This window comes from Streptomyces sp. NPDC048248, from assembly GCF_043201875.1.
GTDB lineage: Bacteria > Actinomycetota > Actinomycetes > Streptomycetales > Streptomycetaceae > Streptomyces.
In genome coordinates this window covers 398,474-454,948 of record NZ_JBICZL010000003.1, presented here as the reverse complement: position 1 = coordinate 454,948, position 56,475 = coordinate 398,474, and the positions used below count along the sequence as shown (strand labels likewise).

Sequence of the window (56,475 nt, the reverse complement as noted above, 5' to 3'; positions counted from 1 at the left end):
TCGGCCCGCGCCGGCCGATGCGGCCCGGCATGATGACGCCATGCGTGCTGCCCGGCTGATCAAGATGGTGTTGCTGCTCCAGTCCCGGCCGTCGATGACGGCCGCAGAACTGGCGCGGGAGCTCGAGGTCTCCGAGCGCACGGTCGCCCGGGACGTGCTGTCCCTCTCCGAGGCCGGAGTCCCCGTCTACGCGGACCGCGGGCGGGCCGGCGGCTACCGTCTCGTCGGCGGCTACCGCACCCGCCTGACGGGTCTGGGCCGCAGTGAGGCGGAGGCGCTCTTCCTGTCCGGAGTGCCGTCCGCGCTGCGGGAGATGGGCCTCGCGGACGCCGCGTCCGCCGCCCGTCTCAAGGTCTCCGCCGCCCTGCTGCCCGAGCTGCGCGATGCCGCGTCGGGCGCCGCGCAGCGCTTCCATCTCGACGCGCCCGGCTGGTATCAGGAGCCGGAGACGCCGCCGTTGCTCCCGGCCGTCGCCGACGCGGTGTGGGACGACCGCCGGCTGTCCGCCCGCTATCTCCGCAAGGACACCGCGGTGCAGCGGGAGCTGGAGCCGTACGGCCTCGTGCTCAAGGCGGGCGTCTGGTACCTGGCGGCCCGCCCCCGGGACGCCGCGCCCACCGGGCGTGTGGCCGGGACGGAGGAGAGGGCGTCAGGGCAGGGAGCGGGCTTCCGCGTCTACCGGGTCGACCGCTTCGCCGCCGTGGACACCACCGGCGAGCGCTTCACCCGCGACGAGACCTTCGACCTGCCGGCGTTCTGGGCGGAGCGGGCGGCGCAGTTCACCCGTTCCCTCCTGCGTGCGGAGGTCGTGGTCCGGCTCTCGGAGGAGGGCGTCCGGCAACTGCCGTACGTCACCGACCGGGTGGCGGCCGGGGAAGCGGTGGACGGGGCAGGTCCGCCCGACGCGGAGGGCCGGCTGACCGTCTCGCTCGCCGTGGAGTCCGAGGAGGTCGCGTACGCGCAGTTGCTCGCACTCGGTCCGGAGTGCGAGGTGCTCGCGCCCGCCGGGCTGCGCGAGCGGTTCGCGGTGGCGGCCCGGCGGTCCGCCGCGCTGTACTCCTGACTCCCCCGGGCCCGGGAGTGCGCCGCGTGGCCTCAACGGCGCGACGGCGCACGCCCGTTGCGGTGTCCGGTGTCCGTCAGCGGTAGTCCTCGGGGCCCGCGGCCTTCCCGCCGACGACCACCTCTTCGAAGTACCCGAAGCCGTCCGGCCGCGAGCCGTCGGTGTCCGTGAAGTCGTAGACCTTCGCCAGCTGCCCGCTGGAGAGCGACCGGCCGCTGAAGCGCTCCTTGTCGGGGTCGGCGGCCAGCGCCGCGACCGCGCGGCCGATGAGGGCCGGGGACTCGGCGATGGCGAAGTGCGGTTCCTGCGCCACCGCGTCGCGCCAGTTCTCCTCCGTCACCCCGAAGTGGTCAAGCATCTCCTCGGACCGCAGAAAGCCGGGGGTGAGCGAGACGGCCGTGCCGCCGTACTGCTTCAGCTCGGCCGCGAGACCGAAGGCGATGCGGTGCGGGGCGTTCTTGGTGAGGTCGAAGCAGAGGTTGCCGCGGTAGGCACGGTTGAAGGCGGCGGTGCCGTCCGTGACCTCGACCACCAGCCCGCCCGGCCGCCGGATCAGCAATGGCAGCGCGAAGTGGCCGGTGATGACGTGGCTGTCGACCCCGAGGCGGAACATCCGCAGGCCGTTGTCCAGATTCAGGTCCCACAGTTCGGTCTCGAACTCGATCAGCCGGTCGCCGCCCCAGAGGCTGTTGACCAGCACGTCCAGGTGCCCCTGTTCCCGGTCGATGCGCTCGGTCAGCGCCTTCACCGCGGCCGGCTCCAGGTGGTCCACCGCCACCGCGATCCCGGTGCCCCCGGCCGCGGTCACCAGCTCCGCGGTCTGCTCGATGGTCTCCGAGGCTCGGCCGACCTCACTGACCCGCTCCCGCGTCGTCCGACCCGTCACATACACCAGCGCCCCGGCCCGGCCTAGCTCCACGGCCATCGCCCGGCCCGCGCCCCGGGTGGCGCCGGCGACCAGCGCCACCCGCCCCGTCAGATCCGCCGCCACAGGCCGGTCCGCACGTCCCGTTTCCCCGTGTCCCGTCACGTCCGCCACTCCTCGCTGTCCGCTGACCCGCATCCGTACGTCCCGACCCTGGCACTCAATCCCGACACCTTCTGTCGCCTTTTCCGGGCTCTTGCCGACGGGCCGGGCCCGCGTGCCGTACCGGCCGTCCGGACCCGGCCTAGGGGATCGCCCGCAGGCTGCGGCCGTTGCGCAGCCGGCCCGTGACGCCGGCCGGTGCGCCGTGTGCGACAGGTGCGGCGAGCGTGCCGGTGCCCGAGGCGGCCCTGACCTTGCCCGCGACGTCGATGCCGCCGACCGTCCGGCTGCCGGCGGCGAGGAGGTACCACTTCCCCGACTTCGCCCGCCAGCGGATGTCCCCGACCACATCCGGCCCGAAGCGGCTGCACGCGGCGGTGTTCCTGGCCCGGCCGGCGACCAGCCCGGGATCGGCCGGGCGCGCGGCGGGCGGCTGGAGCTGAACCGTGACCAGGCCCGGACCGCGCCAGGTGTCGGCGCGGCTGCAGACCCAGGTCGCCTCGCCGCCGCCCTCGGGGAGGCGCTGCCGGGCGAACTCCCAGTTGTTCACCGACCGCACCCCCTCGCCCCGCAGCGAGCGCAGCGAGCAGGCGGTGCGAGCCCAGCTGCGCAGGCCCTCGGGCCCTGTCGCCTCGCGTGGCGGCTGCGGCGGCGCGCCGTCGGCGGGGGCCGGCAGGTAGGACAGGTGGGCCGGCGCGAGGTCCCCCAGGTCGGTCACCAGGAAGGTGTGGTCCTCCGCGATGCGCTGCGAGGAGCGGAACTGCACCACCGGCCACCGTCCGCAGGCGGTGGCCGCCTCGGGCGGGGTGGGCACCCGGTCGGTGACGCCGTCGGGGGCGAGGTGCAGCGGACGGGCCGGGGCGTCGGGCGCGAGCAGGTCGCGGGTCGTGGCGTCGGAGACCCAGGGGGCGATGAGGTAGCGCATCCAGCCGTTGCCGCGCCCGATCACCAGCGCGGCGCCGGTGGTCACATCCGCGTCGTCGACCCGGGCGAAATGCAGGGTCGGGGTGGCCGCCTCCGGCTCGGCGTAGCGCACCAGCCGCTCGCCGTCGTGGAGGACCACCACCATCACGCCGTCGATGAGGCCCGCGAACAGCAGCCGTGGCGGCCGGGCCGGCGGCCGGGTGGACGTACCGGCGGTGGCGGTGATCCGGGCGTCGGCGGGCGGCTCCGCCCAGACCCGCAACGCCCGTGCCAGCAGCTTGCCGTTGCCCGCCTGCCGGCCACGGGCCGGCCAGGTGGTGAAGTCGAGCCGCGAGGTGTCGGCCCACTGGTCGTTGGGGGCGCGCAGCAGCCGCTCCGGCTCCAGCGCCTGCTGCGCGAAGGACGCGGCGCTCGCCTGCCGGCCGGCGTCCGAGGAGCTCGCGCCCGCGCCCGGCACCACCACCCCCACCACCACCGCACCGACCACCAGGACGGCCGCCGCTACGAGCGAAGCGCGTACCCGCTGGCGGCGGCGCAGCAGGTCCGTCGGCCGGGTCTGGACCGTGCAGGGGTCGAACTCCCCGGAGTTCAGCAGAACCGCGACATCGGCCGCGGCGCCCTGGTCGAGCTGCCAGGCGGCCCGTTGCGCCGCCTCCGGGTCGACGACCCCGGCATCCGCCAGCACGGCGCGCGCCTCGTCCTCCTCCAACCCTTCCAGGTGCCACAGCCCGAGGGCGGCACGCACCGGTGCCGATACGCCGGACAGCGCCTGGTCCAGGGCGAGTTCGTCCGCACCGCCGGCCTGAGGGAACAGCCGCAGTCCCCAGACGACCGGTACGGAGGGCAGCAGGCGGGCGGCCCCGCGGCCCGTCCCAGGCTCGTACGCAAGGGCGAGTCGCAGGGTCCGCAGACGTACCTCGGTGTATCCGGTGCCGGGCGCCGGGCCGCGTTGCGCGGGCAGGGTGCTCACGGGCCTGCGCAGCCGCGTCCGTGGCAGTGCTCGTGGCAGCGCCCGGGGCAGTGCCCGCTGCACCAGGCCATGGGCTGTCAGGACACGGGGGTGACGACCCATCGACGGGGGAAGCACGAGGTAGGCGAGGCGGACGAGCCGTGGGTAGTGCTCGACGATGGCCGCTTCGGCCCGTTCGACATCGGCCCGGGTACGTTCGTCCATGGGCATGGCCTGAAACAGCCCTTCACCAGGTGGGGATCTGCCGTCGTTGCACGCCTTCCAACGAGTGAATCCGAGGGCGGTCACACGACACGTCACCGGTCCGCGTCACACCCGTGTCGCAGATGGGGTACTCGGCATGCGGGGCACCACGGCAGGACCGATGCTGGAGCGGTGATGGACGAGACGGAGTTCTGGGAGCTGATCGACGGCTCCCGCCGGGCAGCCGACGGCGACCCCGAGGAGCAGGCCGACGCCTTGGTCGAGCGGCTGTCGGGGCGCGACCCGGACTCCGTCGTGGACTTCGCCCGCCACTTCGAGTCGCGCTACAACCGGGCGTACGCCTGGGAGCTGTGGGCCGCGGCTGCGGTCCTCCTGGACGGCGCGAGCGATGACGCCTTCGACTACTTCCGCTGCTGGCTGATCGGGCAGGGCCGGGAAGTCTTCGAGGGCGCGCTGCACGACCCCGACCATCTCGCCGAGCTGCTGGACGACTTCGACGAGGCGGTGGACGGCGACGCCGAGGAGCTCGGCTATGCGGCCGATGAGGCCTACGAGCAGCTGACCGGCGCCGAGATGCCCGGCCTGGGCCTGGCGCCACCGCCCCGCGAACCGCTCGGCAGCTACCTGGACCTGGACGACGACGAGGCTCTCGCCGAACGCTTCCCCCGGTTGTGGGAGCGGTTCCGGCGGTAGGGCGGACCGGCTGCGCGCCCGCCCCTGTCATCCGCGCACGGCGGCCGGTTGACCCCGGGTGCCACCGGCCGGGAGGGGGTGCGGGCAGGATGGCCCCATGCGGATCGCGATCACCGGCTCGGCCGGCCTCATCGGCACAGCACTCGTACAGTCCCTGCGCGCGGGGGGCACCGGGGACGGGGGGTCCGGCGGGCACGAGGTCGTGCGCCTCGTCCGGCGGGCGCCCGCGGCAGCGGACGAGGTGCGCTGGGATCCCGCGCGGGAGGAGATCGACACGACCGGGCTGGCCGGCTGCGACGCGGTGGTCCATCTCGCCGGGGCCGGGGTCGGCGACCGCCGCTGGACCGCCGCCTACAAGCGCGAACTCCGCGACAGCCGCATCCTGGGCACCCGGACCCTCGCCACCGCGCTCGCCTCGATGGACAACCCGCCGCGGGTCTTCGTCTGCGGCACCGCGATCGGCTACTACGGCGACACCGGCGACCGGCGTACGGACGAGAGCGCGCCGGCCGGTACGGGGTTCCTGCCCGAGCTCTGCGTCGACTGGGAGAACGCCGCCGCACCGGCGCAGGAGGCGGGCATCCGTACCGTCTTCGCCCGCACCGGTCTCGTCGTCGCGCGCTCGGGCGGTGCCTGGGGCCGGCTCTTCCCCCTCTTCCGCGCCGGGCTCGGCGGGCGGCTGGGCGACGGCCGTCAGTACTGGAGCTTCCTCTCCCTCCAGGACGAGATCGCGGCGCTGCGCCATCTGATCGACACCGAGGACCTCGCCGGTCCGGTCAACCTCACCGCACCGGAGCCGGTCACCAACCGCGAGGTCACCGAGGTCATGGGCCGCGTGCTGCACCGCCCGACGCCCTTCCCGGTGCCCGCCGCGGCGCTGCGCATCGCGCTGGGCGAGTTCGCCGGGGACGTGCTCGGCAGCCAGCGAATCATCCCCCGGCGCCTGCTGGAGTCCGGGTTCTCCTTCGCGCACCCGGGGATCACGGAGGCCGTGCGCGCCGCGTGAGCCGCCCGCTCCGGTCCGGCCACGGGTTCGACGTCGTTTCCGGGACCGGCCGGCGGCGAACTCCTGGCACCCGGTGCCATACGGCGGGCCGCCCGCACCGGTGCCTGCCCCCTACGCGCCCCACGCGCTACCTGTCGGCCGACCCGCGCGCCTCCCTACCGTCCTCGCACACATATATCGGCATTCCGCCCGGCGGCACCGGGCATGAGACTCCTGCCGCCGAGGCTGGGACCGACCTGGGGAGGGCCACGTGCTGCGCACCACCTCGACCGTGGACGTCGTCATCGTGGGAGCCGGTTCCGCCGGCCTTGCCGCCGCCCGCCATCTGACCGGGGCGGGCGTCTCCGTCACCGTGCTGGAGGCCGCGCCAGACATCGGCGGCAGGTCCGCCACCGAGGAGCTCGACGGCTTCCGGCTGGACCGCAGCGGGCGGCCGCTGGCCATCGGCGCCGACGAACTGCACCGCACGCCCGGACTCGGCGATCTTTCGCTGCGTCCGTTCGCGGCGGGGCTGACGGTGCACAACGGCCAACGCACCCAGCGCATCAGCGCGACCCGGAGCACAAGGGGCGCACTTTCCGCGGCGCGCGCCCTCTCGCGCGCCGAACGCCGGGCCGAACGCCGCGCGGAGCGGCGGCCGGACCGGCACACCGACCGGCACGGGGACCGCGGCACCGCCCCGGCGCCAGCCGACCGCCCGGTGGGCGATGTGCTGGCGCACCGCCCGGCCTTCCCGCCGCGCCCACAGGACGCCTTCCTCCGGCCGCTGCTCGGCGCGTTGACGTGCGATCCGCAGCTGCGCGACTCCAGCCGGGGCGCCGCACAGGTGCTCCGGGCCTTCGCCGGGGGCCGGCTGAGCCTGCCGGCAGGCGGCGCATCGGCCGTCCCCGAACTCCTCGCCGCCGCACTGCCGCCCGGCACGATACGGACGTCCGTCCGGGCCACCGCCGTCTCCACCACCGGCGTCAGCACCGCCGAGCACGGCCGGATCCCCTGCCGCGCGGTGGTGGTGGCGACCGCCGCACACGACGCGGCGCAGCTGCTGCCGGGGCTGCGGGTACCCGCCTTCCACCCGGCGACGGTCCTGCACCACACGGCGGGGGCCGCGGGAGCGCGCGGCGGCCCGTACCGCGACACCGCGCTGATCCTCCCGACGGCCGGACCGGTCGCGCACACCTACGCCGCCGGCGCGATCGACCCGTCACGCACGCCCCCCGGCCGGACGTTGATCACCACGACCGTGCTGGGTGCCGCTGCCGCGCTGCCGGCCTCCGTCCTCGACAAGACCGTGCGGCCCCAACTGGAGCGGATCTACGGGGCGATGACCGACGACTGGCAGCTGCTGACCGTCCATCACGACCCGTGGGCCGCCCCGGCGATGCCCGCGCCGCACGACCCGGAGCGGCCGGTGCGGGTGCTGGCGGGCCTCTACGTCTGCGGCGACCACCGGGACTCCAGCACGCTGCAGGGTGCCCTGCACTCGGGCCGCAGGGCCGCCCACGCGCTGCTCCAGGACTTCGGCCTGCCGACCCCCGCCGATCCGAACTCCCTCCGCCCGGTGGCCTGATGCCTCGTACGGGCCGAGTTCCCCCGCACCCGGCAGCCGGGTGCGGGGGGAACTCTCATCCCAGGGCCGCCACCCGGTCGCGGTAGCCGCGCACCGCCGCCGCGTCGCGGAACGGCTCCAACCGCCGCTCGAATTCCCTGACGTACTCATGGGCGCGTACGGAACGCATCTCGGTGGCCTGGAGCGCCGCCTCCGCCCCGAGGGTGCACGCCTGCTCCAGCTCGCCGAGACCCAGCCGGGCGGTCGCCAGGACGACCCGGCAGAACAGCCGGCTGCGGGCGAACCCCGCGGCCCGCAGCTGCAGGGACCGCTCGGCGTGCTGGCATGCCGTGCGGTACTGCTGGAGGTCGCGGTGGCAGTGCGCCAGCTCGTCGGCGAGCTGCGCCTCGTCGAAGAACCGTGCCCAGTACGGGGTCTCGTCGCCCGGCCGGGCGGCCTCCAGGGCCCGCTCGGCCCGCGACAGCGCGGCGGTGCACGCCCGGACCTCGCTCATCAGGCCGTGGCCGCGGGCCTCCGCTGCGTGCAGCAGCGCCTGCACCACCGGCGGCGCGCTGCTGCCGATGCCCTGCTGCGCGACCCGCGCCAGCTGGACGGCCTCCCTGCCGTGTCCCAGATAGACGGCCTGCCGGCTCATCGTCACCAGGACGTAGGAGCCGTACGCCCGGTCCCCGGCCGCCTGGGACAGCCGCAGCGCCTGGACGAAGTACCGCTGCGCCAGGCCGTGCGCGGCGATGTCGTAGGAGGTCCAGCCGGCCAGCCGGGTCAGGTCGGCGGCGGCCGCGAACAGCCGGCGGCCGGTCGCCTCGCCGTAGCTGCCGCGCAGCATCGGCTCGGCCTCGTGCTCCAGATAGCGCACCAGCGCCTGGCGGGCATGACCGCCGCCGTAGGCGTGGTCCAGCGACCGGAACAGTTCGCCGACCGAGCGCAGCGCCGCGATGTCCCCGGAGGAGACCCGGGCGCCCTGGACACGGTCGACGCGGTCGGTCCGGCGCTGGCGCGGCACCGAGGCCCGGCCCTGGGCGGGCACCCGGCCCGGGGCCTCGGTGCCGGTGTCGCCGCGGGCGACCCGCTCGTCGGCGCGGCCGATCAGCCAGTCCCGGCTCGGCACCACGAGACCGGCCGGGGTGAAGGCGATCTTCCGCAGTTCGGCGTGGCTGCCGGAGTCCTTGCGCCACAGGCCGCTGACGATGTCCACGGCCTCGGTGGGGGTCGCGGCGAATTCGAGCCCGGCGTACACCGGCGCACAGGCGTCCAGGCCGAGGTCCTGGGCGGACAGCCGGCGTCCCAGCCGGCGGGTGAACACCTCCGCGATCAGGGCGGGGGTGGTGCCTCTGGGCTGCTGCCCGCGCAGCCAGCGCGTCACCGAGGTCTTGTCGTAGCGCAGGTCGAGGCCGTGCTCGATACCGAGCTGATCAACCCTTCTGGCCAGCCCTGCGTTGGAGAACCCCGCCTCGGCGATGAGCGCGGCGAGCTGGCGGTTGGGTGTGTGTTGCGGGGGTCGTTCCGTCATCAGCTTTACCGGTCTCCTGCCTTCCGGGCCGGGCTGCCGGACTCGGCTGTCCCTGTCCGGCACGCTCCTCGCCCTTGTGGGACGGCGTGAATGTAACGGCCCAGGAAGCCGTTCTCCCGGCCTGTGCCCTGTGTTCATCCGATCGTGTGAGCAGGGCGCATGCGGTGCGCAGGGGCGCTCGGCACCGGCCGCCTACGGGTACCGGAGCGGGTCGCCGTACAGTGGCCTGGGCGCGAAGTGGCATCAAATGTTGCAGCGAGATGCAACAGAGGTTCGAAGAGGAGCTGCCGTGACTGCGATCTCTCGGGGGGAGCCCCCCGCACCCGAGGGGCTGCGCTTTGTGCATCTGGGCTTCGGTGCGGACGCCGTGGAATACGAAACCGCATGGCAGGAGCAGCGCCGGGTACACGCCGCCCGGTTCGCCGACGAGGTGCCCGACACCTGCCTGCTTCTGGAGCACCTGCCCGTCTACACCGCCGGACGGCGCACGTCGGACGACGAGCGCCCCCTGGACGGCACCCCGGTCGTCGACGTCGACCGCGGCGGGAAAATCACCTGGCACGGCCCCGGTCAGCTGGTGGGATACCCGATCCAGAAGCTGCCGCGTCCGGTTGACGTGGTCGCCCACGTCCGCCGCCTGGAGGACGCCCTGATCCGGGTCTGCGCCGACTTCGGCGTGGTGGGCTCCCGCGTCGAGGGCCGCAGCGGTGTGTGGGTGCTCGGCGACCCGGTCGAGGAGCGGGCGGCGCTTGGCGGCCTGCAGCTGGACTTCGACCCGCGGGCCGCGGACGAGCTGTTCGACCCCCGGCTGAACGGCCCGGAGTACGCGCCGTCCAACGCCGGCCAGCGCCGCGAGGACCGCAAGCTCGCCGCGATCGGCATCCGCGTCGCCAAGGGCGTCACGATGCACGGCTTCGCGCTGAACGTGAACCCGGACAACACCTCGTTCGACAAGATCGTGCCGTGCGGCATCCGTGACGCCGGCGTCGCCTCGCTCTCCGGAGAGCTGGGCCGCGAGGTCACCATCGCCGAGGTGCTGCCCATCGTCGAGGAGCACCTGCGGGACGTCCTGGAAGGCGCCGAGCTCCTTCCCCGCGCGGTCTGAACACCGCGCGCCGGGCGGGACGGCAGGAATGCTCTCCTCCCACCCGAGGTTGACCTGCACAGTCTGCACGCGTAAAGACGTGCGAATTATCGGGCGTACCCTGGTGTACGCCGAAGAAACGAAGTCGTAGGGAGCCGGACGTGTCCGCAGTCGCACCCGACGGACGCAAGATGCTGCGCCTGGAGGTCCGGAACAGCCAGACCCCCATCGAGCGCAAGCCCGAGTGGATCAAGACCCGGGCGAAAATGGGTCCCGAGTACAACCACCTGCAGAGCCTGGTCAAGAGCGAAGGTCTGCACACGGTCTGCCAGGAGGCGGGCTGCCCCAACATCTACGAATGCTGGGAGGACCGCGAGGCGACCTTCCTCATCGGTGGCGACCAGTGCACCCGTCGCTGCGACTTCTGCCAGATCGACACCGGCAAGCCGCAGGAGCTGGACCGCGACGAGCCGCGCCGGGTCGCCGAGTCGGTCGTGACCATGGGCCTGAAGTACGCCACCATCACCGGCGTCGCCCGCGACGACCTGGAGGACGGCGGGGCCTGGCTCTACGCGGAGACCGTCCGCCAGATCCACGCCGCGATGCCCGAGACCGGCGTCGAGCTGCTGATCCCCGACTTCAACGCCGTCCCCGAGCAGCTGGCCGAGGTCTTCTCCTCGCGCCCCGAGGTGCTCGCGCACAACGTCGAGACGGTGCCGCGGATCTTCAAGCGGATCCGCCCCGGCTTCCGCTACGAGCGGTCGCTCGACGTCATCACCCAGGCCCGCGAGGCCGGCCTCGTCACCAAGTCCAACCTGATCCTGGGCATGGGCGAGGAGCGCGAGGAGATCAGCCAGGCGCTGCAGGACCTGCACGACGCGGGCTGCGAGCTGATCACGATCACGCAGTACCTGCGCCCCTCCGTGCGGCACCACCCCATCGAGCGCTGGGTCAAGCCCGCCGAGTTCGTGGAGCTGAAGGAGGAGGCCGAGGAGATCGGCTACGCCGGCGTCATGTCCGGTCCGCTGGTCCGCTCCTCCTACCGCGCCGGCCGCCTTTACCAGCAGGCCGTCGAGCGCCGCGAGGTCGAGGCGTCCAGTCAGGCGGTCTGATCCGCTCGGCGCGCCATCTTGTGAATCGTGGCACATGCTGAACTGACGCGGCCCGCTCTCCCCCAGGCCGGGGGCGCGCGGGCCGCGTCTGCTGCGTCACTTGCTTCATCGGTGTTTGACCGGCAGGTCATCCGTTGGTAACACCCTTCAGTGACGATGGATGTACGCACCGCGCTCGAACCGATGGACATACGCACACCTTCCGCCCCGATCGACCTCCCCGAGGGAGACTTCACCATGCAGGCCGCGCCGTTCCGCGCCACCGCCCGCCCCATCCCTTCCGTCTCCGGCGCACTGCGTGCCGTCGAGGCCGTTCTGATGGGCGGCGGGCAGCGCACCGCACGCCGTAACGCCTGGACGTCGGTCCTGGAGGACCGCCGTCGGGCCAAGGACCGCCACGAGGCCCAGTACGTACTGGAGGCCGCGGCGACCGGGCGTCCGCAGGCCACGTAAACTTCGCTGTATGGCGAGGAAGGCAAACTCAGACGGCGCTGCCGGCGCTGAGAACACCGGGCGGCTCAAGCAGATCGCCCTGACCTACAAGATGACCCGTCGGGTCGACTCCAAGGTCGGTCTTGTCGTCGCTGGCGTAGGCATCGTCGTATTCGGCGTTCTCCTTGCCATCGGCTTCGCGATCGGCCACCCCATCTACGCGGGCATCCTGGGCTTCGTGCTGGCCTTCCTCGCGATGGCGATCGTCTTCGGACGGCGCGCCGAGCGAGCTGCCTTCGGGCAGATGGAAGGCCAGCCCGGTGCGGCTGCGGCCGTGCTGGAGAACGTCGGCCGCGGGTGGACGATCACCCCGGCGGTGGCGATGAACCGCAACCAGGACGTCGTGCACCGCGCCGTCGGCAAGCCCGGCATCGTGCTCGTCGGCGAGGGCAACCCCAACCGGCTCCGCGGGCTGCTGTCCGCCGAGAAGAAGCGGATGGCGCGCACCGTCGCCGACACCCCGGTCCACGACATCGTGGTGGGTGACGGCGAGGGCCAGGTTCCGCTGAAGAAGCTCCGTACGACGCTCATGAAGCTGCCGCGCGTGCTTCCCGGCGCCCAGGTCACGAGCGTCAACGACCGGCTGCGTGCGCTCGGCGACCTGATGAGCAACATGCCGGTGCCCAAGGGGCCGATGCCCAAGGGCATGCGGATGCCCAGGGGTGGCGGCAAGATGCGCTGAGCGGCCGGGCCGCCGCTCCTGCCGACCGACGCGACCCCGCCCGACCACAACGCCCCGGAGCTCTCGGCTCCGGGGCGTTCTGTATGCGATCCACCTGATGCGGGGCGGCGCGGGGCCGTTCCGTGGGCGGAATGGGGGTGGAGAAGCCGGCCCGCCTCAGATCCGTACCTGAACGGAGCGGGCGAGGCGGTCGTGCAGGCCGCGGCCGTCGCGGTCCCAGATGACCGCCGGAATGACCACCAGGAGCAGGAGGGTGCGCAGCACCACGCGGGGCAGCGAGAGACGGCCGCCGCCCTCGGCGGCGACCCGCAGGCCCAGCAGCCGCTTGCCGGGGGTGAAGCCGACCGTGCCGACCGTCAGCACGCTCAGCAGCGCGAAGACGATCAGCGCCCAGTTGCTCGCCGAGTCCGGCTTGCCGCCGCTGAGCAGGCCGTACGCGACGAGCATGCACAGCGCCCAGTCGATGAAGAGCGCGGCGATACGGCGCCCGGGGCGGGCGATCGCGCCCGGGCCCTCCTCCGGCAGCCCGAGCTGCTGCCCGCGGTACCCGAAGTCGACACCCATGTCCTCCGCTGTCGCGCGGGGGCCTGAGATCCACGATCCGATTGCTTGCCTGTTGTCCACCCGTCCACGGTACTGCGACCGCATACGTTCGATTTATCAGGGGCGGTGGAGGAGAGTCGTTCGAGCCTCCGACGGCGCACACTGGGAGGCGAGGATGACCGCGCGCCGGTTAACCTCGCCGAAACAAATGGGTCATGCTTGGGAAATCCCGCCTGCCTATGGTCGGGCAAGCGCGCCACCGCACATGGACGCGCTCCGAGTAGCAACCCCGCGTCCGCCGACCGGTGACCGGGCTAGGAGGAGTTGGATGTTCCAGAACGCCGACGAGGCCAAAAAGTTCATCGCGGACGAGGACGTCAAGTTCGTCGACGTCCGCTTCTGCGACCTGCCCGGTGTGATGCAGCACTTCACGATCCCGGCAACGGCGTTCGACCCGGCCGAGGAGCTGGCGTTCGACGGCTCCTCGATCCGTGGGTTCCAGGCGATCCACGAGTCCGACATGGCGCTGCGCGCGGACCTGTCGACCGCCCGGGTGGACCCGTTCCGCCGGGACAAGACGGTCAACATCAACTTCTTCATCCACGACCCGATCACGGGCGAGCAGTACAGCCGCGACCCGCGCAACATCGCCAAGAAGGCCGAGGCCTACCTCGCCTCCACCGGCATCGCGGACACCGCGTTCTTCGGCCCCGAGGCCGAGTTCTACGTCTTCGACAGCGTCCGCTTCGAGACCAGCGCGAACCAGTCCTTCTACCACATCGACTCCGAGGCCGGTGCCTGGAACACCGGTTCGGAGGTCAACAACCGTGGTTACAAGGTCCGGTACAAGGGCGGCTACTTCCCGGCCCCGCCGGTCGACCACTTCGCCGACCTGCGCGCCGAGATCTCCCTGGAGCTGGACGCGGCCGGCCTGCAGGTCGAGCGTCAGCACCACGAGGTCGGCACGGCCGGCCAGGCGGAGATCAACTACAAGTTCAACACGCTGCTCGCCGCGGCCGACGACCTGATGCTCTTCAAGTACATCGTGAAGAACGTCGCCTGGCGCAACGGCAAGACCGCGACCTTCATGCCGAAGCCGATCTTCGGTGACAACGGCTCGGGCATGCACGTCCACCAGTCGCTGTGGTCCGGCGGCAACCCGCTCTTCTACGACGAGCAGGGCTACGCGGGCCTGTCGGACACCGCCCGCTACTACATCGGCGGCATCCTCAAGCACGCGCCGTCGCTGCTGGCCTTCACCAACCCGACGGTGAACTCCTACCACCGCCTGGTCCCCGGCTTCGAGGCCCCGGTCAACCTCGTGTACTCGCAGCGCAACCGCTCCGCGGCCATGCGTATCCCGATCACGGGCTCCAACCCGAAGGCCAAGCGCGTCGAGTTCCGCGCCCCGGACCCGTCGTCGAACCCCTACCTCGCCTTCTCCGCCCTGCTCCTCGCGGGCCTGGACGGCGTCAAGAACAAGATCGAGCCGGCCGAGCCGATCGACAAGGACCTCTACGAGCTCGCTCCCGAGGAGCACGCGGGCGTCGCCCAGGTCCCGACCTCGCTGCCGGCCGTCCTCGACGCGCTCGAGGCCGACAACGAGTACCTCCAGCAGGGCGGTGTCTTCACCTCCGACCTGATCGAGACCTGGATCGACTACAAGCGCACCAACGAGATCGCCCCGATCCAGCTGCGTCCGCACCCGCACGAGTTCGAGCTGTACTTCGACCTCTAAAGAGCGCCGGGCGGAGCGGGCCTCCGTCCGCCGTCTTCGGTCCGCCGGCCGTGTCCTTCCTTCACCGGGAGGCGCGGCCGGCGGTCTTTTGTCTTCGGGTGGCGCGCTCGCCGGGGCGCCGTCGGCGGGCCGGGTGTCGGTGGGGCCGTGCAGACTGGGGGTATGCCTGAATTGCCGGAGGTCGAGTCCCTCAGCCGGTTCCTGGCCGATCGCCTTGCCGGCCGGTCCGTCGCGCGGGTCCATCCGGTCTCGGTGCACGCGCTGAAGACGTACGACCCGCCGCTCACCGCCTTCGAGGGCCGGGCGTTCGACGAGGTGACCCGGCACGGCAAGTTCCTCGATCTGAGGGCCGGGGACCTGCATCTGGTCCTGCACCTCGCCAGGGCGGGCTGGGTGCGGTGGAAGGACAAGCTGCCGGAGGCGCCGCCGCGGCCCGGCAAGGGACCGCTGGCGCTGCGGGTCCGGCTCGAAGAGCCCGAAGGTACGGGCTTCGACGTGACCGAGGCGGGCACCCAGAAGCACCTGGCGGTGTATGTCGTACGGGACCCTCAGGAGGTGCCCGGTGTGGCGCGGCTCGGACCCGATCCGCTGTCCGGGGCCCTCGGCCTCGACGCTTTCGCCGCTCTGCTGGCAGGGGAACGCCGGCAGATCAAGGGCGTCCTCCGGGATCAGAGCGTGCTGGCCGGCATCGGGAACGCCTACTCGGACGAGATCCTGCACACCGCGCGGATGTCACCGTTCAAGCCGGCGGCCAACCTCTCCGAGGACGAGGTGGCCCGGCTGTACGCGGCGATCGGGACGACGCTCACCGACGCGGTCGAGCGCTCCAGAGGGCTGGCCCTCGGGGACCTCAAGGCGGAGAAGAAGAGCGGGCTGCGGGTCCACGGGCGGAAGGGCGAGCCCTGCCCGGTCTGCGGGGACACGATCCGTGAGGTGTCCTTCAGCGATTCGGCGCTGCAGTACTGCCCCACCTGCCAGACCGACGGCAAGATCCTCGCCGACCGGCGGCTCTCGCGGCTGCTGAAGTAGGGGATTCGCGCTCCCGCCGCCGGACCGGGAACCGCGAAGCGGCACCGGTCCGGCGGCGGGCCGGGGTCAGCTCTCGGGCTGTTCGGAGGCGAGGAGTTCGCGGAGTTCGGCGACCGCCTCGCGGAGACGGCCGGCGAAGGTCCGCATCTGGTCGGCCACCGCCAGCGGGGTGCTGAGGTAGACGTTGAAGCGGTCGGGCAGGAGCACGTAGGCGACGCCGATGCACCGGCTGCTGGTCGAGCCGAAGCCGAAGTACTGGATGTGTGCGGACGGCGCGGAGCTGGTGCTCAGGTAGTCGTCCCGCATGGTCAGCCAGCCCGGTGACCGGTAGAGCGAGGGCTGGTCGGTCACTCCCAGCTCGGTCCCGCGGCGCCGCTGGATCAGTTCCAGCTCCCACAGGTGCTGCTCGGGCGCCTGACCGACCTGGCACTCCTTGGCCCGCGCCACATGCGCGGCGGCGGCGGCCCGGAACGCGGCGCGGCGGGTGTCCGCGTCCGCTGCGGGGTCCTCCATCGCCGCGACGAACCGCTGGATCTCCGGGGTGACGACGCGCATCGCCTCGGTCCGCCCTCGCCGGTACTGCCGGGTGGCGATCGACTCGTAGGTGGCGCCCAGCCGTCCCTTGGCGCGCTGGTGGGCGAGTTGGTAGGCGAGCTGGACGAAGGCGTCCGGCGAGACCCGCAGGGCCTTTGCGGCGGCGCTGCCGAAGTCCTCGAACGACAGGGTGGTGGTCGCGGTGTTCTCGCCGTACGCCGCGAAGGCGTCGGCGGCGGAGCGCACCTGTGCCCGCAGGGACTCGTCCAGTCCGAAGACGACCGGCCGCAGTGCGGGCTGTCCCTGGGCGCGGGCTCCGGACCGCCGGGCGTGCTCCTCCGCCGGGGTGGCGAGCAGGGCGTCGACGAAGCTGAGGATGGTGGTCCCGTCCAGCTCGCAGTGTTCGACGTTGATGCCGGCCCGGCCGTCCGCGAACACGATCAGGGACACGGCCTTGTCGAACCAGCGGTTGCCGCGGTCACCGTGGAGCAGCTGGTCGCAGACTTCCTGGGTGTCCGCGGGGGCGAAGTCCTCCAGACACAGGCAGAACAGCGCGGTCTCGACGTCCTCCAGGGCGTCGGCGTTGCGGGGGTCGCAGGCGAGCAGGTCCTGGCGGGTGGCCGCCCACTCGGCGCGGGCCATGGTGGTCAGATGGCCGACCGAGGTGTCCCGGGCGGCCGGTTCGGCGCCGGCCTTCAGGACGGCGTTCAGCCCCGCCTCCAGGTCCTCCAGGCTGTGCGGCACCCCGTCCGCGCCGAACACGTCGAGCCGGAACATGTTGCCGCGGTGGAAGACCACGATGTGCCGCGCCCGGGACGGCCCGGGCGACGCCTCGGTGTACGGCGCGCGGACGGTGTCCTGCTCCGCCCCCGGAATGCGGGTCGTGCCGAACAGGTACTTGTTCTGCTCCATGGACTGGGGCACGCCGCGCGGTGCCAGCGGCGGGATCAGTTCCCGGTCGAGCTGCCGCTTGTAGTGGACGGCCCCCGCGATGAGCCCGGCCGCCCGCTCGACCTGGGGCCGGCCGGTGTCCTGGAAGAGGAAGAAGAAGTTGGCGTTGAGGGCGATCCGGTCCCGGCGGCCCAGGTAGCGGTAGGGCCAGAACGTGTCGAGCCAGCTGTGTACGCCCTCCGCGGCGTCGTACTCCGCCAGCGCCGCGTGCAGTGTCCGGCCGGGGCCGTCGGGCCGGAGGAAGGCGGCCACCTCCGCCTCGGTCGCCGCCCGCTCGTCAGCGGTCAGCAGCGGCGCGCACCAGGCGAGAAACCTCTCGCAGCTCTCCTCAAGCGTGGGTAGCGGTACGCGCGGCAGGCTGTCCTCCCCCGCGAACGTCGCGGTGTCTGCGGTGTCCTGACTGGTATTCACTTCTGCTCTCGATTCGGATCGGGGGAACGGGTGGGTTCCGCGGGTGCGGCGGGATCCTCGGCCGGGGCGCCGGCCGTGCCCGCCGGGCGGGAGAGGTAGAGCTGTGCGTGGAGCCAGCCGTCGGCTTCCAGGCCCTGCGGGTCGACCCCGGCGGCCGCCATCGTCTCCAGCACCTGGGCCTGCTCCTCCGGGGAGGCGAACCGCCGCTGCCTGAAGACCCCTTCGACGCGGGTGGTGCGGTAGCCCAGCCGGGACAACGCGTCCTCGACCGGGTCGAACGGGAACATCCGCAGCACGAAGTGCGCCATCCAGGGCAGCCGGCCTTCCTGCGCGCGGACGACATGGGTGAGGGTCCGCTCGGTGACGTAGCCGAGGCAGCCCGTGGAGATCACCAGGTCCGCCCCGGCGAGCCGGGCGCGCTGCCGGGCGGTGGGTTCGTCGCGCTCCAGGTCGGCGTGGACGGCGTCGTCGAGGAAGCCGGCCTCGGTGGCGTAGGCCAGCGCGGGGGCGGAGGTGTCCAGGCCGACGAAGCGGAGCTCGTGCGCGGGCCGGCGGGACCGGGACAGCTCCCGGTCGCGGGCCAGCAGCTGCTCGCGGGTGAGGTCGGCGGCGGGCGTGCCGTCGGCATCGGGCCCGCAGTAGCGGCCGTAGAGCTCGTCCATCGTCGCGTCGTATTTCAGCAGGGCGGCGTTGATGCCGTACGAGCAGCCGATGTCGAGGACGGTCGGCGCGGCGACCCGCCGGTACTCACGGTACTCCTGGATCAGCTTGGCGAAATAGGGCTTGGCCTGCTGCGGGATGCAGTAGCCGAGGGGTTGCAGCAGACGGAAGTAGGAGCGCGGATCGGGCTGGGTGTAGATGTGGTCGAGCGAGACTTTTCCGGTCGCGTCGAAGCGCACGGGGCGTACTCCTTGGTGGATCGCAGAGAGGGGAATCGGCCTACGACTGCGTGCCCTGGCCGTCCGCTAATCCAGCAGTCGGTCGCCCCTGACGGCTCGACCCTCCGCGGCCTCGTGCGCGGGGAGTACCCGGCCGAAGAGCTGCCGGGTGCGCGCCACGCTCCCGATGACGCCGGGCCGCTCGCTGTAGGCGAAGATCGCGGAGTGCCGCGCGATGTCGCCCCGGACGGGGCTGACCCGGTGCAGGGAGTAGCGACCCTTGAAGAGCTGGAGGTCGCCCGGCTTCAGGGGGAGGCGCCGCGTCAGGCGCTCGCCCCGGCCGTCCAGGACGTCCCGGACGTCGTCGAAGCTCTCGGTGTGCGGGGACCGGATGTGCGGGCAGTACTCGAAGACGCCGCCGTCCTGTGCCTGCTGGGTGAGCATGCTCACGGTGAATTCGTTGGTGTCGAAGTGCCACGGGTGCTCCATGCCCGGCGAGACGACATTGAGAACAAGTCCGGAGAGCGGGTCGGCGAGTTCGTGCAGCTGCGGCAGCCCGAAGCAGCGTGCGATGAAGTGCTGGAAGACCGTGTGGGAGTAGAGGCGGCTGATGAGGGCGTCGGCGGGGATGCGGTCCCGCGCGACGAACGCGTTGCCCCGTTGGAAGGTCCGCCGTCCGGGGTGGTCGGCGGGCAGGTCCGCGTCGACCGGGATGTTGTAGACGTTGACGGTTTCGACGTCGAAGTGCGCCCGGGGCGCGATGTCCGCGCACTCCTGGCGCAGGACGTCCAGGAGCGAGGTGCGGACGAAGTCCGGCAGCACGGTGCAGCCGACGGTTTCCAGCTCGCGCCGGGCGCGGGTGACGACGGCCCTGGCCTCGGCGCTTTCGAGATCCGACAGGGGGTAGCGAGCCGTGTCGACCAGCTGGTCGAACTTCATGGCTTCCAGAGTGCTCATTCGATCCTCTCCACGTGCGGGCAGACCGTGCCGAACGGACGCCCCGACGCTCGCGGCCGGTTCCGGGGGTCCGCAGGGGACGCCCGGCGAGGTCCGCGAGCCGTCGGGGCGCACCCTTGGCTCATCATCAACTCTACTGATGAGTAACACAGTTGGGTTCGCCATGGGGAGACCCGGGATTGCCTGTGACGCGTCACACGGCGCCCGGGTGCGACAGTCGCTCGACCTCGAATCGGCGCGCGTCCACCCATACCGGCCCCACCCCCCGCCGATGGACCCGACCGCCGGAGACGGCGAGGGCCCGGCGCAGCCCGTACCGGTCGCGGCGTCGCGTGCGTCACGTTCTTATGCAACTTGTTGCATAAGACTCTCGGATGGTCTAGAAAGTGGCTGACACCGCTGTGCAAGGAGGCGCCGGATGAGCCAGTACCCGCACTTGATGAGCCCGCTCGACCTCGGCTTCACCACATTGCCGAACCGCGTGCTGATGGGGTCGATGCATGTCGGCCTGGAGGAGGCACCACGCGGCTTCGAGCGGATGGCCGCGTTCTACGCGGAGCGGGTGCGCGGCGGTGTCGGGCTCATGGTCACCGGAGGCATCGCGCCCAACGAGGCCGGGCGGCCCTGGGAGGGCGGCGCCTCGCTGACCACCGAGGACGAAGCGGCGCAGCACCGGCTCGTCACCGACGCGGTGCATCGCGAGGGCGGCAAGATCGCGATGCAGATCCTGCACTTCGGGCGGTACGCCCACCACGCGGGGTTGGTGGCGCCCAGCGCGCTCCAGGCGCCCATCAGCGGCCACCTGCCGCACGCGATGACCGACGACGAGGTCGAGCAGACCATCGACGACTTCGTACGGGCGGCCGCGCTGGCCCGGCAGGCAGGCTACGACGGCGTCGAGATCATGGGCTCCGAGGGCTATTTGATCAACGAGTTCATCGTCGCGGCCACCAACCGGCGCGAGGACCGGTGGGGCGGCAGTTACGAGAACCGCATCCGCTTCCCCGTCGAGATCGTCCGCCGGGTCCGGGAGCGGGTCGGCCCGGACTTCATCCTCATCTACCGGCTGTCGATGCTCGACCTCGTACCGGGCGGCTCCTCGCTGGACGAGGTGATCACGCTCGCCAAGGAGATCGAGACGGCCGGTGCGACGATCATCAACACCGGTATCGGCTGGCACGAGGCCCGCATCCCCACCATCGCGACATCGGTGCCGCGCGGCGCGTGGGCCTGGGTGACGCGGCAGGTGATGGGGGCGGTCTCGATCCCCCTGGTGACCAGCAATCGCATCAACACCCCGGAGATGGCGGAGCAGTTGCTCGCCGACGGGCACGCCGACATGGTCTCGATGGCCCGCCCGCTGCTCGCCGACCCCGACTTCGTCAACAAGGCCCGGGAGGGCCGGGCCGCGGCCATCAACACCTGCATCGGATGCAACCAGGCGTGCCTCGACCACACCTTCAGCGGAAAGATCACCTCCTGCCTGGTCAACCCGCGGGCGTGCCACGAGACGGAGCTGGTGCTCTCGCCGACCCGGCGCCGTAAGCGCGTCGCCGTGGTCGGCGCCGGGCCCGCGGGGCTGGCGTGCGCGGTGGCGGCGGCCGAGCGGGGCCACGAGGTGACGCTGTTCGACGCCGCGGAGCGGATCGGCGGGCAGCTGAACATCGCGCGGAAGGTCCCGGGCAAGGAGGAGTTCAACGAGACCCTGCGCTACTTCCGCCACCAGCTGGAGCAGTGGGGGATCGACGTCCGGCTGGGTACGGCCGTCACCGCGGAGACGATCGCCGAAGGCGGCTTCGACGAGACGGTGATCGCCACCGGTGTGACCCCGCGCAGGCCCGAGATCCCCGGGACCGACCACCCCAGCGTGGTCACCTACCTCGATGTGCTGCGCGACGGCGCGCAGGTCGGTGAGCGGGTCGCGATCATCGGGGCCGGCGGCATCGGCTTCGACGTCGCGGAGTTCCTGACGGACGGCGGGGACGAGGCGAGCCTGGACCCGGCGGTGTTCTTCCGGCAGTGGGGCGTGGACACCGGCTACGGCACGCCGGGCGGACTGCAGGCCCCGCAGCGGCAGGCGCCGCCGCGGACCGTGCATCTGCTGCAGCGCAAGGCGACCAAGGTCGGCGCGGGGCTGGGCAAGACCACCGGCTGGATCCACCGCACCGAGCTGCGCCACCGCGGGGTCACCATGATCGCCGGCGCCGAGTACCACCTCATCGACGACGCCGGGCTGCATGTGACGGTGGACGGCAGGCGCGAGGTCCTCGACGTCGACACGGTCGTGCTCTGCACGGGGCAGGAGCCCCGCCGCGAGCTGTACGAGAAGCTGCTGGCCGCCGGGCACGGGGCGCACCTCATCGGCGGGGCGGACGTCGCCGCGGAGCTCGACGCCAAGCGCGCCATCCAGCAGGGCACCGAGCTGGCGGCCACCCTGTGAGCCGCGCCTAGGATTTCCCCATGTCACTCCCGCACGCGATCCTCACCGCCCTGCTCGAAAAGCCGTCGTCGGGCCTGGAGCTGACCCGCAGGTTCGACCGGTCGATCGGGTACTTCTGGTCCGCCACGCACCAGCAGATCTATCGCGAGCTGGGAAAGCTGGAGCAGGCCGGACTGATCCGGGCGTTGCCCTCGGACCAGCCCGCCCGCGGGCAGAAGAAGGACTTCGAGGTGCTGCCCGCGGGGCGGACGGAGTTGACCCGCTGGGCGGCCGGGGAGCACGACCCCAAGCCCATCCGGGACGCGCTGCTGTTGCGGCTGCGTGCCGCGGCGGTGGTGGGGCACGACGGGCTCGACGATGAACTGCGACGCCATCTCGCCCTGCACCAGAGGCAGTTGGCGGAATACAGCCGTATCGAGGAGCGGGACTTCGACGCCCCGACGTCGCCCGACGACCGGCTGCAGCGGCTGGTGCTGCGGGCGGGCATCGGGCTGGAGACGTTCTGGGTGCAGTGGCTCACCGAAGCGCTCGCGGAGGTGGCGGACATCGAGGAGGCGGGCCCCGCTCGCTGAGCGGGCGCGGCCGTACGGCGGCGGCCGGCCCCGGGGAGTCCCGGAGCCGGCCGCGCTGTCAGCCGGGCATCGTCAGCAGTTGTCGTAGATCAGGGCACGCACCAGACGGCAGGTGGTGTCGGAGGGGGCGTGCACACCGATGTCGGCGGCGGTGGCGCGGATCTTGCGGTTGTGGGCCTGCTCGGGGCGGTAGACGCCGGTGTCGAGCAGGGCGATGGCCAGGCGCATCGCCTTCAGGCGGCGGTTGTGGGATTCGTACCGCTCGCGCGGCCATCCGGCGGGCAGGGGCTTCTTGGGCAGCGGGTGGGCCGGGAGAGGCTTCGTCATGAGTGTGGCAGCGGCCATCGGCGGACCTCCTGGAGCGTGGATGAACCCTCACTGACTGGTTCCCATTCTACCGGCGACCACTGACAAAAGCCCCTGGCCAGCGGGGATTTGGGGCCTTCAGGGACCACCTCATACACGGCCCGTGAGCGGGCGGCCGCGGCCCTTCGGTGGCCGCCATCGGAGGGACCCCGGGGGTCGCCGTCCCGACGGCGCCCGGCACCCCGCGCACCGCGTCACCCCCCGGCTGCCGGCCTCACCCCAGCTGCTCCTCCGCCGCCGCAAGGATCTCGCTGACCCTGCGGCCGAAGCGGATGTCGCAGGCGTGCGGGCGACCCGTGCGGGCGGCGGCGAGGAGGGCGTCGACGGCGCGGTGGAACGCCGGCTGCGGGCCGTCGGTGCGGCGGGGCAGGGCAGTGGTGCCGGCGCTGCCCCGCAGGGTGATCCCCACGCCCGCCGCCGCCGCGGGGGCCGTCAGGCTGAGCGTCGCCGAACTCGCCGCACCGCCGCTGTGGCGCATCGCCAGCAGCACGGTGTCGGCCGGCCCCCGGGTGGCGGTGACGGCCTCCGTGTCACCGAGCACGGGGAGCAGCACGGACAGGGCGTGCGGCCCGACGTCCCAGAGCGCACCCTTCTCGCGACGCCAGGGCGAGTCGGCGTACGGGCTCGCGCTGTCCGCGGCGAAGACCGAGCCGAGCCAGTCGGCGTGCGCGGTGAACCAGCCGCCGGCCGCGGCCTGGGCGTCGATCCACTCCCCCTCCTCCTTCCCGAAGCGCGCGGTGAAGAAGACGACGGTGGCGACGCCTGCGCGCTCCGCGGCCCCGGCGACGGCGCGGGCCTCGGCCACCGTCGTGGCCACCGGCTTGTCGAGCAGCAGGTGACAGCCGGCCTCGGCGGCGCGAACCGCCAACGGGGCCTGGACGGAAGGCGGCAGCGCGACAGAAACCGCGTCGCAGGCAGCGAAGAGTTCGTCGGGCGTGGCATACGGGCGGCTGCCGTGGCTTTCGGCCAGTGCGGCGGCGGCCTCGGGCCTGCGCCCCCAGACGCCGGCGAGCGTGACGCCGGGGTGGGCGGCGAGGACGGGGGCGTGGACGCGCTGCGCCCAGGGACCGGTGCCGAGAAGGCCGATACGCGGGGTCGTCATGGGGCCAGTCTCTCGCGGCGCCCGGCGCGGGCCCGGCGTCCGCCATCTGGGATTCACGGGGCGGAAGGGGCCGGACAGGCACCGAAAACAGGCATACATTCCGGGGCAGAAAGGGACGAAATCCTGGGGATTGCCGGCTCGTCCGGTTGAGTAACCTGCGGTTCACATACGGGCAACGGATGAGAAACGGCTGGTTGCGAGAGTGCCGGAGTACGCCCGCACGCGTACCCGCACCTACCCGTATAAGAGGACCCCGTGACCTTCAAGGCCGAGTACATCTGGATCGACGGCACCCAGCCGACCGCCAAGCTTCGTTCCAAGACCAGGATCCTGGGTGGGGGTCCCTCCCAGGCTTTCGGCACTGGGGGAGGTGCCGAGCTGCCCCGCTGGGGCTTCGACGGATCCAGCACCAACCAGGCCGAAGGCCACTCCTCGGACCTCGTCCTGGAGCCGGTGTTCAGCTGCCCCGACCCGATCCGCGGCGGCGACCACCTCCTGGTGCTCTGCGAGGTCCTGCACACCGACCTGACGCCGCACGCCACCAACACCCGCGCCCTGCTGCGCCCGGTGGCCGAGAAGTTCGCCGGCCAGGAGCCGATCTTCGGCATCGAGCAGGAGTACACCTTCCTCAAGGGCGACCGCCCGCTCGGCTTCCCCGAGGGCGGCTTCCCCGCCCCGCAGGGCGGCTACTACTGCGGTGTGGGCGCCGGCGAGATCTTCGGCCGTGAGATCGTCGAGAAGCACCTCGACCTGTGCCTGGCGGCCGGTCTCGGCCTGTCCGGCATCAATGCCGAGGTCATGCCCGGCCAGTGGGAGTTCCAGGTCGGCGCGCTGGCGCCGCTGGAGGTCTCGGACCACATGTGGGTGGCGCGCTGGCTGCTGCACCGCGTGGCCGAGGAGTTCGGCGTCACCGCGTCGCTGGAGGCCAAGCCGGCCAAGGGCGACTGGAACGGCGCCGGCGCGCACTGCAACTTCTCCACCCGCGCGATGCGTGAGGGCTACGACGCCATCATCACCGCCTGCGAGGCGCTGGGCCAGGGCGACAAGCCGCTGGAGCACGTGCGCCAGTACGGCACCGGCATCGAGGACCGCCTGACCGGCGCCCACGAGACCGCCCCCTGGGACGCGTACTCCTACGGCGCCTCGGACCGCGGCGCCTCGGTGCGTATCCCGTGGCAGGTCGAGGTGGAGAAGAAGGGCTACATCGAGGACCGGCGGCCGAACGCCAACGTCGACCCGTACGTGGTCACCCGTCTGATGGTGGACACCTGCTGCACCGAGCTGGCGCGGCGCGAGCAGGTCTGACGCCTCGGGCAGGACAGACGCGCATCGCATGTGAAGCGCATGTGACTCGCATACGAAGGGGCCGGGCCGACGAGGTCCGGCCCCTTCGTGCGCCCCGGCCGGTGCAACAGCACTCCCGGCGACGCCACAGTGCTCCCGGTCGGTGTCGCGCGCGCAGTGCCGATGCCGGATGTCAGTGGCAGCTGGCAGGCTGTACCCATGCTTGCGATCACCGTGAAGACCGAGACCGGGCCGGTCCTCGCCCGCCCCGCCGAGGGCGAACTCGCCGGTCTGCTGGGGCGGATCGGCGGTGACGACGATCACTTCGTGGTGGTCGAACGCGATCCCGAGGAGGATCACTTCTTCCTGCAGACCTGGCGCGAGGGCCCGGGGCCGTTCACGGTGGAGTTCCGTGACGGCGCTCCCGACCGGCACTTCACCGCCGAGTCGACGGACACCGGCCAGATCGTCGAGGTGTTCCTGGCCTGGGCGCGCGGCGCCGAGTCCTGGCGCACGGCGCTCGACTGGCAGCCCGCGGACCTGGTCTCGACGCCCGGTCTGGATCCCGAGGTCCGCGCGGAGGCAGAGGAGCGCGCCCGTAAGGACATCAGGTCCGGTTTCCGGGGCTTCCGCGACGTCGCCCAGGGCGTGGTGGACACCTGCGACCCCGAGGAGTCCCCGGTCACGCCGGACGAGGCACGGCGGATCGTCGCCGGCCTCTGGGAGGAGCGGCTCGCCGAGCAGGCCGGCTGGCCCGAGGTGACCGAACCGGACCTGGTCGCACGGGCGTTCGCCGTGCTCGACGGCCAGGGGCTGACGGCCCGGATGAACTTCAGCTGCTGCGCCTCCTGCGGGCTCGCGGAGATCGGTGCGGAGCGCGCCGAGACCGACCACGGATTCGCCTTCTTCCACTACCAGGACACCGAGGCCGCCGCGGCGGGCCACGGCCTCGCGGTGCGCTACGGCGCCTACCCCGATTCCGGCCGGGACCGTGCGGAGATCGGGCGGACGGTGGCTGCCGCGCTGGCCGGTGCGGGCCTGCCGGTGCAGTGGGACGGCGACCCCGGCCAGGTCGTCCGGGTCACGCCACTGGAGTGGCTCAAGCGGCTGCCGACGGGAGCCTGAGATGCCGCACCCCGAGCCCCGTTCCGCCGCGACGCCCGCCCCGAGGCGCGCCCCCTGGGTCACTCCGCTGTACGTCGGCGCCGTCCAGCTCGGCGCGTGCGCCACCGCGCGACTCCCCCGCCCGCAGCGCGTGGAACTGCTTCGCGCGCACTCCACCAATGTCGCCAATCTGCGGGCCGGCCGGTGGCGGACGCTGGTCACCAGCGCGGCATTCGTCGAGGAACCCCTGCCCGCGCCGTACGCCGCCGCCCTGCTCGCCGCCCTCGGTACGGCCGAGGCGCGGTGGGGGCCGGCGCGTGCGGCGGGCCTGTTCGCCGCCGGGCACCTGGGCGCCAGCCTGCTGGTGTACGCCGGCCTGCGCGGCCGGGTGCGCGCCGATCCGCCGGACGCGACCGCGCGGGCCGTCGACGTCGGTGCGAGCTACGGCTTCTGCGCCACGGTCGGCGCGCTGGCCGCCACCGCCTCGCACCGCGGCGTACGGGTCGCGGCGACGGCCGGTGTGCTGGCGCTGGGGATACGCCCCGTCCTGCGCCCCCGCCGGACGTTCACCGACGCCGGACATCTGGCGGCGGTGGTGCTCGGCGTGGCGGCGGGTGCGGCGCTGGGGGCGGATGAGCCGCGACGGCGGCCGGCCGGAGCCGGGGCGGCGGGCCCGCGGGCTGCTGTCCGGGCGGCGCGGGCTCGCAGGGCGGTGCCGTCGGCGCCGGTAGGCGGCTGACCATCCGGACGGCGAGGCGTGCGGACGTGCGGTCGGCCGCGGAGCCGACCCGCGCCCTGCCGGCGAATGGGCGGGCCACACCGTGTGATTCAAGCCAAGCAAGTGCCGCCGCCGGGGACAGATCCCCGGCGGTCTGATTGAATGGGGCCATGGCCAGCCTCACAGACACCGCGACGGGTCGCAGCGACCTCGAGCCGTTCTGGCCGTCCCGGCAGGCGCACGCTTTCGATCGTCTGTGTTGCCGCGCGCACTGAGCGCGGGCCCGCACACCTCTCTTCGACGCCGTTGACCGGCGTCCCCAGCCCTGCCCGCGCGCATGACGTCCCCGACGCCCCTCTGCGCGAAAGAGCTGACCCTGATGACGAACGTCCGTACGCTGCCTGCCGCTTCCGCGACGGCCACCCTCCCGCCCCTCCCCCACGCCCCCCGGCACCGATTGCGCGCCGTGAGCCCGGACGAAGTACCGCCGGTCGCGGAGCTGTTGAACTCCGGCGCGACCTGGCTGCCGGCACCTGCGCACAGCCTGCCCGAACTGCCCGGCCGGCCGCCGATGGTCGGCTACCTCGTGCTCGTCCCCGCCGAGGCGGCCGCACCGCAGCCGGCCGCGGAACCGGCGGCCGAGCCGACCGGTGACGCGATCATCAGCATCGACCCGGAGCAGCGGACCGCGCAGGTCCAGGGTCGGCCGCTGGAACTGACCTACCTGGAGTTCGAGCTGCTCAGCCACCTCGTCGCGCGTCCCCACCGGGTGCACACCCGGGACCAGCTGGTGACCACCGTGTGGGGGTACGGCCACGTCGGCGACGGCCGCACCGTCGATGTCCATGTGGCCCGGCTGCGCCGCAAGTTGGGCGCCGAACACCGGTCGTCGATCGTGACGGTGCGGCGGGTGGGCTACAAGTACGTGCCCAGCGTCTGAGGGCGGGGTATTCGATCCCCCTCCTTCAGACACCTTCCGTGAGGCCCGACCGCGGGCCAGGGCCCGGCGGGAAGTGCTTCTCCGTCCGGCTCCGGCCCGCACCGCCCGCCTGGCGGGCCGCGGACCGGTGGGGCAGTCCGCGTCGCGACGCCCATGCCGCTCCGCCGGCCACCGCCACTCCCACCCCCGAGGCGAGGAGCAGCGCCTTGGCCGGCGAGTCCGTCAGCGCCGCGCCCCCGAAGCCGCCGAGGGCGGTGCCGTACAGCGCCCACAGGGCCGCGCCCACCGAGTCCAGCACGACGAACCGGCGCACCGGGAAGCGGATCCCGCCGGTGCAGAGCGCCGCGACCACGCGCCCGCCCGGGAGGAAGCGGCCGGCGATGACGAGGGTGGCGGCGTGCCGTTCGACCATCGCCCCGGCCTGCGCGTGCCGGGTCCGGCCGCGGGCGCCGCGCAGCAGCCGGGCGGTCGCGCGTGGGCCCGCGCGGCGGCCGACGGCATGGCCGAGGCAGTCGCCGGCCAAGGCGCCTGCCGCCGCGACGACGGCGAGCAGTGCCAGCAGTGGCGGGTCCGGGCCGATGAGGACGGCGACCAGGACGACCGTGGTCTCACCGGGCATGAACGGCAGCAGCGCGTCGAGTCCGGAGACCAGCAGGACGATCACCCACAGCCAGGGCGAGCCGAGCATGCCCTGGAGCGGTTCCGCGAGCCGGTCCAGCTGCTCAAACATGGTGCGGGGCCTGTGCCGTCGGCCGTAGATGAGGTGCGGTGCCGCACAGGTGCCCCCGCTGTGCCGGTGCCCGCTCCGGCGCCTGCCGGGGGGACCGGGGCGGGCCGCCCATGACGGCCGCCCCGGCGAGCGCGGCCAGTGTCCTGCGGTCGTGCCCGGATTCCGGTGCGGACAGCGGTGGGTGGGCGGTGACGCCGATCGTCAGCCCGCGTGCGGTGAGTACGCGGCGCAGTGAGGAGGCGAAGGTGTCCTCACCGCAGAAGGCGGCGACCGTGCTGGGCAGACCGTGCTGGGCGTAGGTGAGCGTCACCGGGCGGACGGGAGCGCCCGCGTCGATCGCCGCCTGGAAGGTGGCCCGGCGGAAGGCGCCCCCTTCGCCGGTGCACCAGGTGGTGGCCTGCGGGAAGACCGCCACCGACCGGCCCGACGCCAGCAGTTCGCTCAACTCGCCTATGGTCCGCGGTAGTTCGCGGGGGTTTCCGCGGTCGATGAAGTGCGTGCCGGCGCGGCGGGCCAGCCCGCCGACGACCGGCCAGCCGCCGACCTCGCGCTTTGCCAGGAGGGTCACCGGCTCGACGGCGAGCAGCGCGGGGATGTCGAGCCAGGAGATGTGGTTGACGACGATGAGGGTGCCGGGGCCGCCGGGAAGGGGTGTAACGGCGGCGGGCCCGGTCCCGAGCCACGTCCCCCGGGTGCGGGCGTCCGCCGCGGCCCGCAACGCGCCGACAGCCGGGCCTTCGAGGCTTATGCCGAGCGCGGCGAGCAGCGCGCGGGCGTGCGTACGCAGTCGTACGGGGTCGGCCATCCGCTCGCCGTCGGTCAGTGCCCGGCGTACGGCGTGCGCGAAGGCGGCGCAGCGCCGGGCGGTGACGGTGGTGGGGGCGCGTCGCACGGCGTGGGTGGCACAGGCCGGGGTGCAGGCGGACCAGACGTCCCAAGCGCCGTTCACCGGTCCCCCAGGAAGTAGCGGCGGTAGCGCTCGCCGAGTCGCTCCATGTCCAGCAGGACGAAGAAGTCGGCGACGTCGAACTCGGGGTCGTGGGCGGGCGCGCCACAGATCCACGCGCCGATCCGCAGGTAGCCGCGCAACAGCGGGGGCAGCAGCGCGGCGCGGGGGCGGTCCGGCACCGGGACGGAGGGCCGCCAGGGGTGGTGCGGGGTGATCCGCAGCTCGGGGGGCGCGGCATGGCGGGTCCTGCCCAGTTCCCAGGCGTGCGCGGCCGCTGTGCCGCCGTCGCCGAGCGGGACGGAGGCGCAGCCGGCGAGGTAGCGGTGGCCGGAGAGCAGGGTGTAGCGGGCGAGGGCGGCCCACATCTGGTTGATGACGGCGCCGCCCCGGTGGTCGGGGTGCACGCAGGAGCGGCCGGCCTCGATGAGGGAGGGGCGCAACGGGTCCAGTGCGGTGAGGTCGAACTCGCCGTCGGAGTAGAGCCGTGGGCTGCGGCCGGGCGGCAGGAGGCGGTAGGTGCCGACCACCTCGCCGGGCACGGGCGGGGTCGCGGTGGAGGTGATGGTGGCGGTGGCGGTGGCGGTGGCGGTGACGATCAGATGGTCGGCGAGATCGTCGAGGGCGTCGATGTCGTGCCCGGCGAGCGGGGAGTGCAGCTGGGCGCCCATCTCCTCGCCGAAGACGCGGTGGCGCAGGCGTTGCGCGGCCCGGATCTGCTCCTGACTGTCGGCGAGGACGACGGCGTAGCCGGGCGCGTGGGCCGGGCCGGGGGCGGACGGGTCGGTCCCGGGCGGGGCGGCGGGTGACGCGGCACCCGGGTCGGTACGCGGCCCGGTCCGGGCGGCGCCTTCGGTGGTGGGGACGGCGGACGCGGTCGATGCCATGCTCATACGAGCTCTCCATGGGAGGGGGAGGCCGGTGGGGTCGACGGGCGGTGAGCCAAGGGCCGCGTGGGACAGCGCGCGGCGGTGTTCATGCGGACCGGAGCGGGGAAGCGAGGCGTTCCGCCGGTACGGACGGCCACCCGCCCTGCGTACCGGGCGGCCTCCGGCGGACCGTTTGCCGGACCGCTGTGACGTGCTGCGGGGAGCCCCTCCTGGCGGAGGCGCAGCCCCATGACCTGGCGTTCTCTGCCCGTCAGACTGTTCCCGTGCCGGACGGCCGGGCGCGTGAAGCCCAGGGAGCGTACGGATGAGGGTCCGCAGAACACTGGTCGCCGCGGCCGACGCCGGGGCCGCCAAGGTCCGGGTCGTACGGGGGCCGGGGCCAGGCGAAATACCCCGATCCGGCCGCGCGGCGCACTACGGCGGGCGGGGTGCGGGCCGCCCCGGCCTACTTGGAGCGGGGCTGACGGCCCGTTAGCGTGCTCCCGCACGGTTCTGTTGTTTCTGCCGAGCAGTGGGGGCACACGTGAGCCAACCGTCACGACGCGCGCTGTTGGGAGCCGCCGGAGCGATCGGCGCGGGGGCTGCGCTGGGCGGGGCGGCTCCGGCCTCCGCGGCCGGGCACTCGGGCCGCCGGTCCGGACGGGCGGCCACCTACGACACCGCACCGGCGCGGGCGGCGCTGCACCGGCTGCTGCCCCGCCATGCGGAACAGTTCACCCTGAAGCCGCTCGCGGCGGACGGCGGCACCGAGCGCTTCCGGGTCGAGGGCACCACGGGGCGGATCACGGTCGCGGGCACCAGCCCGGCGGTGCTGCTGACCGGGGTGAACTGGTACCTGCGCTACACCTGCCGGGCCCAGCTGACCTGGGCCGGCGATCAGCTCGACCTGCCCGCCCGGCTGCCCGCCCCGGCCGCGCCCCTGGAACGCTCCACCGCGCTCCCGCACCGCTTCGCGCTCAACGACACGCATGACGGCTACACCGCGCCCTACGCCGACTGGTCCCGCTGGGAGCGGATGATCGACATGCTGGCGCTGCGCGGCGTCAACGAGGTGCTGGTGACACCCGGCTCGGAAGCCGTCTACCACCGGGTGCTGACCGACTTCGGCTACACGGACGCCGAGGCCCGCGCCTGGATCCCCGCGCCGTCGCACCAGCCGTGGTGGCTGCTGCAGAACATGAGCGCCTACGGCGGCCCGACCTCATCGGAACTCATCGCCCGTCGCACCGAGTTGGGCCGAAAGATCACCGACCGACTGCGGGCACTGGGCATGCACCCGGTGCTGCCCGGCTACTTCGGCACCGTCCCGGACGGCTTCGCCGACCGCAACCCCGGGGCCCGCACCGTGCCGCAGGGCACCTGGTCCGGGCTCAAGCGCCCCGACTGGCTGGACCCGCGCACCGAGGTCTTCACCGAGGTCGCCGCGGCGTTCTACCGCCACCAGCACCAACTCCTCGGTTCCGCACAGCACTTCAAGATGGACCTGCTGCACGAGGGCGGCAATCCCGGGGACGTACCGGTGCCGGATGCCGCCCGCGCCGTCGAGCGGGCCCTGCGCACCGCCCGCCCCGGCGCGACCTGGGTGATCCTGGGCTGGCAGGAGAACCCGCGGCGCGATCTGCTGGACACCGTCGACCACGACCGGATGCTGATCGTGGACGGGCTCAGCGATCTCGACACGGTCACCGACCGGGAGCGGGACTGGGGCGGGGTGCCGTACGCCTTCGGCACCATCCCCAACTTCGGCGGACGCACCACCATCGGCGCCAAGACCCATATGTGGGCCGACCGGTTCACCGCGTGGCGCGACAAGCCGGGCAGCAGGCTCGCCGGTACCGCATACATGCCGGAGGCCGCCGAGCGCGACCCTGCCGCGTTCGAGCTGTTCGGCGAACTGGCCTGGCGAGAGCGGCCGGTGGACCGTGCCGCCTGGTTCGACGACTACGCCGACACCCGCTACGGAGAGCACGACGCACAGGCCCGAGCCGCCTTCGCCGCGCTGCGCACCAGCGCGTACGAGATCAGCAGCAAGGACGGCCGACCGCACGACTCGGTCTTCGCCGCCCGCCCGAGCCTGACCGCCCGCTCCGGCACCCGCTGGGCCACCCACACCCCGGCTTTCGACCCGGCGGTCTTCGATACCGCGTTCGCCGCGCTGCTCACGGTCCGCCCCGCGCTGCGGCGCAGCGACGCCTACCGCTACGACCTGACCGACGCCGCCCGGCAGGCCCTGGCCAACCGGTCCTGGCAGCTGATCCCCCAGCTCCAGGACGCCTTTCGGCGGTCCGACCTGACCGCCTTCCGCGCGCTGTCGGACCTGTGGCTGCGGCTGATGCGGCTGAGCGAGGAGGTCACCGGGGCGCACCGCGGATTCCTGCTCGGGCCGTGGCTGGCCGACGCCAAGGCGATGGCGTCCGGCCCCGAGGAGGAGGCGCGGCTGGAGCACAGCGCCCGCGCGCTGATCACCACCTGGGCGGACCGCGCCACCGCCGACGGCGGCTCACTCGCCAACTACGCCAACCGCGACTGGCACGGCCTGATCGGCGACGTCCATCTGCCGCAGTGGCAGGCGTACTTGGACGAACTGGCGGACGCCCTGGCCGCGGGCCGGGCACCGAAGACGTTCGACTGGTACGCGACCGAGGAGCCCTGGACGCGGGAGCGCAAGAACTACCCGCTGCGCCCCACGGCCGACGCCCACCGCACCGCGACACGAGTCCATGACGCCCTCGCGAAGGCGCCCTACCAGGGAACCGTCACGGTCACCGCCGCGCCGGAGGCGATGCCGCCGGGCGGCGACGCCACCGTGACAGCGGTCCTGCGCAACGAGAGCGGCCTACGGGCGACCGGCCGGGTCGACTTCACGCTGACCGGCCCTGCGGCCACCCCCACGGGCCCGGTGTCCCTGCCGTCGATCCCGGCGGGCGGCAGCGGCGAGGCCCGCTGGCGGGTCGCGGCGCCGGCCGAGCCGCTGAGGGACCCGCTGCGGCCACTGCCCTACGAACTCGGCGTCGCCTACGGCCCCCGGGGCGAGCCGCGGGTCCGCACCACCCGCGACGGCACTCTGTTCGTGGCCGGGCCGCTGCCCGCCGGGCTGCGGACGGCCACCACCAACACGGCGGTGTTCGGCCGGCTGGACGACCGCTTCGCCATCGACGGCGCCGGGTCCGACCTGTGGAAGGCAACCGCCGAGTTCGGCACCGTCTACCGGGCGGGCGCCCTCGCCCCGGGCGGGTCGGCGACGGCCGAGGTGACCCGGCAGGACGTCACCGGACCGTGGGCCCGCGCCGGCCTCGTCGTCCGCAACCGCCTCGCCGTCGGCGCCACCGGCTCCCCCGACGGCCGCGGCTTCCTCAACCTGTCGGTGACGCCCGCCAACGGCGTGGTGCTCTCCTACGACTCCACCGGTGACGGCACCTTGGACACCTACCGCCGGATCACCGGCGTCACCGCCCCCGTGCTGCTCCGCCTGACGCGCGGCGAGGACGCGGGCGGATCGGGTACCTACACCGGGGCGTGCTCCACCGATGACGGCGCCACCTGGCGGGAGATCGCCACCGTCACCGTCCCCGGGGCGGCCGCCGAGCAGGACACCGGACTGCACCAGTCCGCCGCCAACTCCGGTACGGGAGCGCGCGGGACGGCCGAGTTCCGCGGCTGGAAGGTCACCTGACCACCGCGTACGCTGACCGGGACGGATCACGAGCGAGGGGATCACGGTATGAGTGCCGCAGCTGAGAAGGAGTGGCTCTACGCCCTCGACATCTCCGACGCCACCTGGCAGCGCGCCCCCGGCGACTCCGAGGAGGCGGTGGAGATCGCCTTCCTGGAGCGCGGTGCGGTGGCCATGCGCAACTCCAAGGACCCGGACGTGGTCCTGCGGTACACCGAGGCCGAGTGGCGCGCCTTCGTCCTCGGCGCACGGGACGGCGAGTTCGACCTCCGACGCTGAGACACCGGCTCGGCGACCGCGGCGGTGCGCCCGCTCCGGTCCGTGATGTCACCCGTGGGGCGGATGGGCACCACGGGTGACCATCGCAGGATTCACTCGTTTCACCGAACGTGGAGCAGCAGCAGGCGACATCCCCGCGACCGGACCGCACCGCCCCCGACGGCTTCGGCGGTATCGAAGCCGGAGACGTCATCGACGTCGAACAGGCCGAGGCGGCGCTGGTCGAGCACTACCCCCGGCTGGTACGGCTGGCGTATCTCGTCCTGCCGCCCGGGGTGAGCCGCGGCCGGCGGGTGCTGGCCGCGCACGCGGTGGTGCAGCGGAGCCTGCCGCGCCAGCGCACCTCCACCCGGGGTCTCGAACTCCCCGCACAGCGCCGCGACACCCCCGAGGACTGCGACCCCGGCTACGCCTTCGTACGGCTGCGGGTGCTGCGGACGGCGCTCGCCTCCGGGCGTCCGCGATGGCGGCTGCCCGCGATGCCGCCGCTGCTTCCCCAGGTGTGGGGGCTGCGACTGTTCCCGCGCGCCGGTGGCGCCGATGAACTCGCCCTGGACCAGGCACTTTCGGAGCTCTCCCGGCCCGGCAGGGCCGCCTTCGTGCTACGCGAACTGGAGCGGCTCGGCGCGCCGGAGACCCGCCGTCTGCTGGAGGCCGCCGGCGTGGCCGAGGCACGCGAGGCCCTGGAGGAAGCGGAGGCCGTCGTGGCGCCGGCCGGCAGCCGGGATCGGTCACTGCTGGAGTCGGTGGAGTTCGACCCGTGCGCCCTGCAGGCCCGCCCGACGGATCTGATCCGGCGGCGCCAGCATGTCCGGGCGGTACTGGCGGCGGGCGTGGCGGTACTGGTGTGCGGGGCGTTGCTCGGGCTGCCGGGCGACGGCTGGGGTCCGGACGGCGCAGCCGCCCCGCCCTACGCGCAGAACGCCTCCGCCGAAGCGGCGCTGGATCCGGCCAAGTTGACGGTGGTCGCACCGCAGGCGTGGCGGACGTCGCCCCGTACGGACTTCTCCGCCTGGCCCGCACGGGGCGACCGGCTCGGCGACAAGGCGCTGCTGCGGCGGGCGCTCGCGGTGTGGGCGAGGCCGGGGGCCGGGGTGCCGGTCTCGGCGACGCCCGGCACGGCGACCGGCCCGCCCGCGGGACCGGCGCAGCTGCTGTTCGCCGGGGTCGTCGACCATGCCGTGGTGGTGCTCTTCCACGACGGGCTGCGCGTGGTGCGCTACGCCGAGGCTGCGGACGCCGACGGGCACAGCGACGGCTCGGGCGCGGGGCTGGACTTCGCGCGGACGGACGGTGCGCAGACGTCGTCGGCGGGTGCGCTGGTGGTGAACCGCACGGAGGGCAACATCCGCTATCTGGCGGCCCCGTGGGTGCGGTCGGTGCGGCTGGTCGACCTGCTGAAGCCGACCGGCGCGAGCGAGGCGGTGGCCGTGGGCGCGAGCGGGCTGACCGCCCCCGTCCCGCTGCCCCGCCCGGACAGGAAGTGCACGGCCTGGCCGGCGCTGCGGATGGGTGGCCACACCCTGACCGACCTCGGTGAGCTGACGCCGGCCCGGCTGACGTACGGCCCGCCGCGCTCGCCGGGTGGGGTGAGCACGCCGCAGGCCCGCACGGCGTGGGCGCGGACGGCCTGCCAGTTGGTGGCGGTGCGCGGGCAGGGCGTGCGGACCGTCAACTCCTGGGAGTTCGCACGCCAGCCGCTGCCCGGAGCCGCGGGCGCGGCGAGCGGTGGGGCTGCCGCGACGTGGGTGTGCACCCGCGCCGAGACCTGGCGCGGTGCGGGCAGCAGGACCATGGCGCAGTTCCAGGCGCCGTCGCCGAACGGTCAGCCGTACGCGCCGGGCGTGGTGGTGGCGCGCGCCGAGGGCGGTACGGCGTGCGGGCCGCGGGCTCCGCGGGTGCTGGCCGGGGTGCTGTGGAAGGCGGCGGGCGGACAGTGGTGGCTGCTGGCGGCGGGCAGCGAGCAGGTCACGTCGATCACCGCGACCGGCGGGGTCCAGGGGCGGGCCGACGGCCGGCTGCTGGCCGTGCGGGCGCGGGCAGGTGACCGGGCGGAGCTGGACGGTCTGCTGCGGGACGGCAAGAAGCTCGCCGCACTGCGCTGAGCGGCACCGCCGGGCGGCTGCGTGCCGGGGTGTGGACTCCCCCGGCACGCCCTCCGCACACGCTCCCGCGCCCGGCCCGCGCCCCGTGGCGGTCCCATCCCTGTGATTTCCGTTGTGCGAGGGGTATTGCCGAGCGCTTACCCGCCAGTACATTGACGCCATGTCTAATACGGCCTCGTTGCGGCCCCAGCCGGTCGCGTCCGAGCACACCCCTTTGAAGGCCCGCAACGTCGCCTTCGACTGGGCGGACACTCCCCTGCACTGGATCCCGGGTGACCCGGCGAGCACCCACACGATCAATGTCCTGCACCTGCTGCTGCCCGCCGGCGAGCGCTGGTTCGTCCATGTCTACAAGCAGGCGCTGCCCCATATCCGCGACCCCCGGCTGCGGGAGGACGTGATCGGGTTCATCGGCCAGGAGGCGATGCACTCGCAGGCCCACGACGACGTGCTGCCGCACCTCAAGGAGCAGGGCCTGGACCCCACGCCCTACACGGCACAGGTGGACTGGCTCTTCGAGAAGCTGCTCGGCGACCGCACCCTGCCGCCGGGCCGGGCCCGCACCTGGTGGCTGAAGGAGCGGGTCGCGACCATCGCCGCGATCGAGCACTACACCGCGTTCCTCGGCGACTGGGTGCTCAACGCCGGGGCGCTGGACGCCAAGGGCGCCGATCCGACCATGCTCGACCTGCTGCGTTGGCACGGTGCGGAGGAGGTCGAGCACCGCTCCGTCGCCTTCGACCTCTTCCTGCACCTCGACGGCGGATACCGGCGCCGGGTGCGCACCTGGGCGACGGCGTTCGCCGCGCTGGTGTTCCTCTGGCAGCGCGGGGTCCGCTTCTTCATGGCCCATGACCCCTCCCTGCTCGAAGGCAAGGCCGAGATCAAGGAATTCCTGCGCGGCGGGCGGCAGGGCGTGCTGCCCACCACCGGGCAGATGCTGCGCTCCATCCCGCAGTATCTGAGCCGCTCGTACCACCCCTCCCAGCACGGCAGCACCGCGCAGGCCGTCGCGTACCTCGACCGTTCGCCCGCCGCGACCGCGGCCGAGGCATCTGCCCACGGAGGCGCCTGAGATGCCGGCACTGCGCCGTATCGGGAGCGTGATCGTGGTCGCGGGTGCCGCGTTGGCCGCCCGCCGCGCACTGCGACGCCGTGTCCAGCGGTCACCGCTGTGGCCGCTGCCCGCCCTGGAGGAGCCGATATCGGGCCAGGGCCGGCGCCGGGCGGCGACGCTGCTGCTGCGGGTCGCGGAGCGGACGGTGGCCGCCGAGGGCGTGGTGACGCTGCGGCTGGAGGGGCTGGAGGGGACACCGCTGCCGGCGTGGGAGCCCGGCGCGCATCTGGACCTGGTGCTGCCGTCGGGCACCGTGCGCCAGTACTCGCTGTGCGGGGAGCCCGCCGACGCGGTGCGGCCGGACGGCGGTTCGTACACCATCGCGGCCCGGCTGATCGAGGACGGCCGCGGCGGCTCCCGGGAGGTGCACGAGACGCTGCACGAGGGCACCACAGTCGAGGTACGCGGCCCCCGCAACCGCTTCCGCCTCGACGAGGCAGACGCCTACGTCTTCCTCGCCGGCGGCATCGGCATCACCCCGATCCTGCCGATGGTGCGGCAGGCCGAGGCGGCGGGGGTGCCGTGGCGCCTGGTGTACGCGGGGCGGTCGCGGGCCTCGATGCCGTTCCTGGCGGAGCTGGAGAAGCTCGCGGGTGCGGACGGCGGGCGGCTGACGGTCGTCGCCGAGGACGAGGACGGCCGGCCGGACCTCGCGGCGGTGCTCGCCGACGCGCCCGCGCACGCGGCCGTCCACTGCTGCGGCCCGGAGCCGATGATGGCGGCGGTGGCCGAGCTGCTGCCGGCGGGCCCGCAGGGGCTGACCCTGCACACCGAGCGGTTCGCGCCGGCCGCGCCCGTGCCGTCGGGGGAGGACACCGCGTTCGAGGTGGAGCTGCGGCGCACCGGCCGCACGGTCACCGTGGACGAAGGCACCACGGCGTTGCGGGCGATCCGCGACCAGGCGCTGCCGGATCTGCCGTACTCCTGCGAGCAGGGGTTCTGCGGCACCTGCCAACAGCGGGTACTGGCCGGTGAGGTGGACCACCGCGACGAGTTGCTGACGGAGGCCGAGCGCGACGACTCGATGCTGATCTGTGTGTCGCGGGCCCGCGCCGGTCGGCTGGTGCTGGACCTGTGAGGCCGTGCCGCGGCCCGGCGGTGTGAGTCCGACGTCGGGCTCGCTGCGCCCGGTCGTTAGGGTGGTGCGCATGACGACCGGGGCGCGCCGCAGGATGGGTGTCGAGGAGCGGCGTGAGCAGCTCATCGCCGTCGCACTCGACCTGTTCAGCAGGCGATCCCCCGATGACGTCTCGATCGACGAGATCGCCGAGGCCGCGGGGATCTCCCGGCCGCTCGTCTACCACTACTTCCCCGGCAAACAGCAGCTGTACGAAGAGGCGTTGCGGCGTGCCGCGCAGGAACTCTCGGGGCGCTTCGAGGAGCCGCACGAGGGCCCGCTCGGTGCCCGGCTGCTGCGGGTCATGGAGCGTTTCTTCGACTTCGTCGACGACCACGGTCCGGGCTTCTCGGCACTGATGCGGGGCGGCCCGGCGGTCGGGTCGGGGCGGACCAGCGCGATGATCGACGGCGTGCGGCAGGCCGCCTACGAGCAGATCCTGGCGCACCTGGGGATCGCCGACCCGCCGCCCCGGCTGACGCTGGTGGTGCGCTCGTGGATCTCCCTCGCCGAGACCACCGCACTCCTGTGGCTTGACGGGCGGGAGATTCCCCGTGCGGAGCTGGAGCGGCAGCTGGTGCACGACTTCGCGGCGCTGATGGCGGTGAGCGCGGCGTATGACGAGCACATGGCGCGGCTGGTCCGCGAGATGCTCGCGGACGAGCCGGCGGACGGGATGTTCGGGGAGCTGGTGACCCGGCTGCTGGCGTTGCCGCAGCCGGCCTGAGCCGCCGGGTGCCGCGGGGTCGTCGGGAGGCGATGCCACGAGGAACCGACGGCTCGGGTTCGGAGGATTCGAGGAGGGGGCGGGCGGCAGCGAGCACGCCGTCGCGTCCCCTCCTCGAAGGTTCCTCTGCTCGTGATCAGCGGTGGCGGAAGACCGCGACGGTGCGGGCCGGGACGGTGAAGGTGCCCGTCGCCGGTGCGTACGAGGCGGTGGCGGTCACCCGGTCCGCGCCGTGGGCCTGTACCGGGTGCAGGGCGTAGCGCTCCCCCGCGATGGCGCCGACGGTCTGGTCCTGGCGCTGCGGGGTGGCGTTGAAGACGACGACGAGGTCGCCGACCCGCATGGTGAGTACGCCGGGGGTCTCGTCCTTGCCCGAGAGCGGGAACGTCAGGGCGGACTGCACGCGGGCGGTGGTCGGCAGGTCGAAGGCCGGTTCCGTGGCGTGGATGCGCAGCAGGTCGCGGTAGGCGGCGGAGGTGGCGTTGATCGCGGCGCAGTCGGGGCGGAGCGCGGGGTCGGTCAACAGGGGCCGGGCGTAGAGCCACTTGTCCTTGTTGTCGGCGGCCGGGGGCAGGCCGCGGCCGAAGCCGTTGCCGTCGGCGCAGTTCCAGTGCAGCGCGTTGTACCAGTCGCCGCTGTCGTAGGAGTTGCGGTCAAGGGACTTCGAGCGCAGCAGGTCGGATCCGGCCTGGGAGAGCGCCGGGCCCTGGGAGAGGCCGGCCGTGGCGAGGGCGAGTACCTGCATGCGCGCACGGTCGTCGGCGGAGGTGCCCTCGGGCAGTTTGAACGCCAGGGTGTCGTAGAGGGTCTCGTTGTCGTGGGCGTCGGCGTAGGCGAGGGCGTCGCCGGGGTCGGCGGCGTATCCGGCGGGCGCGCCGTTGTAGTCGACCTCGGAGCCCTTGACGCGACGGCCGGTGGTGTCGGTGAAGGTGTAGTCGGCGAGGCTGCCGGTCAGGCCGACCTTGACGAGGTCCTGGTAGTGCAGCAGCCGGGCGCGCTGTTCGGCCGGAGTCCCCTGGCCGGGGGCGGAGTTGGGGTCGGTGTAGAGGCCGGAGGCGAAGCCCTGGACGCGCGGGTCGGCGTCGAAGGGGCTGCCGCCGCGCACCGCGTCGCGGGCGCGGTCGCTGAAGGTGGCGATGCCGGTGCCGGCCATGTTCTTCTGGGTGGCCTGGACGAAGCGGGCGTCGTCGGCGGCCTCACCGAAGTTCCAGCCCTCGCCGTAGAGGACCACCGACTTGCCGTCCACTCCGTCCTTCTGCGGCGTGAGCGCGTCCAGGGCCTTGCGGACGGCGAGGATGTTGGCCTTGGGGTGGTGGCCCATGAGGTCGAAGCGGAAGCCGTCGACCTTGTACTCCTTGGCCCAGGTGACGACGGAGTCGACGACGAGCTTGCCCATCATGGTGTGTTCGGGCGCGGTGCCCGAGCAGCAGGTGGAGGTGGCGACGCCGCCGTCGTCCAGGAGGCGCTGGTAGTAGCCGGGCACGATCCGGTCGAGGACGGACTTCGGGTCCTGGCCCGCGGCGACGGTGTGGTTGTAGACGACGTCCATGACGGCGCCCAGGCCGGTCCGGTTCAGTCCCTGCACCATGCGGCGGAACTCCACGGTGCGGGCGGTGCCGTCGGGGTCCGAGGCGTAGGAGCCCTCGGGGACGGTGTAGTGCAGCGGATCGTAGCCCCAGTTGTAGGCGTCCTTGGCGGCGGCCGCCGCGACGCAGGACTGCTGGCGGTCGGAGTCCGGTGCGTAGGAGCTGAGATCGCAGTCGGGGTGCGCCTGGTCCGACCTGCGCTCGGGGACGGTGCCCACGTCGAAGGCGGGCAGGAGGTGGACATACGAGGTGCCGGTGCGGGCCAGCTTCCTCAGGTGCCGCATTCCGGCCGAGTCGCGGTCGGTGAAGGCGAGGTACTGCCCGCGGTGGCGGGAGGTGGGGTCCTCGACGGAGAAGTCGCGGATGTGGAGTTCCTGGATGCGGGCGTTGCGCAGCGGATCCGGGCGGTCGGCGGTGGCGCGTACGGCGGCGGGTTTGCGCAGACCGTCCCAGCCGTCGGGTGCGAGCGCCGGGACGGCGAGGTCGGTGACGAGGCTGCGGGCCGAGTCCGCGGTGAGCGCGGTGGAGTAGGGGTCCGTGACCTTGTTGGTGACCGTCTTGCGCACGCTGGGCGCCCAGACGGTGACGAGGTAGCGGTAGGGCTTTCCGGCCCAGTCGCGCTCGCCCCGGGCCCGCCACACCCCGCTGGCGTCGTCCCGGTGCATCGGGACGGTGCGCCCGTCGAGTTCGAGCGCCACTGTGCGGGCGGTGGGTGCCCAGACGGAGAGGGTGGGACGGCCGCGGTGGAAGACCGGGCCCAGTGCGGCACGCTCGGCGGCCGGCCCGTAGAGGTCGTCGAGGACTCCGGGGATCTGGACGCCGGTGACGGCGCGGAGCATGCGGTCCGCCGTCCGCTGCGTGGCGACGAGACGGTCGCGCAGGGCGGTACGGGCCAGGTGCTGGTCGCGCGGGTCGACGGCGAACGCCGGGAAGGTCTTCAGGTGCGGGTGGGCGGCACGTTCGGCCGGGGTGAGCGTGGCGGGAGTGAGGCGGAGGCGGCCGTCGCGGCCACCTCCCGCGGTGTCGGCGGGGCCGAACTCCAGCTGGGCGGCGCCGGGTCCTGCGCCCTTCCAGACCACGGTGTCGCGGTCGATCCACTGGGCCAGGGCCGTGCCGGGCTCGGGCGCCGGCCCGGCGGTCGCGGGTGCCGCGCCGGGCAGGACCGTGGCGCACAGGGCCATGGCCACGGCGGCGACGGTTCGGCGGAGGGGGCCGTTCACGAAGGGGCTCCTTCACGTGACGTACGGATGGGGCATGCAGGCGTACGAGCGCCCGCGGGTGGGAGGGCCGCCCGACAGGCGGGGACGGTGCCGGGCGGCCGGTTCGCGAGGGGCGGCGGTGCCGCCCGCCCGGCCGGTGACCTCGGGGTCACCGGCCGGGTCCGGTGTCAGCAGCCCGTGCGCGCCCCCTGGTGGAGGGCAAGCGCGGTGTTGGCGGCCAGGGTCGCGGTGAAGCGGCCCGAGCCGTCGACGGTCACCGCCCGCCCGCTCTGCACATCGCAGTAGCCACCGGCCGGCAGCGAGGTCTGGAAGGTGCGGCTGAGGGCGGAACTCTCGTGGTTGATCGCGACGTAGCCCTTGTCGCCGCGTCCGAAGGCGATGGCGTCGCCGCCGTTGTCCCACCAGTTGGTGACGTCGCCGCCGCGCACGGTGTTGCGGAAGGCCACCATGCTCGCGATCTCGGGCCACTTGTGCTGGCACTTCCAGCCGTCCTGCCAGCATGCCGTCACCTGCCCCCCGTTGGGCGGCCCGGCATCCCGGTCGGTGAACTCGTAGCCGGAGTGGACGTCCGGTGCGCCGTAGGGCCAGGCCAGCATGAAGACGTTGGCGAGGGTGTAGTTGGCCCCGTCCTTGTAGCTGAGGGTGTCGCCGCCGCGCTCGGTGTCGTGGTTGTCGACGAAGACCGCGGCCTTGCCGCCGGGGAGGTAGCCCCAGCCCTCGCCGTAGTTCTTCAGGTAGGCGAGGTTCTCGCCGGTGAAGACGCGTTTGAGGTCCCGGGCGTAGCGGAACTCCTGGACGTCGCCGGTCCCCTGGTACTCGTCCGGGGAGACGGCCTCGCCCGCGCCGAAGATGGCCTCCTGCTTCCAGTACGCCTGCGGGTTGCTCAGCCTGCTCTTGATGTCGGCGAGGTCGTCGACGGCGATGTGCTTGGCACCGTCGATGCGGAAGCCGTCGACGCCGAGGGACAGCAGATCGTTCAGGTAGGCGGCGATGCGGCCACGGACGTAGGGCTCGTTGGTGTCGAGGTCGGCGAGGCCGACGAGTTCGCAGTGCTGGACGTTCCAGCGGTCGTTGTAGTTGGTGACCTGCGCGGTGCAGTCGTCGAAGTCGTGGACCGAGTAGGTGCCCGGGTAGTCGTACTTGGTGTACGAGGAGCCGCCGGTGCCGGTGCCGGACCCGGCCGACATGTGGTTGATGACGGTGTCCGCGACGACCTTGACCCCGGCGGCATGGCAGGTGGCCACCATGTTCGCGAAGGCCGTGCGGTCGCCGAGCCGCCCGGCGATCTTGTAGCTGACCGGCTGGTACGAGGTCCACCACTGCCCGCCCTGGATGTGCTCCTGGGGCGGCGACACCTGGACGTAGCCGTATCCGGCCGGGCCCAGGGTGTTGCGGCACTCCGCGGCGACCGAGTCGAAGCGCCACTCGAAGAGGACGGCGGTGACGTCCTTGTCCCCGGGGGGCGCGGCCTGGGCCGACTGCGGCTGCTGCGGCGCGAGGAAGGCCGCCGCGCCCGCCACCAGGGCGAGGGCGGCAGCCGCGGGTCTGCGGGTGGCTTGCCTGATCCGGTGCAGCATGGTTCCTCCTGAGGGGGTGGAGTGACCTTGCTCGGCAACGCGCCGTGCCCGAAAGGCCGTTGAAGGGGCGCCGACGGCCGACTGCGCCCCTGATGCTGACGGTTCTAGCTGGCGGAACTCCACGTTGCAAGGTCTTACGCAAAACATTGCAACGGTGTTACGTTCAACGACAAGCCCCGGTCCGGCCGGCCGGGGGGACGGCCGACCCGTCGGCCTGACCCCACGCGCCCGGCCGGTCGGACCGGACCCACAGGGCTCGCCCTACGCATGGTCCGGCAGGTCGATTTCGGCGCGGACGATCTTGCCTACGGGTGGCCGGTCCAGCACCGTCCAGCAGGTGGCGAGCGCCGCGACGAGCAGCAGCCCTCGGCCGCATTCGGCGTCCGGCGGCGGGAGTTCGAGCGCGCCGACGGTCGGCGGGCGTTTCTCGGTGCGGGTGTCGGCGACCTCGATGCGGAGCGTGCCGGGGCGGGCGGAGCCGGGCAGCCGGGTGAGGCGCAGTTCGAAGTCCCGGCCGGGCACGCGGCCGTGAGTGGCGGCGTTGGCGGCCAGTTCGCCGACGATCACGGCGGCGGACTCGGAGAGTTCGCTGCCGTACGGGAAGCCCCACAGGTCGAGCTGATGAACGGCGAGATGCCGGGCGAGCCGGGCCCCGAGGCGGGTGGCGCTGAAACGCTGCGTGAACATACGTACGGTGAGCGGGTCTTGCGGGGCGCGGTGGGTGGCGTGGGCTGACATGAGCCCCACGGTGATGCCCGCGCGGTGCCGTGACCAGGCTTTCCGGCCCTACGGAGCCCGTACGCTGCCCGTACGGAGGGTGTGCGTGCGGGTACTTGGGGTAGACGGCGCGCGTAACGGACCGTGACCATGGACGTGTTGTGCGGACGACACCATGGGAGGGGCCGGAATGAGCGGCAACGGCGAGCCGGAATCCACGGACAGCCTCAAGCAGTTCGGGGCGGTACTCAAGGCGTTCCGTGAGCGGGCGGAGATGACGCAGGAGGCACTGGCCCGGCGGGTGCAGTTCTCACCGGCGACGGTCGCCTCCATCGAGCAGGGGCGACGGCTGCCGCCGCCTCGGTTCATCGAGCGGGCGGGAGAAGTTCTGGATGCGCTCGGCGTACTGAAGGCCGCAGCGCAATATCTGTCGAGGCAGCCCGGATTAGCAGCCTGGTTCCGGCAGTGGGCCGAGCTGGAGGAGCAGGCGATCAGCCTGTACACCTACGAATGCCGTTTGATTCCGGGCCTGTTGCAGACGGAAGCGTACGCACGGACGCTGTTCGACGAGCGCGTCCCGCCGCTGACCGACGAGGAGTCCGAGACCCAGGTGGCGGCCCGTCTGGCGCGCCAGGAGCTGCTGCGGACCAGGCCGAACACGGCGTTCAGCTTCATCGTCGATGAGCACATCCTCCAGCGACGGACGGGTGGCGTGGAGCCAGCCGGGGACTTCTCGACCAGCTGCTGGAGTACACGGCGAAGCGCCGGAACGTCGAGTTCCAAATCATGCCGCTACAAAGAGGAGTTCATGCTGGCCTGGATGGCCCAATTCGTCTTCTGGAGACACCGGACATCCAGTGGTTCGCCTACTCCGAGGGGCAAGAAAGCGGCCAGTTCGTCTCCGACCCAAAGACGATCAGCACCCTCCACATGCGGTATGCAAAACTGCGGTCGCAGGCCCTCACCCCCGAGGACTCCCGGAGCCTGCTGAAGCAGATGCGAGGAGCGCTATGAGAACTGACGAACTGACCTGGTTCAAGAGCAGCTACAGCGGCAGCTCCGGCGACGACTGCGTAGAAGTCGCCCTCTCCTGGCACAAGTCCAGCTACAGCGGCAGTTCCGGCGACAGCTGCATCGAGATCGCCGCCTGCCCCACCACCATCCACATCCGCGACTCCAAGAACGTCGACGGCCCCCAGCTCGCCGTACCGGCCGCCGCCTGGGCCGCGTTCGTGTCGTACGCCGCGCACGCTGCCTGACCGCCGCCTCGTACGGCACCTGGCCGCCGAGCCTCGCGTCGTCCCGACGGGTCGGCTCTGTGAGGATGGCGTGTCATGAACATAGGAATCATGGCCGTCGCGCTGGTGAAGATGGCCATCGGACGGCCGGCGCACAAGCGTTACCCCGCCACCTTGACCGACCATCAGAAGTGGATCGTCTCCCTCGACGCGATCCTCGCGGAGCGCAGCTACGGGCATCGTCACCTGGCGCTCTACCCGTTGAAGCGGATCAATTCCACGCAGCCCCGGGTAAGCCTGAAGAGCAGCTGGGGCGTCACCTCGCCCGAGACCTTCCACTCGACCCTGCGGTGGCTGGCCACCGAGGGCCACCGGACCCAGATGGCTCCGGCCCTCGGCCGCCCGCCGGTGGCCTGGGACTTCGGCCGCTACGTCTGGATCGTGCGGGCCGGGTTCGCCGCCGGGTACGTCGACGAACCGGGCGCCTGGCAGCTGCTGAGCAACGCCGTGGCACCCGTGGCGCAGACCTACCGCTCCTGGCAGGAGTTCGCCGACGACTTCGTGGCCGGGCGGGAGCTGTGGATGCGTTCGGCCGGCAGCGAATGGTCAGGGTCGCAGGAGGAGACCGTCAGCGCGGTGCGGAGCCTGCTGGACCCCGCGAACGGCGAAAGCCCCTGGCAGCAGGTCCCGTGGGAGACCATCCACCGGGCCGACCAGCACACCGGCGGCCACTGACGGCCCGCCCGGCGCTCATCCCCGTACCCGCCCCGTCGACCCCCTCACCACCAGCTCCGGCTGGAAGACGAACTCGGTGCGCTGGACCGGGTTTCCCTGGATCTCCTCGATCAGCGCGCCCACCGCCGCCGTGGCCATGGACTGGACGGGTTGGCGGACGGTGGTCAGGGGCGGGTCGGTGAAGGCGATGAGCTGTGAGTCGTCGAACCCGACGACGGAGACGTCACCCGGCACCGACAGCTCGCGCTGGCGGGCCGCGCGGACCACGCCCAGGGCCATCAGGTCGCTGCCGCAGACGATGCCCGTGCAGCCGTCGTCGAGCAGGGTGGCTGCCGCCGCGTGGCCGCCCTCGACGCTGAACAGGGTGTGCCGGACGTGGCGTTCGGCCTGCCCCCTCGACAGGCCGAACGACTCGCCCAGCGCCGCCACGAAGCCCTCGGCCTTGCGGCGTGAGGGCACGTACCGGGACGGGCCGACGGCCAGGCCGATCCGGCGGTGGCCCAGTTCGGCCAGGTGGCGCACGGCCATCCGGGCCGCGGCGCCGTCGTCGGGTGAGACGAAGGGCGCATCGATGTGCTCGTTGTAGCCGTTGATGAGCACGAACGGGACGCCGCGGGAGGTCAGCCGGGCGTAGCGGGCCGGGTCGGCGCCGGTGTCCGCGTGCAGACCGGACAGGAAGACGATGCCGGTGACGCCGCGTTCCTCCAGCTGCTCGACGAGTTCGTCCTCCGTCGCGCCGCCCGGCATCTGCGTGCAGAGCACCGGGGTGTAGCCGTGGCCGGCCAGGGACTGCTCGATGATCTGGGCGAAGGCCGGAAAGATGGGGTTGGTCAGCTCGGGGATGACGAGGCCGACCAATCCCGCGCTACGGCGTCGCAGCCGCACCGGCCGCTCGTAGCCGAGGACGTCGAGCGCGGCGAGCACCCGCTGCCGGGTGCTCGCCGCGACGCCCGCCTTGCCGTTCAGGACGCGGCTGGCGGTCGCCTCGCTGACCTGCGCCTGCGCGGCGATATCGGCGAGCCGCGGGGTGGCGCGGGACGCGGGAAGGGTCACACCTCCCACCAGACTGCGGTGTCGGCGGGGAGGTCGAACACGTCGCCCGTGGCTGCCAACTGGCGGGAGCCGAGGAGCATCCGGCCGGGAGTGTCCAGGCGGACCGGGGCGCCCGTGGTGTTGACCGTGCACACCAGGCCGCCGGGCCGCCGGAAGGCCAGCACGCCGTCCGGCGCCTCCAGCCACTCCACCGACTCCCCCGCCCCGAGCCCGGGGTGGGTGCGCCGCAGGGTCAGTGCGGCCCGGTACAGCTCCAGGGTGGAGGCGGGGTCGCCGGTCTGGGCGTCCACGGTCAGCTCGCGCCAGTCGGCGGGCTGCGGCAGCCAGCTGCCGCCGGAGCCGAAGCCGTACGGCGCCGTTTCACCGCTCCACGGGAGCGGCACCCGGCAGCCGTCGCGCAGGCCGTCCTGACCGCTCTCCCGGAAGAAGGACGGGTCCTGGCGTACGTCGTCGGGAAGGTCGGTGACCTCGGGAAGGCCCAGCTCCTCGCCCTGGTAGACGTACGCGGAGCCGGGCAGCGCCAGCATCAGCAACGCGGCGGCGCGGGCGCGGTCCAGGCCGCCGCCGAGGCGGGTGCGGTGCCGTACGACGTCGTGGTTGGAGAGCACCCAGGTGGTGGGGGCCCCGACCGGACGCATCGCGTCCAGCGACTCGTCGATGGTGGCGCGGAGCGCGGCCGCGTCCCACCCGGTGTTCAGATAATGGAAGTTGAACGCCTGGTGCAGCTCGTCCTGGCGGAGGTAGAGCGCGGTGCGGTCGGCGCTGGGCGTCCATGCCTCGGCGACCGCGATCCGGTCCCCCGCGTACTCGTCGAGGACGGTGCGCCAGGAGCGGTAGATCTCGTGGACGCCGTCCTGGTCGAAGAACGGCAGGACCTGGTTGCCGAGCAGCTTCAGCTGCTCACCCTGGCCCATGTCCGGCAGTCCCGGGGCCTTGACCAGGCCGTGCGCCACGTCCACCCGGAAGCCGTCCACGCCCATGTCCAGCCAGAAGCGCAGGATGGAGCGGAACTCGTCCTGGACGGCGGGGTGGTCCCAGTTGAAGTCGGGCTGCTCGGACGCGAACAGGTGGAGGTACCACTGCCCGTCGGGCTCCGGGAGCCGGGTCCAGGCTGGGCCGCCGAAGATGGACTCCCAGTCGTTGGGCGGCAGTTCACCGTCCGTGCCGCGGCCGGGCCGGAAGTGGAAGCGTTCGCGCAGCGGTGAGCCGGGGCCCTCGCGCAGCGCCTGCTGAAACCATTCGTGCCGGTCGGAGCAGTGGTTCGGCACGACGTCGACGATGATGCGCAGGCCCAGGCCGTGGGCTTCGCGGATGACGGCGTCGGCGTCGTGCAGGGTGCCGAACATCGGGTCGATGGCGCGGTAGTCGGCGACGTCGTAGCCCGCGTCGGCCTGCGGTGAGGCGTAGAACGGGCTCAGCCAGACGGCGTCCACGCCCAGGTCGCGCAGGTAGGGCAGGCGGCTGCGGATGCCTTCCAGATCCCCCATGCCGTCGCCGTTGCCGTCGGCGAAGCTGCGCGGGTAGACCTGGTAGATCACCGCGTCGCGCCACCATCCCGTCGGGGCGGCGCCGGGGTCGCTGCCCGTCCGGGCGGACGGGTCGGCGTAATGCTGGGTCATGTCATCCCTTGGTGGTGCCGGCGGTGAGTCCGGATACGAGGTGGCGCTGGGCGAAGGCGAAGACGAGCGCGGCGGGCACGGCGATGATCACGGCGGCCGCGGTCATCGAACCCCAGTCGTTGGTGTACTGGTTGACGAAGGTCTGCAGACCGCCCGCGAGCGTCAGGTTCTCCTCGCCGGTCATGAAGGCGGAGGCGTAGGCGACCTCGGCCCAGGCGGTGACGAAGGTGTAGAAGCCGGTGACGGCGAGGCCCGGGCGGGCCAGCGGCAGCACCAGCCGCCAGAAGGTGCCGAACGGGTTGAGTCCGTCGACGCGGCCGGATTCGTCGATCTCCGCCGGGATGGTGTCGAAGAAGCCCTTCATCATCCAGGCGCAGAACGGCACCGCGATCGTCAGGTACGTGATGATCAGGCCGGTGGGCTGGTTGAGCAGGCCCAGGCTCGCCATCAGGTTGTACAGCGGCACGATCAGCACCGCGACCGGGAACATCTGGGTGATCAGCAGCAGCCACATCAGCGGGCGCATCCCGGGGAATCGGAAGCGGCTGACGGCGTAGCCGGTGGTGGCCGCGATGAACACACCCAGGACGGTGGTCACCCCGACGATGATCACGGAGTTGCCGAACCAGGTCAGGAACTCGGTATCGGCCAGCACGTGAGTGTAGTTGGCGAGGGTGGGGTTGCTGAAAAGGCCGGTGGTGAAGGCGTCGTCCTTCGGTTTGAAGGAGGTCACCAGCAGCCACAGCGGCGGGAAGACCGCGACGACGGCGGCGAGGGCCAGCGCGAGGTGCAGGCCGACGGAGGCGAGCGGGCTGCGCTCGTGGCGTTTACGGGTCATGGTCACCACACCTCTCCCTGCTTGCGCAGCGCCCGGCGGTAGACCACCGCGACGAGCGAGAGCATCACCAGGATCAGAACGCCCCAGGCCGCGGACTCGGAGAAGTTGCGGGGGCTGTCGATGAAGGAGAGCCGGTAGGCGTACGTCACCAGGATCTCGGTGGCGTCACCCGGCCCGCCCCTGGTGAGCAGGAAGATCACCGGGAACATGTTGAAGGTCCAGATGGTGGAGAGCAGGATCACCGTGCTGCTCACCGCGCGCAGCCCCGGCACCGTGATGTTGCGGAACCGCTGCCAGGGTCCCGCGCCGTCCATCTCGGCGGCCTCGTACAGCTCGCCCGGTATGGACTGCAGTCCGCCGAGCAGCGCGACGAGCATGAAGGGCACGCCCAGCCACACGTTGACGGCGATGACCGAGAGCTTCGCCCAGGCCGGGTCGTTGAGCCACGGGACGGCGTCTATGCCGCCGCCGGCCAGCAGCTTGTTGAGGATGCCGTTCTTCTCGTTGTAGAGCATCCGCCAGGTGAAGACGGAGATGAAGGCGGGGATGGCCCAGGGCAGGATCAGCGCCAGCCGGTAGAAGGTGCGTCCGCGCAGCTTCCGGTTCAGCATGTTCGCCAGGGCGAGGCCGAGCAGGAAGGTGAGCGAGACGCAGCCGACCGTCCACAGCACGGTCCAGCCCAGGCGGTCCCAGAAGACGCTGTCGGAGAGGATCGCCTGGTAGTTGTCCAGGCCGACGAATTCGTAGGTGGCCGGGATGTGGTTGACGCCGATCGTGCGCTCGACGTTGGCTTCGTTGGCATCGGTGAGCGAGAGATAGGCGCCGCGCACCAGCGGGTAGCCGATGATCACCCCGATGACGAGTACCACCGGGGCGATCATCGTCCATGCGTACCAGTGGGTGCCGAGCGCCCTGCGCACCCGTACAGCAAAGGTCACTTGTAGTCCTTGAGCAGCTTCCGGTAGGCGTCGCCGGTCGCCTTGGCGGCCTGCTCGGGCGTGGAGGCGCCGGTGAGCACCTTGTTCATCTGCACCTTGATCGGCTCGAAGAGCGAGTTGCCCTCGGCGATCCACGGGCGCTGGACGGCGCCGTCGACGGCGGGCTTGAAGAACTTGACCATCTCGTTGTTCTTGACGGCCGGCACGTCGTAGACCGACTTGCGGGTGGGCAGCAGGCTGAGCTTCTCGGTGGTCTGCTGCTGGATCTTGGCCGAGCTCATGTACTGCACGAAGGCGTAGGACGCCTGGAGGTTCTTGGTGCCGGCGTAGACGGAGAGGTTCCAGCCGCCCTGCGGGGAGCCCTGCGCGGTCTCGCCGCCGGGGACCGGGGCGACGCCCAGGTTGTCCTTGTCCTTGAACGCCTTGCCTGCGCGGGCGCCCTCGATGTCCCAGGGGCCGTCGACCGCCATCGCGACGGTGCCGTCCTTGAGGGCCTTGAGCTGGTTCTCCTGGCCGTCGGTGGCGTCGGTGACGGCGGCCTTGGAGTCGACCAGGTTCTTGATGGTCTTGAACGCCTTGACGCCGGCGCCGTCGTCGATCTGGACGATCTTGTCGCGGGCGTCGACCATGTCGCCGCCCTCGCTGTAGAGGTAGGGCAGGAACCAGTAGGGGTCGTCGCCGCGCAGGTAGAGGGCGGTGGCGCCGGTCTTGGACTTGATCTTCTTCGCGGCGGCGGTCAGCTCGGCGAACGTCTTGGGCACCGCGACGCCCGCGTCCTTGAGGATCTTCTTGTTGTAGAAGAGCCCGAGCGTGTCGATGACCTGCGGCGCGGCGTAGGTCTTGCCCTTGAACTTCGTGCTGCCGAGCGCCTGCGGGAGGTAGTCGTCGGCCTTGTCGAGGGCGGGGGTGCCGTCCAGCGGCGCGAGGTAGCCGAGGTTGGCGAAGTCGGCGACCCAGGCGACCTCGGTGCGCATCACGTCCGGGGCGCCGGAGTTCCCGCCGGCCGCGTTCTTGAACTTGGCGTTGGCGTCGCCGAACGGCACGCTCACATACTTGACGTCCACCTTGGGGTGCTCCTTCTCGAACCCCTCGGCGAGCTTGCGGTAGGTCGCCTTCTCGGCGTCGTTGGAGGTGTCCCAGAAGGTAACGGTTCCGGACAGTTCACCCCCGCTGTTGTCGTTGCCGCCGCTGTCACCCCCGCCGCCGCACGCCGTCGCTGCCAGTGCAAGGCCCGCTACCAGCGCGGTGGCGGAAATGCCACGTATGCCACGCCGCATGTGAACTCCTTAGGGAAATGCCTCAGATGGCGGTCTGGAACGTAACAGCGCCGCAATCAAACCGAAAGACCTTGCGGCAAATTTCTGCAAGACTGCTGGAATGATTTGCAGCGCTATGGCCGGAACGGCACCTTCCGCCGGCCCGCTCCCCCGTCACCCCGCGGGCGCCCGAGCGTTGAGTGCGTGAAGGGCGACCGCCCCTTCGACCTCGACTTCTTCGACCTCGACAGGGACGGCAGATGACCCAGGAGCTCACCTCCCCCACCCCCGCCCGCCAGTCGTCAGGACCGGGCCGAGGCCCGAGGTGGTGGCGCGACGCCGTCATCTACCAGGTGTACGTCCGCTCCTTCGCAGACAGCGACGGCGACGGCATCGGCGACCTGCGCGGCGTCCGCGAGCGCCTGCCCTATCTCAAGGACCTGGGGGTGGACGCCGTCTGGCTCACGCCCTTCTACGCCTCACCGCAGGCCGACGGCGGCTACGACGTCGCCGACTACCGCGCCGTCGACCCGCTCTTCGGCGACCTCCAGGACGCCGACGACCTGATCCGCTCCGCCCACGGAGCCGGCCTGCGGGTGATCGTCGACATCGTCCCCAACCACACCTCCGACCGGCACCCCTGGTTCCAGGACCCCGACCTCGCCCGCGCGCGCTACATCTTCCGGCCCGGCAAGGGCGAGAACGGCGAACTGCCGCCCAACGACTGGGAGTCGGTCTTCGGCGGGCCCGCCTGGACCCGCACCGACCGCGGCGACTGGTACCTCCACCTCTTCGCCCCCGAGCAGCCCGACCTCGACTGGGACAACCCGGAGGTACACGCCGAATTCGCCGCGATCATGCGCTTCTGGCTGGACCTCGGCGTGGACGGCTTCCGCATCGACGTCGCCCACGGCATGGTCAAGGCACCCGGCCTGCCGGACATCGGCCACGGCCAGCAGGCCAAGCTGATCGGCACCCAGGTCCTGCCGTTCTTCGACCAGGACGGCGTGCACGCCATCCACCGCACCTGGCGCCAACTGCTGGACTCCTACGACGGCGACCGCATCGGCGTCGCCGAGGCGTGGGCCCCCAGCGCCGAACGGCTCGCGCTCTACGTACGCCCCGACGAGCTGCACCAGGCGTTCAACTTCCAGTTCCTCAACGCCGATTGGCACGTCGACGCACTGCGCTCGGTCATCGACGACTCGCTCGCCGCCACCGCCTCCGTCGGCGCCCCCACCACCTGGGTGCTCTCCAACCACGACGTCGTACGGCACACCACCCGCCTCGGCGGCAGCCTCGACCGCGCCCGCGCCGCCACCCTGCTGATGCTCGCCCTGCCCGGCTCCGCGTACGTCTACCAGGGCGAGGAGCTGGGCCTTCCCGAGGTCACCGACCTGCCCGACGAGGTACGCCAGGACCCGGCGTTCTTCCGGGGCGGCAGCGGCGAGTTGGGCCTCGGTGCCGCAGGCTCCGGCGCCGACACCGAACTCGCCCCCGACGGCCTCGCCGACCCCGGCGGGCAGGACGGCTTCCGCGACGGCTGCCGGGTGCCGCTGCCCTGGTCCGGTGAGCACCCGCCGTACGGCTTCGGCCCCGGCGGCAGCTGGCTGCCGCAGCCCGCCGACTGGCGCGCGCTGACCGTCGCCGCGCAGACCGGCGACCCGTCCTCCACCCTGGAGCTGTACCGCTCCGCGCTCGCGCTGCGCCGGAGCCTGCCCGGGCTGGGCGACGGCCGGATGAGCTGGCAGCCGGCCCCCGAGGGAGTGCTGGCGTTCTCCCGTCCCGGCGTGCTGTGCACCGTCAACACCCTCGGGCACGACGTCGAACTCCCGCTGCCCGGACGGCCGCTGCTCTCCAGCGCCCCGGCGCGCGTCGACGGCTGCACCGCGGTGCTCCCGGGTGACAGCTGCACCTGGTGGGCAATCTGACACACGAACGGTAAAGTCCCACACATGACCGCCCGGCTGGCCGATATCGCAGTGCAGGCGGGTGTCAGCGAGGCCACCGTCAGCCGGGTTCTCAACGGGAAGCCCGGCGTCTCCGCCACCACCCGCCAGTCCGTGCTTGCCGCACTCGACGTGCTCGGCTACGAGCGCCCGGTGCGGCTGCGGCAGCGCAGCGCCGGTCTGGTCGGCCTGATCACGCCGGAGCTGGAGAACCCGATATTTCCGGCCTTCGCCCAGGTCATCGGGCAGGCGCTGACCCGCCAGGGCTATACGCCGGTGCTCGCGACGCAGACGCCGGGCGGCTCCACCGAGGACGAGCTCACCGAGATGCTCGTGGACCGCGGGGTCGCCGGCATCATCTTCGTCTCCGGGCTGCACGCCGACACCACCGCCGATATGCAGCGCTACGAGCAGCTGCGCGGCCAGGGTGTGCCGTTCGTCCTCATCAACGGCTTCTCCGACAAGGTGCAGGCGCCGTTCGTCTCGCCCGACGACCGCGCGGCGGTGCACCTGGCGGTCACACACCTCGTCGCGCTCGGCCACCGGCGGATCGGCCTCGCGCTCGGCCCCAAGCGCTTCGTGCCCGTCCAGCGGAAGATCGAGGGCTTCCTGCGCAGCGTGCAGGAACACCTGGACCTGGGCCCCGCCGAGGCGGAGCAGTTCATCCAGCACTCCCTCTACACCCTCGAAGGCGGCCAGGCCGCGGCCGGTGCGCTGATCGACCGCGGCTGTACGGCCATCGTCTGCGCCAGCGACATGATGGCGCTCGGTGCGATCCGCTCCGCTCGGCAGCGCGGGCTCGACGTCCCCCGTGAGATGTCCGTGGTCGGCTTCGACGACTCCCCGCTCATCGCCTTCACCGACCCGCCGCTCACCACGATCCGGCAGCCGGTGCCCGCGATGGGGCAGGCGGCGGTCCGCGCGCTCCTGGAGGAGATCGGCGGTACCCCCGCCCCGCACAGCGAGTTCGTCTTCCACCCCGAACTGGTCGTTCGCGGTTCAACCGCCTCCGCACCAAAAGCCGCGAAGGTCCCCAAACCCTCCCGCACACCCTGACGAGGGCGGGGGTTCCACCTCCCCCTGAAGACCGATACGGGACCTCGAATACCCGCCCGAAGGATGATCGGCGACATGCCGCTTTCTGGCAGACTGTCTGCCTATGGGTGATGCGAATGTGAGGACCTTGGAAGGTCGGACGGCCGCCCCGAAACCCAACGGGGAGAGCGCGGACCACCCTTCGGGCGGTGGCCGCCTGGCCCGGCTGCGGACCCCTCGCGCGCCCCGTCTGTGGTTCGAGATCCTGCTGATCGGTCTCGGTTACTGGACGTACTCACTCGTCCGCAACGCGGTACCGGAGCAGAAGACCCAGGCGCTGCGGAACGCCGACTGGATCTGGCGCGCGGAGCAGTCGCTCGGCGTCGCCGTGGAGCACAGCGTCAACCACGCGGTGAATTCCGTGACGTGGCTGATCGTGTCGATGAACTACTACTACGCGACCCTGCACTTCATCGTGACCATCGCGGTCCTGGTGTGGCTCTACCACTGGCATCCCGGCCGCTACGCCGCAGCTCGGATGGCCCTTTTCGCCACCACCGGCGTCGCGCTGCTCGGCTACTACTTCTACCCGTTGGCGCCACCGAGACTGATGCCGGGCGGCGGCTTCGTCGACACCGTGATCAAGCACGACACCTGGGGCTCGATGGCGTCCGGCAACCTGGCCTCGATGTCCAACCAGTACGCCGCGATGCCCTCGATGCACATCGGCTGGTCGCTGTGGTGCGGCATCACCATCGCCCTGCTGGCGAAGCCGCTGTGGGCGAGGCTCCTGGGGCTGCTCTACCCCGCCACGACGCTGGTCGTCATCGTCGCCACCGCCAACCACTTCTGGCTGGACGCCGTGGGCGGCATCCTCTGCCTGACCTTCGGCTTCGCCCTGGCCCTCGCCTGGTACGGCACGCTGCCGCACCGCCTGGCGCGCTATGTGAGCGCCCCCGACGCGAGCCTGCTCAAGGCCCGCTGAAGCGCTTCCGGGGCGGACCGGGGACCGGGTGCGCGGGAGCCGTCGGCGTCACCCGATCGGAGTAGTCGGCGTAGATGGGCCGCATGTATATCTATTCGGCCCGTGGCCCCTCCCGCAGCCGGAAATCGGTTGCCCGGGGCGAGCAGCGGATCCCGCCCCGGGCCGTCAACCGCACCCGATGATCAGCCGGTTGGCGCGGCCACCCGCGGTGGCTACGACGACCGGTGGGTCACATGGCCGCCGG

48 protein-coding genes and 1 pseudogene (1 of these 49 running past the window's edge) are annotated in these 56,475 nt (G+C 72.4%); 28 read left to right on the top strand and 21 right to left on the bottom strand.

The features are described from left to right. Positions 1-40 precede the first annotated feature (40 nt). The gene (locus ACGFZW_RS08075) at positions 41-1,063 is read left to right on the top strand and encodes a helix-turn-helix transcriptional regulator (protein ID WP_393892194.1); all 1,023 of its coding nucleotides are present in this window, start codon (positions 41-43) and stop codon (positions 1,061-1,063) included. 76 nt (positions 1,064-1,139) lie between these two features. Here the strand turns inward: ACGFZW_RS08075 and ACGFZW_RS08070 are convergent, their stop codons facing one another. Both ACGFZW_RS08070 and ACGFZW_RS08065 read right to left on the bottom strand, forming a co-directional pair. Continuing rightward, the gene (locus tag ACGFZW_RS08070; RefSeq protein ID WP_393892193.1) at positions 1,140-2,093 is read right to left on the bottom strand and encodes an SDR family oxidoreductase; all 954 of its coding nucleotides are present in this window, start codon (positions 2,091-2,093) and stop codon (positions 1,140-1,142) included. 139 nt (positions 2,094-2,232) lie between these two features. Further along, a complete protein-coding gene (locus ACGFZW_RS08065; RefSeq protein WP_393892192.1) occupies positions 2,233-4,188 on the bottom strand; it encodes a hypothetical protein in 1,956 nt (651 codons plus the stop codon). A 174-nt stretch (positions 4,189-4,362) separates the two neighbouring features. On the opposite strand from ACGFZW_RS08065, the gene ACGFZW_RS08060 reads away from it, so the two are divergent. From ACGFZW_RS08060 to ACGFZW_RS08050, 3 genes are all read left to right on the top strand, one after another. After that, complete coding sequence (locus ACGFZW_RS08060; RefSeq protein ID WP_393892191.1) at positions 4,363-4,881, top strand: DUF4240 domain-containing protein; 519 nt, start codon at positions 4,363-4,365, stop codon at positions 4,879-4,881. A gap of 97 nt (positions 4,882-4,978) precedes the next feature. Further along, entirely contained in the window at positions 4,979-5,887 is a 909-nt protein-coding gene (locus ACGFZW_RS08055; protein WP_393892190.1) for a TIGR01777 family oxidoreductase, read from the top strand. 250 nt (positions 5,888-6,137) lie between these two features. After that, positions 6,138-7,454 carry an FAD-dependent oxidoreductase gene (locus tag ACGFZW_RS08050; protein ID WP_393892189.1) on the top strand — a complete coding sequence of 439 codons (1,317 nt, stop codon included), beginning with the start codon at positions 6,138-6,140 and terminating at the stop codon, positions 7,452-7,454. Between the two features lie 55 nt (positions 7,455-7,509). On the opposite strand, the gene ACGFZW_RS08045 is transcribed toward ACGFZW_RS08050, so the two are convergent. Beyond that, entirely contained in the window at positions 7,510-8,964 is a 1,455-nt protein-coding gene (locus ACGFZW_RS08045; RefSeq protein ID WP_393892188.1) for a regulator, read from the bottom strand. Between the two features lie 289 nt (positions 8,965-9,253). Between ACGFZW_RS08045 and lipB the strand changes: the two genes are divergently transcribed. The 4 genes from lipB to ACGFZW_RS08025 all read left to right on the top strand — a co-directional run bounded on the left by lipB (position 9,254) and on the right by ACGFZW_RS08025 (position 12,334). Next, positions 9,254-10,069, top strand: a complete 816-nt coding sequence (lipB, locus tag ACGFZW_RS08040) for a lipoyl(octanoyl) transferase LipB (RefSeq protein ID WP_393892187.1) — start codon at positions 9,254-9,256, stop codon at positions 10,067-10,069. 140 nt (positions 10,070-10,209) lie between these two features. Beyond that, positions 10,210-11,160, top strand: a complete 951-nt coding sequence (lipA, locus tag ACGFZW_RS08035; RefSeq protein WP_393892186.1) for a lipoyl synthase — start codon at positions 10,210-10,212, stop codon at positions 11,158-11,160. 237 nt (positions 11,161-11,397) lie between these two features. Next, positions 11,398-11,613: a hypothetical protein gene (locus tag ACGFZW_RS08030; RefSeq protein ID WP_393892374.1), complete on the top strand. Its 216-nt coding sequence runs from the start codon at positions 11,398-11,400 to the stop codon at positions 11,611-11,613. A 10-nt stretch (positions 11,614-11,623) separates the two neighbouring features. Beyond that, positions 11,624-12,334: a DUF4191 domain-containing protein gene (locus ACGFZW_RS08025; protein WP_393892185.1), complete on the top strand. Its 711-nt coding sequence runs from the start codon at positions 11,624-11,626 to the stop codon at positions 12,332-12,334. Between the two features lie 156 nt (positions 12,335-12,490). Here ACGFZW_RS08025 and ACGFZW_RS08020 read toward each other — a convergent pair whose 3' ends face one another. Beyond that, positions 12,491-12,958 carry an RDD family protein gene (locus tag ACGFZW_RS08020; RefSeq protein ID WP_393892184.1) on the bottom strand — a complete coding sequence of 156 codons (468 nt, stop codon included), beginning with the start codon at positions 12,956-12,958 and terminating at the stop codon, positions 12,491-12,493. 247 nt (positions 12,959-13,205) lie between these two features. Between ACGFZW_RS08020 and glnA the strand changes: the two genes are divergently transcribed. Beyond that, a complete protein-coding gene (gene glnA / locus ACGFZW_RS08015; protein WP_393892183.1) occupies positions 13,206-14,615 on the top strand; it encodes a type I glutamate--ammonia ligase in 1,410 nt (469 codons plus the stop codon). A gap of 162 nt (positions 14,616-14,777) precedes the next feature. Then, complete coding sequence (locus ACGFZW_RS08010) at positions 14,778-15,644, top strand: Fpg/Nei family DNA glycosylase (protein WP_393892182.1); 867 nt, start codon at positions 14,778-14,780, stop codon at positions 15,642-15,644. Positions 15,645-15,710: 66 nt separating this feature from the next. Here ACGFZW_RS08010 and ACGFZW_RS08005 read toward each other — a convergent pair whose 3' ends face one another. From ACGFZW_RS08005 to ACGFZW_RS07995, 3 genes are all read right to left on the bottom strand, one after another. Further along, the gene (locus tag ACGFZW_RS08005) at positions 15,711-17,540 is read right to left on the bottom strand and encodes a choline/carnitine O-acyltransferase (protein ID WP_393892181.1); all 1,830 of its coding nucleotides are present in this window, start codon (positions 17,538-17,540) and stop codon (positions 15,711-15,713) included. Next, positions 17,537-18,439 (bottom strand): class I SAM-dependent methyltransferase, encoded by a 903-nt coding sequence (locus tag ACGFZW_RS08000; RefSeq protein WP_393892180.1) that lies wholly within the window; start codon positions 18,437-18,439, stop codon positions 17,537-17,539. The genes ACGFZW_RS08005 and ACGFZW_RS08000 overlap by 4 nt, the downstream gene beginning before the upstream one ends. Positions 18,440-18,505: 66 nt before the next feature. After that, positions 18,506-19,375, bottom strand: a complete 870-nt coding sequence (locus ACGFZW_RS07995; protein ID WP_393892179.1) for an arpA protein — start codon at positions 19,373-19,375, stop codon at positions 18,506-18,508. 418 nt (positions 19,376-19,793) lie between these two features. Here ACGFZW_RS07995 and ACGFZW_RS07990 point away from each other — a divergent pair, with 418 nt between their 5' ends. Continuing rightward, positions 19,794-21,815, top strand: a complete 2,022-nt coding sequence (locus tag ACGFZW_RS07990; RefSeq protein WP_393892178.1) for an FAD-dependent oxidoreductase — start codon at positions 19,794-19,796, stop codon at positions 21,813-21,815. Between the two features lie 20 nt (positions 21,816-21,835). Further along, on the top strand, positions 21,836-22,387 hold the full coding sequence (locus ACGFZW_RS07985) for a PadR family transcriptional regulator (RefSeq protein WP_393892177.1): 552 nt from the start codon (positions 21,836-21,838) through the stop codon (positions 22,385-22,387). Between the two features lie 72 nt (positions 22,388-22,459). Here the strand turns inward: ACGFZW_RS07985 and ACGFZW_RS07980 are convergent, their stop codons facing one another. Then, positions 22,460-22,732: a hypothetical protein gene (locus ACGFZW_RS07980; protein WP_393892176.1), complete on the bottom strand. Its 273-nt coding sequence runs from the start codon at positions 22,730-22,732 to the stop codon at positions 22,460-22,462. Between the two features lie 235 nt (positions 22,733-22,967). Beyond that, positions 22,968-23,855, bottom strand: coding sequence for a Gfo/Idh/MocA family protein (locus ACGFZW_RS07975; RefSeq protein WP_393892175.1), 888 nt, complete (start codon positions 23,853-23,855; stop codon positions 22,968-22,970). Between the two features lie 255 nt (positions 23,856-24,110). On the opposite strand from ACGFZW_RS07975, the gene glnII reads away from it, so the two are divergent. The 4 genes from glnII (at position 24,111) to ACGFZW_RS07955 (ending at position 27,901) form a co-directional block, all read left to right on the top strand. After that, positions 24,111-25,160 carry a glutamine synthetase gene (glnII, locus tag ACGFZW_RS07970; RefSeq protein WP_393892174.1) on the top strand — a complete coding sequence of 350 codons (1,050 nt, stop codon included), beginning with the start codon at positions 24,111-24,113 and terminating at the stop codon, positions 25,158-25,160. Between the two features lie 198 nt (positions 25,161-25,358). Beyond that, positions 25,359-26,264, top strand: coding sequence for a DUF6891 domain-containing protein (locus ACGFZW_RS07965; RefSeq protein ID WP_393892173.1), 906 nt, complete (start codon positions 25,359-25,361; stop codon positions 26,262-26,264). Position 26,265: 1 nt separating this feature from the next. After that, the gene (locus ACGFZW_RS07960; RefSeq protein ID WP_393892172.1) at positions 26,266-26,982 is read left to right on the top strand and encodes a rhomboid-like protein; all 717 of its coding nucleotides are present in this window, start codon (positions 26,266-26,268) and stop codon (positions 26,980-26,982) included. Positions 26,983-27,340: 358 nt separating this feature from the next. After that, positions 27,341-27,901: a winged helix-turn-helix domain-containing protein gene (locus tag ACGFZW_RS07955; RefSeq protein ID WP_393892171.1), complete on the top strand. Its 561-nt coding sequence runs from the start codon at positions 27,341-27,343 to the stop codon at positions 27,899-27,901. Positions 27,902-27,926: 25 nt separating this feature from the next. Here the strand turns inward: ACGFZW_RS07955 and ACGFZW_RS07950 are convergent, their stop codons facing one another. From ACGFZW_RS07950 to ACGFZW_RS07940, 3 genes are read right to left on the bottom strand one after another with little or no spacing between them, the layout of a single operon-like run. Beyond that, positions 27,927-28,631, bottom strand: coding sequence for a DedA family protein (locus ACGFZW_RS07950; protein WP_393892170.1), 705 nt, complete (start codon positions 28,629-28,631; stop codon positions 27,927-27,929). Further along, on the bottom strand, positions 28,624-29,580 hold the full coding sequence (locus ACGFZW_RS07945) for a lysophospholipid acyltransferase family protein (protein ID WP_393892169.1): 957 nt from the start codon (positions 29,578-29,580) through the stop codon (positions 28,624-28,626). Before ACGFZW_RS07945 ends, ACGFZW_RS07950 begins: the two co-directional genes overlap by 8 nt. Continuing rightward, positions 29,577-30,470, bottom strand: coding sequence for a GNAT family N-acetyltransferase (locus tag ACGFZW_RS07940; RefSeq protein WP_393892168.1), 894 nt, complete (start codon positions 30,468-30,470; stop codon positions 29,577-29,579). Before ACGFZW_RS07940 ends, ACGFZW_RS07945 begins: the two co-directional genes overlap by 4 nt. A 520-nt stretch (positions 30,471-30,990) precedes the next feature. Between ACGFZW_RS07940 and ACGFZW_RS07935 the strand changes: the two genes are divergently transcribed. The 6 genes from ACGFZW_RS07935 to ACGFZW_RS07910 all read left to right on the top strand — a co-directional run bounded on the left by ACGFZW_RS07935 (position 30,991) and on the right by ACGFZW_RS07910 (position 39,485). After that, positions 30,991-34,140 carry an alpha-N-acetylglucosaminidase TIM-barrel domain-containing protein gene (locus tag ACGFZW_RS07935; protein WP_393892167.1) on the top strand — a complete coding sequence of 1,050 codons (3,150 nt, stop codon included), beginning with the start codon at positions 30,991-30,993 and terminating at the stop codon, positions 34,138-34,140. Positions 34,141-34,188: 48 nt separating this feature from the next. Beyond that, positions 34,189-34,419, top strand: a complete 231-nt coding sequence (locus ACGFZW_RS07930; RefSeq protein ID WP_393892166.1) for a DUF397 domain-containing protein — start codon at positions 34,189-34,191, stop codon at positions 34,417-34,419. 110 nt (positions 34,420-34,529) lie between these two features. Next, on the top strand, positions 34,530-36,524 hold the full coding sequence (locus tag ACGFZW_RS07925) for a hypothetical protein (protein WP_393892165.1): 1,995 nt from the start codon (positions 34,530-34,532) through the stop codon (positions 36,522-36,524). Between the two features lie 160 nt (positions 36,525-36,684). Further along, positions 36,685-37,599: a metal-dependent hydrolase gene (locus ACGFZW_RS07920; RefSeq protein WP_393892164.1), complete on the top strand. Its 915-nt coding sequence runs from the start codon at positions 36,685-36,687 to the stop codon at positions 37,597-37,599. Between the two features lies 1 nt (position 37,600). Beyond that, positions 37,601-38,719, top strand: a complete 1,119-nt coding sequence (locus ACGFZW_RS07915) for a PDR/VanB family oxidoreductase (protein ID WP_393892163.1) — start codon at positions 37,601-37,603, stop codon at positions 38,717-38,719. A gap of 70 nt (positions 38,720-38,789) precedes the next feature. Beyond that, the gene (locus ACGFZW_RS07910) at positions 38,790-39,485 is read left to right on the top strand and encodes a TetR/AcrR family transcriptional regulator (protein WP_393892162.1); all 696 of its coding nucleotides are present in this window, start codon (positions 38,790-38,792) and stop codon (positions 39,483-39,485) included. A 136-nt stretch (positions 39,486-39,621) separates the two neighbouring features. On the opposite strand, the gene pulA is transcribed toward ACGFZW_RS07910, so the two are convergent. The 3 genes from pulA to ACGFZW_RS07895 form a co-directional block, all read right to left on the bottom strand. Next, complete coding sequence (gene pulA, locus ACGFZW_RS07905; protein ID WP_393892373.1) at positions 39,622-42,252, bottom strand: pullulanase-type alpha-1,6-glucosidase; 2,631 nt, start codon at positions 42,250-42,252, stop codon at positions 39,622-39,624. A 206-nt stretch (positions 42,253-42,458) separates the two neighbouring features. Beyond that, the gene (locus ACGFZW_RS07900; RefSeq protein ID WP_393892161.1) at positions 42,459-43,868 is read right to left on the bottom strand and encodes an alpha-amylase family protein; all 1,410 of its coding nucleotides are present in this window, start codon (positions 43,866-43,868) and stop codon (positions 42,459-42,461) included. Positions 43,869-44,129: 261 nt separating this feature from the next. Continuing rightward, positions 44,130-44,606: an ATP-binding protein gene (locus ACGFZW_RS07895; RefSeq protein WP_393892160.1), complete on the bottom strand. Its 477-nt coding sequence runs from the start codon at positions 44,604-44,606 to the stop codon at positions 44,130-44,132. A 154-nt stretch (positions 44,607-44,760) separates the two neighbouring features. Here ACGFZW_RS07895 and ACGFZW_RS07890 point away from each other — a divergent pair. The 3 genes and pseudogenes from ACGFZW_RS07890 to ACGFZW_RS07880 all read left to right on the top strand — a co-directional run bounded on the left by ACGFZW_RS07890 (position 44,761) and on the right by ACGFZW_RS07880 (position 46,558). After that, positions 44,761-45,599, top strand: a pseudogene (locus ACGFZW_RS07890) (helix-turn-helix domain-containing protein). After that, positions 45,596-45,844 (top strand): DUF397 domain-containing protein, encoded by a 249-nt coding sequence (locus ACGFZW_RS07885; protein ID WP_393892159.1) that lies wholly within the window; start codon positions 45,596-45,598, stop codon positions 45,842-45,844. Before ACGFZW_RS07890 ends, ACGFZW_RS07885 begins: the two are co-directional and overlap by 4 nt. A 75-nt stretch (positions 45,845-45,919) precedes the next feature. Continuing rightward, a complete protein-coding gene (locus ACGFZW_RS07880) occupies positions 45,920-46,558 on the top strand; it encodes a DUF1266 domain-containing protein (RefSeq protein WP_393892158.1) in 639 nt (212 codons plus the stop codon). Between the two features lie 15 nt (positions 46,559-46,573). On the opposite strand, the gene ACGFZW_RS07875 is transcribed toward ACGFZW_RS07880, so the two are convergent. From ACGFZW_RS07875 to ACGFZW_RS07855, 5 genes are read right to left on the bottom strand one after another with little or no spacing between them, the layout of a single operon-like run. After that, positions 46,574-47,611: a LacI family DNA-binding transcriptional regulator gene (locus ACGFZW_RS07875; RefSeq protein ID WP_393892157.1), complete on the bottom strand. Its 1,038-nt coding sequence runs from the start codon at positions 47,609-47,611 to the stop codon at positions 46,574-46,576. Further along, the gene (locus tag ACGFZW_RS07870; protein WP_393892156.1) at positions 47,608-49,230 is read right to left on the bottom strand and encodes a glycoside hydrolase family 13 protein; all 1,623 of its coding nucleotides are present in this window, start codon (positions 49,228-49,230) and stop codon (positions 47,608-47,610) included. The genes ACGFZW_RS07875 and ACGFZW_RS07870 overlap by 4 nt, the downstream gene beginning before the upstream one ends. 1 nt (position 49,231) lies before the next feature. Beyond that, the gene (locus ACGFZW_RS07865; protein WP_393892155.1) at positions 49,232-50,068 is read right to left on the bottom strand and encodes a sugar ABC transporter permease; all 837 of its coding nucleotides are present in this window, start codon (positions 50,066-50,068) and stop codon (positions 49,232-49,234) included. Between the two features lie 2 nt (positions 50,069-50,070). After that, the gene (locus tag ACGFZW_RS07860; RefSeq protein ID WP_393892372.1) at positions 50,071-50,949 is read right to left on the bottom strand and encodes a carbohydrate ABC transporter permease; all 879 of its coding nucleotides are present in this window, start codon (positions 50,947-50,949) and stop codon (positions 50,071-50,073) included. 53 nt (positions 50,950-51,002) lie between these two features. After that, positions 51,003-52,283 carry an extracellular solute-binding protein gene (locus ACGFZW_RS07855; RefSeq protein WP_393892154.1) on the bottom strand — a complete coding sequence of 427 codons (1,281 nt, stop codon included), beginning with the start codon at positions 52,281-52,283 and terminating at the stop codon, positions 51,003-51,005. Between the two features lie 239 nt (positions 52,284-52,522). Between ACGFZW_RS07855 and ACGFZW_RS07850 the strand changes: the two genes are divergently transcribed. From ACGFZW_RS07850 to ACGFZW_RS07840, 3 genes are all read left to right on the top strand, one after another. Beyond that, positions 52,523-54,193, top strand: a complete 1,671-nt coding sequence (locus tag ACGFZW_RS07850) for a glycoside hydrolase family 13 protein (RefSeq protein WP_393892153.1) — start codon at positions 52,523-52,525, stop codon at positions 54,191-54,193. 24 nt (positions 54,194-54,217) lie between these two features. After that, positions 54,218-55,267, top strand: a complete 1,050-nt coding sequence (locus ACGFZW_RS07845) for a LacI family DNA-binding transcriptional regulator (RefSeq protein WP_393892152.1) — start codon at positions 54,218-54,220, stop codon at positions 55,265-55,267. A gap of 103 nt (positions 55,268-55,370) precedes the next feature. Then, positions 55,371-56,231: a phosphatase PAP2 family protein gene (locus ACGFZW_RS07840; RefSeq protein WP_393892151.1), complete on the top strand. Its 861-nt coding sequence runs from the start codon at positions 55,371-55,373 to the stop codon at positions 56,229-56,231. Positions 56,232-56,443: 212 nt separating this feature from the next. On the opposite strand, the gene ACGFZW_RS07835 is transcribed toward ACGFZW_RS07840, so the two are convergent. After that, positions 56,444-56,475 carry the final stretch of an amidohydrolase gene (locus ACGFZW_RS07835; protein ID WP_393892150.1) on the bottom strand. 1,609 nt of this gene lie beyond the right edge of the window, so 32 of the gene's 1,641 nt are visible here — the last part of the coding sequence; its start codon lies beyond the right edge, outside the window — the gene reads right to left on this strand; it ends in the stop codon at positions 56,444-56,446.

What these genes read in the sequence shown, in the direction of transcription:
- ACGFZW_RS08075 (WP_393892194.1), top strand. Translation starts at nt 41, where the DNA reads ATGCGTGCTGCCCGGCTGATCAAGATGGTGTTGCTGCTCCAGTCCCGG.
- ACGFZW_RS08065 (WP_393892192.1), bottom strand. Translation starts at nt 4,188, where the DNA reads ATGGACGAACGTACCCGGGCCGATGTCGAACGGGCCGAAGCGGCCATC.
- ACGFZW_RS08060 (WP_393892191.1), top strand. Translation starts at nt 4,363, where the DNA reads ATGGACGAGACGGAGTTCTGGGAGCTGATCGACGGCTCCCGCCGGGCA.
- ACGFZW_RS08055 (WP_393892190.1), top strand. Translation starts at nt 4,979, where the DNA reads ATGCGGATCGCGATCACCGGCTCGGCCGGCCTCATCGGCACAGCACTC.
- ACGFZW_RS08045 (WP_393892188.1), bottom strand. Translation starts at nt 8,964, where the DNA reads ATGACGGAACGACCCCCGCAACACACACCCAACCGCCAGCTCGCCGCG.
- ACGFZW_RS08030 (WP_393892374.1), top strand. Translation starts at nt 11,398, where the DNA reads ATGCAGGCCGCGCCGTTCCGCGCCACCGCCCGCCCCATCCCTTCCGTC.
- ACGFZW_RS08025 (WP_393892185.1), top strand. Translation starts at nt 11,624, where the DNA reads ATGGCGAGGAAGGCAAACTCAGACGGCGCTGCCGGCGCTGAGAACACC.
- glnA (WP_393892183.1), top strand. Translation starts at nt 13,206, where the DNA reads ATGTTCCAGAACGCCGACGAGGCCAAAAAGTTCATCGCGGACGAGGAC.
- ACGFZW_RS08010 (WP_393892182.1), top strand. Translation starts at nt 14,778, where the DNA reads ATGCCTGAATTGCCGGAGGTCGAGTCCCTCAGCCGGTTCCTGGCCGAT.
- ACGFZW_RS07995 (WP_393892179.1), bottom strand. Translation starts at nt 19,375, where the DNA reads ATGAGCACTCTGGAAGCCATGAAGTTCGACCAGCTGGTCGACACGGCT.
- ACGFZW_RS07990 (WP_393892178.1), top strand. Translation starts at nt 19,794, where the DNA reads ATGAGCCAGTACCCGCACTTGATGAGCCCGCTCGACCTCGGCTTCACC.
- ACGFZW_RS07985 (WP_393892177.1), top strand. Translation starts at nt 21,836, where the DNA reads ATGTCACTCCCGCACGCGATCCTCACCGCCCTGCTCGAAAAGCCGTCG.
- ACGFZW_RS07980 (WP_393892176.1), bottom strand. Translation starts at nt 22,732, where the DNA reads ATGGCCGCTGCCACACTCATGACGAAGCCTCTCCCGGCCCACCCGCTG.
- ACGFZW_RS07975 (WP_393892175.1), bottom strand. Translation starts at nt 23,855, where the DNA reads ATGACGACCCCGCGTATCGGCCTTCTCGGCACCGGTCCCTGGGCGCAG.
- ACGFZW_RS07965 (WP_393892173.1), top strand. Translation starts at nt 25,359, where the DNA reads ATGCTTGCGATCACCGTGAAGACCGAGACCGGGCCGGTCCTCGCCCGC.
- ACGFZW_RS07960 (WP_393892172.1), top strand. Translation starts at nt 26,266, where the DNA reads ATGCCGCACCCCGAGCCCCGTTCCGCCGCGACGCCCGCCCCGAGGCGC.
- ACGFZW_RS07955 (WP_393892171.1), top strand. Translation starts at nt 27,341, where the DNA reads ATGACGAACGTCCGTACGCTGCCTGCCGCTTCCGCGACGGCCACCCTC.
- ACGFZW_RS07950 (WP_393892170.1), bottom strand. Translation starts at nt 28,631, where the DNA reads ATGTTTGAGCAGCTGGACCGGCTCGCGGAACCGCTCCAGGGCATGCTC.
- ACGFZW_RS07940 (WP_393892168.1), bottom strand. Translation starts at nt 30,470, where the DNA reads ATGAGCATGGCATCGACCGCGTCCGCCGTCCCCACCACCGAAGGCGCC.
- ACGFZW_RS07930 (WP_393892166.1), top strand. Translation starts at nt 34,189, where the DNA reads ATGAGTGCCGCAGCTGAGAAGGAGTGGCTCTACGCCCTCGACATCTCC.
- ACGFZW_RS07920 (WP_393892164.1), top strand. Translation starts at nt 36,685, where the DNA reads ATGTCTAATACGGCCTCGTTGCGGCCCCAGCCGGTCGCGTCCGAGCAC.
- ACGFZW_RS07915 (WP_393892163.1), top strand. Translation starts at nt 37,601, where the DNA reads ATGCCGGCACTGCGCCGTATCGGGAGCGTGATCGTGGTCGCGGGTGCC.
- ACGFZW_RS07910 (WP_393892162.1), top strand. Translation starts at nt 38,790, where the DNA reads ATGACGACCGGGGCGCGCCGCAGGATGGGTGTCGAGGAGCGGCGTGAG.
- pulA (WP_393892373.1), bottom strand. Translation starts at nt 42,252, where the DNA reads ATGGCCCTGTGCGCCACGGTCCTGCCCGGCGCGGCACCCGCGACCGCC.
- ACGFZW_RS07900 (WP_393892161.1), bottom strand. Translation starts at nt 43,868, where the DNA reads ATGCTGCACCGGATCAGGCAAGCCACCCGCAGACCCGCGGCTGCCGCC.
- ACGFZW_RS07895 (WP_393892160.1), bottom strand. Translation starts at nt 44,606, where the DNA reads ATGTCAGCCCACGCCACCCACCGCGCCCCGCAAGACCCGCTCACCGTA.
- ACGFZW_RS07885 (WP_393892159.1), top strand. Translation starts at nt 45,596, where the DNA reads ATGAGAACTGACGAACTGACCTGGTTCAAGAGCAGCTACAGCGGCAGC.
- ACGFZW_RS07880 (WP_393892158.1), top strand. Translation starts at nt 45,920, where the DNA reads ATGAACATAGGAATCATGGCCGTCGCGCTGGTGAAGATGGCCATCGGA.
- ACGFZW_RS07870 (WP_393892156.1), bottom strand. Translation starts at nt 49,230, where the DNA reads ATGACCCAGCATTACGCCGACCCGTCCGCCCGGACGGGCAGCGACCCC.
- ACGFZW_RS07865 (WP_393892155.1), bottom strand. Translation starts at nt 50,068, where the DNA reads ATGACCCGTAAACGCCACGAGCGCAGCCCGCTCGCCTCCGTCGGCCTG.
- ACGFZW_RS07860 (WP_393892372.1), bottom strand. Translation starts at nt 50,949, where the DNA reads ATGATCGCCCCGGTGGTACTCGTCATCGGGGTGATCATCGGCTACCCG.
- ACGFZW_RS07855 (WP_393892154.1), bottom strand. Translation starts at nt 52,283, where the DNA reads ATGCGGCGTGGCATACGTGGCATTTCCGCCACCGCGCTGGTAGCGGGC.
- ACGFZW_RS07850 (WP_393892153.1), top strand. Translation starts at nt 52,523, where the DNA reads ATGACCCAGGAGCTCACCTCCCCCACCCCCGCCCGCCAGTCGTCAGGA.
- ACGFZW_RS07845 (WP_393892152.1), top strand. Translation starts at nt 54,218, where the DNA reads ATGACCGCCCGGCTGGCCGATATCGCAGTGCAGGCGGGTGTCAGCGAG.
- ACGFZW_RS07840 (WP_393892151.1), top strand. Translation starts at nt 55,371, where the DNA reads ATGGGTGATGCGAATGTGAGGACCTTGGAAGGTCGGACGGCCGCCCCG.